Here is a 57,068-nt window from a genome sequence, read left to right as displayed (position 1 = left end):
TCAGCTGAGACGAAATTGTCCCAGTAATTGCTGTAAACGCTCGGCCGCCTGGCGCAACGCCTGGCTGGCTTTGGCCGTTTCGGTCGCATCCAGTGCGATGTCGTTGGCCAGTGCGTTGGTTTTTGACAGGTTGCCGGAGACGGTCTCGGAAACCGAGCTCTGCTCTTCGGCGGCGGAGGCGATCTGGTAGGTCATGTCGTTGATAGTGGAGATGGCCTGATAGATGCTGCCGAGCGCCTCTTCCGCCAGATCCGCCTCGCCCACCGCCTGGTGGGTCAGCTGCTGGCTCTGGTTGATGGCGTTGACCGCATTGGCCGAGCTGTGGCGGATCTTCTCGATCAGTTCCTGGGTATTCTGTACCGCCTGCTGGGTGTTGCCCGCCAGCTTGCGTACCTCGTCGGCCACCACCGCAAAGCCGCGGCCCTGCTCGCCGGCCCGGGCCGCCTCGATGGCGGCGTTGAGCGCCAGCAGGTTGGTCTGATCGGCGATCCCCTGAATGACGGTGAGGATGCTGGTGATCTGCTCGCTGTCGTGGGCCAGCCCCTCGACCACCTCGGCCCCCTTGCCGGCCTCGGCCGCCACCTTGTGCATTGACTGGATCACCTGCTGGAAGCGTACCTTGCCCTGATCCGCCGCCCCCTGGGCCTGCTTGGCCGAGTCGGCGGTGTTGTTGGCGTGGGTCGCCACCTCCTGGCTGACGTAGGACATCTCCTGTACCGCAGTTAGCATCTGCTCCATCTCCGCCTGGTGGTGCTGCAGGTTGGTATCGGTCTGGCCGGCGATGCGATCGGTGTCGCCGGCGTGACGGTTGACCTCGCTGGCGGTCTTGAGCACATCCCCCAGCAGCACCTGCAGCTTGTCGATGAAGCGGTTGATGCCCTTGGCCAAATTCCCCAATTCATCGCGGGACTGGGTATTGAGCCGCTTGGTGAGATCCCCCTCGCCATCGGCGATGTCATCCACCAGGCTGACCATCTGGCGGATGGGGCCGGTGATGCTGCGGGCAATGACCAGCATGGTGGCCAGCGCCAGCACCAGCACGACGACGGCGCCCACCAGTTGCTGGGTCATGGCGGCCCGGTTCATGTCGCTCAGCTGGGCTTCCAGCTGGTCGGCCCCGGCCAGCACCACCTTGTAGGGCAGGGTGACGATGATGGCCCAGTTGCGGCTCATGCCAGGCACCGCGATGGGCACCGAGATCCGGAACGCATCGTCGAGCTCCTGGCGCTGCACCTCGGGTTTGAGGTACTGCTGCCAGCCGTTGCCAAGCAGCTTGTCGGCGCGGCTGCCGAGCAGGCTGGCATCGCCGCTGGTGCCGGTGATGACGCCGGCGGCGCTGACGATCAGGGTCTCGCCCTTGCCGTCATAGATGTTGCTGTTGAGGGACTGGGCCTGACGGCTGATGGAGTCCACCGCCAGATCGAGCGCGGCGATCCCCTTGAACTGGCCGCCCACCATGATGGGGGTGGTGATGGTGCTCACCAGCACCTGCTGGCCGTTGATGTCCACCTTGAAGGGGTCGATCAGGCAGGAGCGTCCCTCCCGTTTCGGGCAGGCGTAGTAGTCGTTGGCCGGATTGCCGAACTCATCCGGATCGCTCTTCTCGATGGAGAGCAGCAGGTCGGTGCCTATGCTCTCCTTGTCGCGATAGAAATAGGGCACGAAGCGCCCCTTGCTGTCACTGCCCAGCGCCGTCTGGCCGGCGAAGCTGGCATCCTGGCCGTCGAAGCCGTTGGGTTCGAAGCCGGCGAAGGCGCCGTAGAGCTGGGGTTCGAGGGAGAGCTGGGCCTTGAGCAGGTCGGTGGCCTGCTGGCGATCCAGCGGCAGTTTGCCTTCCTGCTGCAGGGCGAGGGCACTGGCCATCTGCTGGGTATAGGAGAGCCCCTTTTGCAGCAGCTGGGTGATGGTGGCGGCCTCGGCACGGGCGTTGGCGCTAACCTTTTGCCATGCCTCCTGCTGCAGGGCGGCGCGGCTGGAGCTGATGGTCAGCTTCTGGGTCTGTTGACCCGAGTACTGGTTGAGCAGGATCAGGATGACCAGGGCGGCGGTCATGGCGATCCCGGCCATCACCAGAATGCGATTCTGGATAGAACGGAACTGCATCGTCTCTTCCTTGTTGGTGAGCGTTATTTGGATATCGGCCGGAGGAGGCAGCTCTCCAACACTTGTCATAGCAAAACGGAAACCGGGATTTTGTTTTGCGATCCCCTTCAAATATCAGGCGGCAAGCGGCTGGGACGCCTGTTCAACCCCCTACTTTTGCCCGCTGTGGCTGCATGGTTTTCCCATCCGTCATTGTCGGTGCTAAAATGCGACGGTTTTTTTAACGAATTGGCCCAAGGCCCTCTACACAAGGCTTAAAGATGAAAGTCAAAACCCGTTTTGCTCCCAGCCCGACCGGCTTTTTGCATGTCGGCGGTGCCCGTACCGCACTCTATTCCTGGTTGTTTGCAAAGAATCAGGGCGGTGAGTTCGTGCTGCGTATCGAGGATACCGACCTGGAACGTTCCACTCAGGAGGCGATCGACGCCATCATTGAGGGCATGGAATGGCTGGAGCTGAACTGGGATGAGGGCCCCTATTACCAGACCAAGCGCTTCGATCGCTACAACGGTCTGATCGACGAGATGCTGGCCGACGGCCGCGCCTACAAGTGCTACTGCTCCAAGGAGCGGCTGGAAGCGCTGCGTGAAGGCCAGATGGCCAACGGCGAGAAGCCCCGCTATGACGGCAAGTGCCGCGATCACGCCCACGATCATCCGGCCGATGCGCCGCACGTCATCCGCTTCCGCAACCCGACCGAAGGCTCCGTGGTGTTCGATGACCACGTCCGTGGCCGCATCGAGTTCGCCAACACCGAGCTCGACGATCTGATCATTCGCCGTACCGATGGCGCGCCGACCTACAACTTCTGCGTGGTAGTCGATGACTGGGATATGGAGATCACCCACGTGGTGCGTGGCGAAGACCACATCAACAACACCCCGCGCCAGATCAACATCTACAAGGCGCTGAACGCGCCGGTGCCGGAGTTTGCCCACGTCTCCATGATCCTGGGTGACGACGGCGCCAAGCTCTCCAAGCGCCACGGTGCTGTCTCCGTGATGCAGTACCGCGACGACGGCTACCTGCCGGAAGCGCTGTTGAACTATCTGGTGCGTCTGGGCTGGTCCCACGGCGATCAGGAGATCTTCAGCCTGGAGGAGATGATCAAGCTGTTCAGCCTGGATGCCATCTCCAAGTCCGCCTCCGCCTTCAACACCGACAAACTGCTGTGGTTGAACAACCACTACATGCGCAGCCTGGATCCGGCCTATGTGGCCAAGCATCTGGCCTGGCACATGGCCGATCAGAAGATCGACACCAGCAAGGGCCCGTCACTGCCTGAGGTGGTGACTCTGCTGGCCGAGCGCTGCAACACCCTGGTCGAGATGGCCGCCCAGAGCCGCTACCTGTTCGAAGATTTTGAGGCCATCGACGAAGCGGCTGCCAAGAAGCACCTGCGCGGCGTGGCTGCCGAGCCGCTGACCCTGGCCAAGGCCAAGCTGGCGGCATTGGATAGCTGGACCACCGAAGCGCTGCACGAGCTGATTGAAGCGACCGCCGCCGAGCTGGGTCAGGGCATGGGCAAGGTCGGCATGCCGCTGCGTGTGGCCGTCACCGGTCTGGGTCAGTCCCCTGGCATCGACGCCGTGATGGCGCTGGTGGGCAAGGAGCGCGTTCTGGCGCGTATCGACCGCGCTTTGGCGTACATCGAAGCGCGCATGGCCGCCGAGTAAGCTTGCAGTCGCACATTGCCGTCACCGGTCTGGGGTAATCTCTCCCCCGCCATCGACGCCGTGATGGCGCTGGTGGGCAAGGAGCGGGTACTGGCCCGCATCGACCGCGCCCTGGCGTATATCGAAGCGCGCATGGCTGCCGAATAAGCGCTAGCCAGTGCTTGCGAAAGGGCTCCCGTACGGGGGCCCTTTGTTTTTGGCCAAAGGCCGGTTTTGTGACATAAAACAGCGAGATAGCTGTGTCATTGCCGGTTAAATCGGCTAACTGCTTGAATTTTGACTAAACGCGCGAATAGGCGTTATTTTTGGGTTGACAGCAAAGCGGTCGGTGCCTATCATGCGCCTCCGTTGCCGGAGATAACTTTGGTAGCGCCGAGGTGAGTTGGGGTTATAGCTCAGCTGGGAGAGCGCTTGCATGGCATGCAAGAGGTCCGCGGTTCGATCCCGCGTAGCTCCACCAAATTCTCCTCGAACAATCTGGAATCCAAGGGGTTATAGCTCAGCTGGGAGAGCGCTTGCATGGCATGCAAGAGGTCCGCGGTTCGATCCCGCGTAGCTCCACCAGGTTCCTGATTGAAATGAAGTACCCAGGGCAGTGCGGTGTGTATCACCCAGGCCGACCTTTGTGGGGTTATAGCTCAGCTGGGAGAGCGCTTGCATGGCATGCAAGAGGTCCGCGGTTCGATCCCGCGTAGCTCCACCATCTTTCGTAACGAAAGTAGAAAAGGCCACCGCACTGCGGTGGCCTTTTTGTTTTGCGCTCGGTACACCGGTTGTGCCGGCCGGCCCATAAAAAAGCCCGCATCGCTGCGGGCTTTTGGTTTGATGGCGATGGGTCATCAGCCGTGGCGACGACGCCAAGCCAGCGGCAGCAGCGCCAGCAGCAGAGCGCCCATGGCACCACCACCGCCGTTGCTCTCCTCTTTCAGCTTGAGGTCGACGATGATGGGATCGTGGTCGGAGGCGCTGAACGGATTGTCCGACTTGATCATGTCGCCGGTGAATTCCCGGCCGTACTCGAACAGGTTGCTCTCGAACGAGTTGATGTGCCAGTCGGCCACGGCGATCACCTTGCCGGCCAGCGCCGGGTTGGCGAGGGCATAGTCCAGGGTGCCGAGCTCGGCCTCGTAGCTGTAGGAGATGGCCTTCTCCTTGTTGAACTTGACGTTCATGTCCACCAGGCCGTAGCTCTTGGCCACTTCGCTGCCGGTCTGCTCAAAGACCTGGTCGCCGAGGAAGGTCTGGGAGGCGGAGACTATCTTGCGCTGACCGTCGGTCGGCACATAGTCGGTCAGCACCCGGATCGCATCTTCCCGGGCGTAGGAGTTGAAGTCGCCCACCAGCAGCACCTGGCCGGGCAGCTTGCTTACCGCCTCGCCCAGCACCTTGGCGGCGCTGACCCGGAACTCGGTGCACTTGCCCTGCAGATCGGCCGGCTCCTTGCCGTCCAGGTTTTCCAGGCAGCCTGAACCCTTGGATTTCAGGTGGTTGACCACCAGGGTCAGCGGATCCTTGCTGCCCTCGACGGTGAAGGTCTGCACCAGGGAGTCACGCTGGGAGGCCTGTTTCTCGACCCCTTTGGCATCCAGGTATTTCTGCACTGGCAGGGTGATGACGTTGGCGTCCCCTTGCGGTGCTAGCTTGGCCGGCCGGTAGATCATGGCCACCATGATGGCGTCGCCACCGAAGTAGTGCTCGCCCTGCAGCAGCGCCTTGGGCAGGGTGACGAAGGCGTACTGCTTGCCCGCCTCTTTCTGCTGGGCGTTGAGAGCCTGTACCAGGTCGCTGATGGCGGAGTGGCTGTCAAAGCCGTTGTTCTCCATCTCCATCAGGCCGAGCAGGTCGGCATCCATCTCGGTGATGGCGTTGACGATCTTGGCGCGCTGCTTCTGGAAATCTTCCAGGTTCTTGGCGCCGCGGTTGCAGCCCTTGGCGCTGTCCGCATCCGCCTGATCCTTGCACAGCACGTTGAGGGCACCGCCCACGCTGGAGTGGCTGGTGAAGTAGTTGAGCACGTTGAAGCTGCCGACGCGCAGATCGGTGCCATCGGCACGGGCCGGGGCGCTCTGGCGGTCGTTGTCGCTGGTGCGCAGCAGATCGCCGGCGGTGATCACCTGATCCTGCGGCACGATCAGCCGGTACTCGTTGTAGCTGTAGCCCACCATGGCGTCCAGATTGACCGGGGCATCGCCGATGCGCAGGTAACCCTGCTCCGGCTCCCAGGCCGGCAGCCAGGGCAGTTTGCTGTCGGCGGCCTTGAAGTCCGATTCGAGGAACACCCGGTTGCCGGCGTTGGCCTTGGCCAGCGCCTTGGCGGCCTTGCTGTCGGCATCGTGCAGCTGGGTCGGTTTCATCAGCGGCGCTTGGTGGGAGAGCACCAGGTTGTTGCGCCGGGCGGCGTAGTCATAGCTGAAGTTGCGGCTGATTTTGAGCGCGCTGTCGGCGTCGAGCCGTACCCGCATCCCTTCGTGGCGCTCCAGCGCCCGGGCCAGGGTTTCGTTTTCCAGCACCCGCAGCGGGATGGCGGCCGGGACCGAGCCCTGGGCGACGACCTGCAGGCGCGGGGTGCCGCTGTCAAACACCGGTTTGAGCTGGGTGTGGTTGTAATACTCCTCGACCTTGGCCTCCAGGCAGACTTCGGCACCCGGCTTGATGTCCGGGTACTTGCTGGCGAAGTTCTTGTCGTTCAGGAAGACGAAGATGCCATCCGAGGTCTGGGGGTTGCCGTCGCCCTGCACATCCAGCAGGTAGAACCCCTTGTTGAGGCTCTCGCCGAGGCCAGAGACCACTGCCTTGACCATGACGCTCTGGGGGCTTTCGAACTTGTCGGCGGGAATGAGCGGGCTCTTGTCGCCGCTGCCCTGAATGACCGGGATCGGGGTGAGGGCACTGTCGGCCGGGCAGCTGAAGCCGGCGGCATAGACGGACGGGGAGGCGAGCGCAAGCCCCACGGCCAGCGACAGCAGGGTACGTGTTCCTTTCATAACTGTTCCTTTTTTATTTTTTGCCAGTGTTTCCATAGCCTTGGCGCATCGGCCAAGGGCGCGCATTGTCACATTTCTGGCATGTCATACCAGTGAGCCAACGCACATTACGGGGATACAAATGAGGGCAATGCCGGTTTTTTTGACTTGGCTAACAGTATGAAATTAATGACAAAACAGTTATTTCGTCACATCAGTGAAAATGTGATCTGGCTGGCATCCACATATTTTTCCTCGAGAATGAAGATTGAGACTCGGCTGGTTGATTCCTATACTCGGCTTGTTCCTCACGGAACCCAGGTAAAGGGCAAACCGGTCGAGATGCCGGGACGCAATGCCTCCGGTCTTCAGATCGCGCGATCCAGATAGCGGGGCTTCCCAGGGTGAGGGTGACGTTTGTGGCAGGTCCATTGCCAGTTGTCTGCGCCCATCACGCAGGTTGCGCTTGTTCTTTGCCTTGGTGACCAATGCCAAGACAAAACAAGGAAGATAACAATATGCAACAGACCCTAAGGCCCAGCAGGCTTGCCATGCTGGTGGCTTTGGCTGCCATGCCCGCCTGGGCACAGGCCGCCTATCCCGCCTATCAGGCCGGTACCGCCTACAAGGCCGGCGACATCGTCAGCAACGTCGGCAATCTCTATGAGTGCAAAGAATTTCCCTACTCCGGCTGGTGCGGGGCCTCGCCCTATCACTATGCCCCCGGGGTGGGTGTGGTCTGGGCCGATGCCTGGAAACTCTATGGCGGGGACGTGCCGCCACCGGCGCTCGGCGTGGCCGTCAGCTTGCCGGCTGCCGGCGCCAGTTTCAACGAGGGGGCCAGCGTCGCGCTGGCGGTGACTCTGAGCGGCCCGGTGACGGCGCTGGTTCGGGTGGAATACCTCATCGACGGCAAGCTGGTGGCCACGGCGAGCGCCTCGCCCTGGAACGGCAGCTGGAGTGCCGCCGGTGTCGGCGCCCACGCCCTCAAGGCTCGGGCATTGGATAAAGATGGCAAGGTGCTGAGCGAGGCGGATTCGAACTTCAACGTCGCCGCCGTGGTGGCGCCAGAGGCGCCCAGGGTGAGCATCAGCAGCCCGGCCAGCGGCGCCAAGGTGACCCTGGGTCGCAGCGTGGCGGTGAGCGGCAACGTTACCGATGCCAACAACGACGTCGCCAAGGTCGAGCTGTTCGTCGACGGCAAGAAAGTGGGGGAAGACACCAGTGCCCCCTGGCAGGTGAACTGGACGCCCCAGAGCAAGGGGCTGGCTGGCCTCAAGCTGGTGGCGACCGACAAGGAGAACCTGAGCGGCGAATCGAGCCAGGTCGACGTACAGGTGGAAGAGGCAGCCCTGCCGCCCACTGGCGGCAACCTCTCCTGCGATATTCGTCAGATCTACCGCCCGGATGGCTACGAGTGCATGGGGGATGACCACGCCCGTCGGGTCATCGGTTATTTCACCTCCTGGCGCACCGGCAAGAACGGCTTGCCCTCCTATCTGGTGAGTGACATTCCCTGGGACAAGATCACCCACATCAACTACGCCTTCGCGGCGGTGGACGAGCAGAGCCACACCATCAAGGTGGACGACTCGGCGACCAAGATGACCTGGGACGGCGTGCCGGGTGCCGAGATGGATCCGGAGTTTGCCTACAAGGGTCATTTCAACCTGCTGTCGAAGTACAAGAAGCAGTATCCGGACGTGAAGACCCTGATCTCGGTGGGAGGCTGGGCCGATACCCGCGGCTTCTATACCGCCACCACCAAGGGTGACTGCTCGGTCAACAGCGACGGCATCAACGCCTTTGCCAACTCGGCGGTGAGCTTCATCCGTCAGTACGGCTTTGACGGGGTCGACGTCGACTACGAGTACCCCACCTCCATGAAGGATGCGGGCAACCCCAATGACTTCCCGCTCTCCAACCAGTGCCGCGGCAAGCTGTTTGCCAACTACAAGGTGCTGATGCAGACCCTGCGCAGCAAGCTCGACAGCGCCGGCAGCGAGGATGGTCGCAAGTACATGCTGACCATCGCCTCGCCGGCCTCGGCCTACCTGCTGCGCGGCATGGAGAACTTCCAGGTCACCCAGTACCTCGACTACGTCAACCTGATGACTTACGACTTCCACGGCGCCTGGAACAACTTCGTCGGTCACAACGCCGCCCTGTTCGACAACAAGGCGGATGCCGAACTTGCCCACTGGGGTGTCTATACCCAGAGCCAGTTTGGCGGCATCGGCTACCTCAACGCGGCCTGGTCTGCCCACTACTTCCGTGGCGCCCTGGCGGCCGGCAAGATCAACGTGGGTGTGCCTTATTACACCCGCGGCTGGCAAGGGGTCAGCGGTGGCACCCACGGCCTGGCCGGCAAGGCAGCCCTGCCGAGCCAGAGCGATTGTCAGCCGGGTACCGGTGGCAGCACCATTCCGTGCGGCAACGGGGCGGTCGGCATCGACAACATCTGGCACGATCTCGACAAGAACGGCAAGGAGATCGGCGGTGGCGCCGTGCCCATGTGGCATGCCAAGAACCTGGAGAACGCCGCCAGCCTGGGTATCACCACCATGCCGAGCTACGGCCAGGCCTGGGGTCTGGATCCCAACAACCCGGCTCACGTGGTGCAGGGCAAGTACGTGCGTTACTACGATGACAAGGCGCAGGCGCCTTGGCTGTGGAACGAAGAGAAGAAGGTGTTCCTCTCCACCGAAGATGAAGAGTCCATGGGCCACAAGCTCGACTACATCATCAAGCGGGGCCTGGGTGGGGTCATGTTCTGGGAGATGGCGGGTGACTACGCCTTCGATCCGGCCAAGAACGAGTACGGCATGGGCAGCACGCTGACCACGCTCGCCTACGAGAAGTTCGCCAAGGCTGCCAAGTACAACACCCAGCAGAACGATCTGGCGGCGCCAACCGCCCAGCTCGACATCGCGGTGAGCCTCTCCGGCTTCAAGGAGGGGGATTCCAACTACCCGATCAACCCGACCCTGAAGCTCACCAACAACTCGGCCCAGACCATTCCGGGCGGTACTCGCATCGAGTTCCTGGTGCCCACCTCTACCTCCGACACCATCACCGACCAGAGCGGGATGGGGCTGAAAGTGGTGGAGAGCGGCGGCAACCAGAACTCCGACGGCATCGCGGGCGAGAAGGACTTCCACAAGGCGGCCTTTACGCTGCCGACCTGGAAGGCGTGGGCGCCGGGCAGCGACGTGGAAGTGGCGATGACCTACTATCTGCCGGCCGCCGGTGTGCCGAGCGGTATCCGCATCATCAGCGGCACCCAGACCGCGGGCCTCAAGGCCGAGTTCCCGACCCTGCCGGAGGCCGTATTGGGCAGCAGTGGTGGCGGTGAGAACCCGGGCGGCGCCACCTGCAGCAGCCAGAACGTCAACCCGGCCGCCTACAAGGCCTATCCGACCTGGCCGCAGGGGGATCACGCCAACGGCGGTGACCGGATGACCAACAACAAGGCGGTGTGGCAGGCCAACTGGTGGACCAGCAGTGAGCCCAAGGCGGGCGATGGCAGCTGGAAACTGGTGTGCAGTTACTGAGTTGTCCAGGCTGCTGTACCAGCAGCGAGCTCAGAGCGGGCGATGGCAGCTGGAAGCTGGTGTGCAGCTACTGAGTTGTCCAGGCTGCTGTACCAGCAGCGAGCTCAGAGCGGGCGATGGTAGCTGGAACTGATATGCAGCTACTGATGGCCGTTTGAGGGGCAGGCCGGCACTCTGCATGGCCTGTCCTCTCGCAAGGCAATGACCCAATCCGGAGCCCAGGCTCCGGATTTTTTTATGGCGGGACAATAAAAACAGAGGCATAAAAAAGACCGCTCCGGGGAGCGGCCAATTGCCACCAAGGCAATCTGCGGGGTGACCCCCTTGTTGCTGATCGGCAGGGCTGGGAGGGTGCCCGTCCTGCCGGGTGTCATTGCGTGCCATGCCGGGAACAAATGCCCCAGGCCGGCACGCCTGGGTTGCTTATTGGGTGACGGCGCCGCCCTGCTGCTCTTTCAAGAAGCTGATCCAGGGTGACGCGCGGCCACTGACGTTGCCGTTCTGGGCAGCCTGAGTGAAGGCGGAGAGCGCCTCCTTCGGTTTTTGCTGCTCAAAATAGGCGACCCCGGTCAGGAACTTCAGATCCGCCCGCTGCTCGCCGCTGGCATTGGCGGCGGGCTTGGCGGCGAAGGCCACCAGATCCTGGTAGCGCTTGCTCTGGATCATCATGCGCGCCATCTTGAGCTGCAGCTCGGCGTTGGGGGCCAGCTTGTAGGACTTGGCCAGGGTATCGATGGCCGGGTCCAGCTCCTTGGCCTGGTGCCAGTAGTTGGCCAGCGCCTTGTAGTTGGCCGCGTTGCTCTCGATGGTTCCTTCCTTCATCGCCTTCTCCATCACGCGGGCGGCGCGGTGGGGAATGCCGGCGAAGGCCAGGTAGTTGGCCAGACGCTGCAACTCGGCCGCCTCGGTCAGCATGCCGAGGTTGTAGGCCCCCTCCAGCGCGGCCAGCGCCTTGCCATCGTTGCCCGCCTGCATGTGCATGGCCGACAGCTGGGTCCAGTACTTCTTCTTCTCCGGATAACGGTCGACCAGCGCGGTCAGCACCTCGGTGGCCGGCTTGTACTGTTTCAGCTCGTAGTGGGCCGCCATCTTCAGCAGATACCAGGACTCCGGCGCCTTGCCCGCGGAGAGCTTGATCGCGTTGTCCACCGCCGGTATGGCTTCCCGATACTGCTTGAGCTGCACATGGGCGTTGGCCAGCGTGATGTAGGCGTGCGGGGTCGGCTTCTCGTCCTTGCCCAGGCTCGCGAACCACTGGTTCATGGTGCTGATGGAGGCCTTGAAATTGCCCTCCGCCATGTAGAGCTGGGCCAGGTTGTAGCGCACCTGCTGGGCCACCGGCTGGGGCAGCCCGCCGGTGGCGATGGCGTCGGCGAAGTACTTGGTCGCCTGACCGTACTTCTCCTGCTGCGCCGCCACGAAGCCCAGGGTCTGCAGAATGACCCCCTTGTCGTAGACCCGCTCGCCGGCGCCGGACAGCGCCTCCTGCAGCTTGGCATTGGCCTCGCCGTATTTTTTCTCGGTGATCAGTGCCTGCGCCTTGTTGACCGCGCGGTAGGCGCGATCAGAGAGAGCAGGCTGCTCGGCGGCCCAGCCGGCGGTGCTGAGCAGCACCGCCATGGCGACCGGGGCGAGGATCAGGGTATGTAACTTTTTCATCGCCACCTTCCTTAGTTGACCGCAAACTCGATTTCTTGCTGCATGCGGGTGGCCTGCGGCTTGCCATCGACCATGGCCGGCTTGAACGTCCATTTGGCGATGGTCTTGCGGGCCTCCTTGCCGAGGTCGTAGCTGCGGGGATCCTCTTTGACGATCCGCACGTTGCTGACGGTGCCTCGCTCGGTGACGGTGAACTCCACCAGCACCTTGCCGGAGGCGAGGCCGGCCAGCGCCGCCTTGCGGGGCATCATGGGCTCGAAGGTCGCCAGCGGAATGGCGCCGTTGTTGCCACCCATGCCGCCACCACCACCGCCGGTGCTGTAGGCACCGAGGGCGTTGCCGCCACCGATGTTGACCGGGATGTCGAGTTTGGGCATGTCCATCGGCGAGCTCTCCATCTGCGGCCGATCCGTGCTGGCCACTTCCATCTCGGGAGGGGGAGGGGGCCGGTTCGGGGGCGGCGGCTTGGGCAGCTCGCGTTGTCTCTCTTGCAGGGTCTCCTGAGGCTTGATGCGGATGAAGTCGGTCATGCTGACGTCCTCCTTCTCCACCAACTCCCGGTGATCCGGTGTGATGAGCTTGTTCATTCCCAGAAACAGGAAGAACACCACCACACAGGAGACCGCCAACGATATCAGGTATCTCATGGTGCTCGCTCCGGCATCAGCTGCTCTTGCTCGCCGCGATGGAGATGTTCTGGACACCGGCCATGCGGATCTGATCCATGACCTGGACCACCAGACCTGAACGGGATTCGGTATCGGCCTGGATCACCACGGCGCTCTCCGGGTTTTCGGCCCGCAGCCGCTCGATGTTGGCGCGCACGGCGCCTACTTCGACGATGCGCTTGTCGACCCAGACCTGGCCGTTTTCACGGACCGCGACCATGATGTTCCCCTTCTTCACCGTCTCGGCCGTGCTGGCGCTCGGGCGGTTGATCTCCACGCCGGACTCCTTGACGAACGAGGTGGTGACGATGAAGAAGATCAGCATGATGAACACTATGTCCAGCATGGGGGTCAAATCGATGGCCGCCTCATCAGCACTGCTGTCGCTGTGACGTTTTCTCATGGCAAAAACTCCTTGCTTGTTCTGTGCCCCCGCCAGAGCCGGGCCCGGCGGGGGAGTGCATCCTGCATCAACCGTGTTTCAGGTTGTCTTCCAGCTTCTCGACCGCCAGCTTGGCCTTGTGATCGAGCTGGTTGACAAAAAACAGGCCGGAAAGGGCGGCAATCATGCCCGCCATGGTCGGTACCGTCGCCTTGGAGATCCCCGAGGCCATCGCCCGCGGTGAGCCGGTGCCGGTGATGGCCAGGGTGTCGAACACCTGCACCATGCCGACCACGGTCCCGAGCAGCCCCATCAGCGGGCAGAGGGCGATCAGCACCTTGATGACCGGCATCCCCTTGTCCACCGCCATGGCCACCCGGGAGACCAGCTCGCGCCGGATCTGCTTGGCGGACCAGGAGAGGTGATCGCTGCGGGCCAGCCAGGCGGCCTTGGTCTGCTTCACCTGCTTGGGGTAGACCGCCATGAAGTAGATCCAGCGCTCCAGCAGCAGGGCCCACATCATCAGGGTCAGGAAGAACAGGGCGACCAGTACGTCGCCCCCCAATCCCAGAAACCGGCGGACCGACTCGACTTCTTCAATCAACCAGAACCACATGGGTGACTCCTTACGCTGCGGCTTTGGAGGCGTGCAGACGTTCCTGGTAGCGGGCGACGAAACCGGCGCTCTGCTCTTCCAGCACCTGGATCAGACGACGGCTCTGGGTCTGTACGATGGTGTAGAGGAACAGCATGGGCACGGCGACCACCAGACCCTGCATGGTGGTGACCAGGGCTTCGGAGATACCGCCAGCCATCAGCTTGGGATCGCCGGTACCGAACAGGGTGATGGCCTGGAAGGTGGCGATCATGCCGACCACGGTACCCAGCAGACCCAGCAGCGGCGCGACTGAGGCGATCAGCTTGATGATGCTGATGCCCTTCTCGAATTTGGGCACGTTGCGCAGGATGATCTCGTCGAGCTTGGACTCCAGATCCTCTATGTTGTCGCCACGATGGCTCTGGTAGGCCCCCAGCATCTCGCCGATGGGGTTGCCCTTGATGATCTGATCGGATTTGAGCTGCTTGCGCATGGATCCGCCGATGAGGGAGAGGCGAGCGCCGCAGAACAGCGCCAGCAGGGTGCCGAGCACGCCGAGCACCATGATGACGTAGCCCACTTCACCACCCTGGTCGATCCGCTCCTTCAGGGTCGGCGACTGCACCAGCAGGGAGAGGATCACGCCGCGGGACGGGTCTACGAAGATCGGCTTGACGCCGCCGCCACCCTGTTCAAAGTCGGCGATGGGCTCCAGCACTCCTTTGTCGGGCTGGCGGGGCAGCTGTTCGAACTTGCCGGTCTCTGGCACGAAGGTCAGGTACTTGCCTTCGGAGACGGTGTTGAACTCGCCGATCTGGGTGACGGTCTTCTCGGCCTGGTTGCCTTCGCCATAGACCACGGTGGCCGGGATCTGGCTGACCTTGCCACCGTCGACCATGCGGCTGAGGGTGGTGGTCCAGAAGGCGGTCAGGTCATCGCTGGAGGGCAGCTCCTTGCTCTCGGCCAGGCGGGTCAGCAGGGCGGTCTGCTCCGGATGCTCGACCCGGCGGGCAGAGGCGTTGAAGATCCCCTTGAACTCGCCGGCGAACTGGCGCAGCACCCCGAACATCTCGCCCATGTTGCCGGCACGCTGGCGCAGGGTTTCGGTCAGCTCGGTCAGCTGCTTGTCGTTGGCGTCGAAGGTGGCCTTGAGCCGCTCACCCTTGGCCGTTTCGGCAGCCAGTTCTGCCTTGGCCTTGGCCAGCAGAGCGGCCTGCTCGTTCTTGTCGGCCAGGAAGCGGGCTTCCCGCTCCTTGTTGAGCTGGGATTCGGTGGTGCTGGCGGCCTTGACCTGATTGAGCAGGGCGTTCAGGTCCACCGGTTTCTCGGCGGCGGTCACCGGCAGGGTGATCAGGGTGGCGCCCGCGATCAGCGAGGCGATGGCAAGTTTGATTCCTTTCATGATGCTTTCTCCGCAGTTTGAACCGGCAGCTTGATGAGGGCGGGGGGCGCCTGCTTCTTGGCGATGCGAAGGCCCTGTTCCACTGCACTGCGATACTCCTGGGGCAACTCTTCCCACTGACGGGTCTTCTTGTTCCACATGCCGGTCTCATTGCCGTCCGGGGACTGGTAGAGCAGGGCGATGCGGCCGACGCGCAGGAACTCGTAGGTCTTCTCGCCGCCATCCTTGGCCAGGCTGGCCTTGTAGGATTCGATGGTGCGGCTGAAGCCCTCCTCGATCTGGTAGGCCTCCAGGATCTTGCGGTACTTCTCGGAGATGGTGACATCGGCCCGGTTCATCAGGTCGGTCAGGGCCGCGACGCGATCCTCCCGCTCGACCTTCTGGAACGGCAGATCCAGCGCCACGAACTGCTCGAGGGAGTCGATCATCTTGAGCATCAGCGGCACCACTTCGGTGCTGGTCTGATCGATCTGGGCGATCTGGCGCTGCATCGAGGCCAGTTCGCTGCTCTGGGAGTCGACCATCTTGCCCACCTGCTCGTTGTAGGTACGCAGGCTGTCGACCTGACGCAGGGCGGCCTTGTACTGGGCGAGGGCGGATTCGGCAGAGTCGGCGTAGTTGTCGATCTTCTGCTGGGACACTTTGGATGCATTGTCGGTGGCGGCTTGAGCGTCCACTGCCTGGCTGGCAGAGGCGGCACTCAGATTGAAGCTGGTCAGCAAGGCAGCGGAAACCAGACTGCCGAGGAGCGCTTTCTTCATTGTAATTGTCCTTGTTTTCATAGGATTACCCTATCTCCGTAACTTCCTTGGACGTTGGGCAAAGCCGGCCCGACCGGGCCGGCTTGGGTTTATATCTCAACGGGAGTTGATTAGAACTTCTGGGTGTAGTCGAGGTAGACGATGCGCCCGTCGATGCTGTAGAGATCGTCGTCGTAGGTGAAGCCGTCGCTGGAGAGCGAGGGGCCTACGTTGAACATGTTCTTCACACCGGCTTGCAGCTTGCCGTTCCAGGGGGTGTCCACACCGACGTTCAGGTTCCAGGTGGTCTGGGAGGCGATATGGCCCTCTGTCTGACCGTCCACGTAGTCCTGGCTCTGGGAGTCGATGTAGTTGGCACTCAGGTAGGCATCCATGTTCCACCACTGCGGTACATTGACCCCGACGCCGGAGTTGAAGCGCAGTTCAGGCTTGGCGTTCCAGCCCTTCTTGTCGACCATGGGACCGCCGGCAAACAGACCCTCTTCGTATTTCAGAATGTAGGTGCTGCCGAAGTCGTAGCGCACGGTCACGACGTCGAAGTCGTACTTGTAGTCAGCCTTGAAGTCCAGACCGCTGGTCTTGAGCTGGCCCAGGTTGACCATGCCGGCGTAAACCTGTTCCACATCGCCGTTGGCATCGCGAATGACGTTCGGGTTGCTGCCGGTGTTCAGCTCCTGATAGAACTGGGTCTGGGTGGTGGCCAGCTGGATCACGTCATCAATCTTGATGTAGTAGTAGTCCAGCGAGAGATTGAGATCGTCGATCGGGCTGTAGGCCGCGCCGATGCCGAAGGTGTCAGCCGTCTCTTCCTTCAGGTTCTTGTTGGATTGACGCACCGTGGAGTACTGCTCTTCCGGGCAGTTGGCGACACCGTTGGCCTGGCAGGAGACATAGTCCTTGGCGAAGTCGGCGGAGTCGGCATCGGCTGCATACAGATCTTCCAGGCCCGGGGCGCGGAAGGATTGTGACCAGGAGGTGCGCAGCAACAGGTTGTCCAGCGGCTGGTAACGCAGGCTCGCCTTGGGCGAGAAGGCGCTGCCAAAGTCGCTGTACTTGTCGAAACGACCGGCCAGGTTCAGCTCGATCTGCTCGGTGATGGGGATCAGGCTCTCGATGTAGGCGGCGAAGACATCGCGCACGCCACCGCCCGAGTTGCCGGAAGAACCGATGACGTTGCCGGCCGCTGACTGGCTGTCATAGGTATCGGAGTAGACCCAGTCGTTGTACTCGGCCCCCAGGTACCAGCCGATGGGGCCGGCCGGCAGTTCACCCATGCTCCAGCCCAGACCGCCGTACCACTGGAAGAAGTCCATCTTGGAGGTGCGGCTGGTGTCGTAGGAGAGGCTGTTGGTGGCGTCACTGGAGAACTCGCCGTTCTTGAAGTTGCCGCTGTCGACCTCCTGCTGGACCGCCGGGTTCAGCACATAGCCGGTGCCGCGGCTCTTGTTGTCGGTCTTGGAATACATGTAACCCGCATTCCACTCCACATCGCCCACCGCTTCGGTCGGCAGCGTGCCTTCGAAGCCCAGGTTCATGCTGCCGGTCAGGTCGGTGACGTCGTTGTCACGGGGACCGACGTTGCTGAAGCGGTAGTAGACGGTGGCCTTCTCGCCGATGAAGCCGTTGTCGGCCAGCAGCTGGGCGCCGCCCGGAGTGGTGCCGTCGATGGAGAAGGGGCCGGCGGCCGGAGCGAAGCGGCCAAAGCTGGTGACCCGCGAGCCGATCAGCTGGGGAACGAAGTCGACGCTGTCATTGATGTGATAGCGGCCGTTGACGTAGACGGTGTCCCGGGTGCGGGAAGCGGTCTTGGCGGCGACCTGGGCAAAGTCGAAGCGACAGGCGCTACCGACCGGTACGAAGCCGGGGCCGGTATTGGCACAGTCGATGCCTTCCAGGGTACGGGTAACTGTCTTGCCGGTGGCGGCATCGATGCCCTTGATGTTGCGGCCATACAGGCTGGGGGCAGAGGCACCTTCACGAGCCATGTAGTCGCGATCCTTGTAGTAGATCTCGTCCTTGACATCGTGCTCGTAGACCATCATCAGGGCGCCCTTCTCCCCGGTGATGCCGCTGACGATGGAGCCGCTCTTCTCGTCGCCACCCTCTTCGGTGGGAGAGCCGATACGGCCCTGGAATTCCAGCCCTTCATAGTCCTGTTTCAGGATGACGTTGATGACGCCGCCGATGGCATCGGAACCATACAGGGCAGAGCCGCCGTCCAGGTTCACTTCCACCCGCTCCACAGCCGCCATGGGGATGGAGTTGAGGTTGATGGAGCTACCTCCCATGGAGGGAGAGCCGGCGACCCGCTTGCCGTTGAGCAGCACCAGGGTACGCTCGGAGCCAAGGCCGCGCAGGCTGACGGTGGCCTGGGATTGGGCTGAGCTGCCGGAAGAGGGGGAGATACTGCCGAAGGAGTTGTAGGAGGCCTGCTTCAGGTAGTCGGCCACGGTCTGCTGACCGGATTGCTCGATCTTGGCCTTGCTGATGGCGACGACCGGGGTGGCGCCTTCCACGTCGACGCGCGAGATACGGGAGCCGGTAACCTTGATCTTCTGGAGTTTTTCGACGTTTTGGCCCTCTTCGGCCAAGACAGGGGTGGCCACTACTGCCGCGCTCGCCAAGGCAAACGCTACGGCAGCAGAGAGTCTGCTTTTCCTAAGCATCGCTTATATCCTTCCTGGTTGTTTTTTTGTTTGCTTCCATACCGCCCTCGTTGGAGCGATGCGTAAGGCTTATCAAGCTTTGACGGTTGACGTCAATTGAGGCGGTGTGGATGGGGAAGGGGGGCGCAATAAGCTGACTATGTTTTAATACTTCCGGTTTCGTAGCGGTTTATTCTGACTTGATGATATTTTGCGATGTGAAATCGATGTTAAAATGAGTGGTTTCCATTTTATTGATTAATTTTGAACTTATCGATAAGGGGGATGTCCCGCTAGTTTTTATATTGTTAACCAAGACTTTTTTAGCATTATTTTCTGTTTTGGTAGCGTGTTCGGCTGAGGTTCAGATTGCATTGTCGAGCCGGATTTCAGCTTGCCCATATAGAGAAGGGTGATTTAATTCTGGTTTATCATATCCTGTTGTTTTATATGCAAAAAATGTTTTAGTGAGGCTGTTTTTGTAGGTTTGATTGAAAATTTAAACGTTATTTAAATTGTTCGTCTCGCAGTTTTTTATCTTGAAGTTGGCTTTTTCATAAAAAACTCACAGTAAATTCCACGGTTTGCCAAAGGGGCATGTCATGCCCTTCGTTCTACTTGATTTTTGTTGCAGAGCTTTTACAGTGACCGAGCGGATAGTCTGTCAATAACCGGCTATCCAGTGAGTAATGCCAGGAAGGACAGGCCCGTCACCGGATGTGACTGGCCATAAAAGAACAACAAGGACGAGGTTCCACCATGCTGTCGTATTTCTTACGTCGGATGCTTTTGATCATCCCGACGTTTCTCGGTATCACCCTGCTCGTCTTCACCATCACCCGCTTCGTGCCGGGCGGCCCGGTCGAACGCATGCTGCTGCAAGCTCAGGTTTCTCAGAACGAATCGGGCCGCTCCAGCGGCAGCAAGGGGGCGCAGGCGCTCTCCGACGAGCAGATCGAGGAGCTCAAGGCCTTTTACGGGCTCGACAAGCCGATGCTGGTCGCCTATTGGGAGTGGCTGCAGAAGCTGGCGGTGCTGGATCTTGGCGAATCGACCCGCTATTACGAGCCGGTGTGGGGCCTCATCAAGGACAGGTTGCCGGTGACCGCCTTCTTCGGGCTGGCGACCTTTCTGCTCAGTTATGCCGTTTCCATTCCGCTCGGGGTGGCCAAGGCGCTCAGGCACAACAGCCGCTTCGATTCGCTCAGCTCCATGCTGATCTACATGGCCTATGCGCTGCCCGCCTACGTGGTGGGCATCTTCCTCATCACAGTGTTCGCGTTCCATCTGGAGTGGCTGCCGATGGGGGGCTTCCCGGGGGACGAGTTTGACGGCATGGAGAGCAGCTGGGATCAGATCCGCACCGTGTTCGCCCATGCCCTGCTGCCGCTCATCGCCTACGCCATCGGTGATTTCGCCATCCTCACCATGACCATGAAGAACAGCCTGATGGAGAACCTGTCGGCGGATTACGTGCGCACCGCCGTGGCCAAGGGGCTGCCGTTTCGCAAGGCGGTGACCGATCATGCGATGCGCAACAGCCTGATCCCCATCGCCAGTCACTTGGGGTCGGTGCTCACCGTCTTCTTCGGCGGCTCCTTTCTCATCGAGACCATCTTCAACATCGACGGCATCGGTCTGCTCGGTTACGAGGCCATCGTCGAGCGGGATTACCCCACCGTGATGGGCATTCTGGCCATCACTTCCATGCTGATGCTGGTGGGCAATATCGTCTCCGACATCTGCGTTGCCCTGGTCGATCCCCGCGTGCGGTTTGGAGAGTGAGCATGAATCCAATCTCTCTTGTCATGCCGATACTGATATCACGCCATATCGTCTCCGATATCTGCGTTGCACCTTTTGTTGCCCCCCGTGTGCGGTTCGGAGAGTGAACATGAACCCTGTCACCTTAAAAAAACTCAAGCGTTTCAAGTCGATCAAGCGTGGTTACTACTCCTTCATCATCTTCACCACCCTGGTGCTGCTCTCCCTGTTGGCGGAGCTCTTGGTCAACAGCCGGGCACTGATGGTGAGCTATCAGGGGGAGCTCTATTTTCCCACCTATGGCGACGTGATCCCGGGCCAGCAGTTCGGGCTCGATTACGAGTACGAGACCAACTATCGCCAGCTCAAAGACAAATTCGCCGCCGATGGCAAGGGGGATTGGGTGGTGTTGCCGCCGGTGCCCTGGAACCCCTATGAGCAGGATTTCAAGCAGGATGCCTACCCACCCTATGCGCCGAGCCTGGCCGAGCGTCACCTGCTTGGCACCGACACCAGCGGCCGCGACGTGCTGGCGCGGCTGGTCTACGGCTTTCGCATCGCCATCGGCTTTGCCTTCATCGCGCTGGTGGCCAGCTATGCCATCGGGGTCACCATCGGCTGCATGATGGGCTTCCTCGGCGGGCGGTTTGACCTGGTGCTGCAGCGCTTTATCGAGATCTGGTCCCAGGTGCCGTTTCTCTACGTCATCATGATCCTGGTGTCGCTGGCCAAGCCCAATTTCGGCCTGTTCGTGGCCATCAACGTGCTGTTCGGCTGGATGGGCATCACCTGGTACATGCGCACCCTCACCTACAAGGAGCGGGCGCGGGACTATGTGATGGCGGCGCGGGCCCAGGGGGCCGGCACCGGGCGGATCATCTTCCACCACATTCTGCCCAACACCCTGATGATGATCGTCACCCTGGCGCCGTTTGCCGTGGTGGGCAACATCTCCACCCTGACGGCGCTGGACTATCTGGGCTTTGGCCTGGCCCCGCCTACCCCAAGCTGGGGGGAGCTGCTCTCCCAGGGCATCAACAACCTGGATGCCATCTGGATCGTGAGTTCGGTGGTGGCGGCGGTGAGCCTGGTGCTGATCATGGTCTCCTTCATCGGCGAGGCGATCCGCGAGGCGTTCGATCCACGCAAATTTACCCGTTATCAGTGACCTGGGGCGGGCTTATGGCCCCGGGTTGCTCACCCTTGAATCGACAAGCCCCCAGTGCAGGGGTATGACCTGGAAGTCAAACATGAAAAATAAAATCAAATGGATAGGTGCTCTCTTTGTGCTGGTGAACGGATCCTGGGTATGGGCGGCCAGCCTGCCTGCGGATCTCAAATGGGAGACCAACGACACCGACCCCGTGTTCGCCTCACCCAAGGCGCTGCCTGGTGGCAGCATCACCATGTTCGTGGACAGTTTCCCACTGACGTTTCGCACCGTGGGGCCCGACTCCAACGGCGCGTTCCGCTCCTTCATCATGGATAACCAGCTGAGGCTCATCAGCTTCCACCCCAATACCGGCAACCCCATTCCGTCGCTCGCGACCCACTGGGCCATCGCGCCGGACAACCAGACCGTCTACTTCAAGCTGGATCTGCGCGCCAAGTGGTCGGACGGCAAGCCGGTGGTCGCCGATGACTACACCTTCGGCTACGAGATGATGCGCTCCAAGGACATCAAGGGGCCCTGGTTCAACAACTACTACACCACCGAAGTGGTGGCGGTGGAGAAGGTTGACGACCACACCATTCTGGTCAAGGCCGGTACCCGCAAGGCCAAGCTGGACCTGCTCAACACCACCGAGCTGTGGCCGCAGCCCAAGCACTACTACAAGCTCACCCCCAACTGGGTGAAGCAGTACAACTGGGCCGTGGTGCCCAACACCGGCCCCTACGTGATGAGCGACGTGAAGAAGGGCAAGTCCATCACCTTCAGCAAGCAGAAGGAGTGGTGGGCAAAGGACGATCGCTACAACCAGCACAGGTTCAACCTCGACACCATCAAGGTGCAGGTGATCCGCGATCACAACATCGCCTTTCGTCACTTCCTGAAAGGGGAGCTCGATACCTTCGAGATGATCCTGCCCAACTGGTGGCATGAAAAAGCAGTTACCCCCGAGTACAAGCAGGGATACGTGCAGAAGGTGATGGCCATGACCGACACCAAGCAGGGCGGGCAGGGGGTTCACCTCAATGTCGCCAATCCCAAGCTGGCTGACCTCAACGTGCGGCTCGGCATCCAGCACGCCCTCAACATCGACAAGATGATCAAGACCGTGCTACGCGGCGACTACGACAGAGCCACCACCTTCGGCTCTGGCTTTGGCGAGTTCACCGACATGCAACTGCCGGAGCGGGCCTATGACATCGCCAAGGCGCGCGACTACTTTGCCAAGGGCGGCTATACCAAGCCGGGGCCGGACGGCATCCTGCAAAATGACAAGGGGGAGCGGCTGACCCTGACGCTCACCTACACCAGCCAGGAGCACTCCAAGCGGTTGACCGTGCTCAAAGAAGAGGCCAAGAAGGCTGGGCTGGATCTGGAGCTCAACCTGGTGGACGGCGCCACCGGCTTCAAGGCGATGCTGGAGAAAAAACACGAGGCGGCCTGGCTCGGCTGGGGTGGCGGTGGTCTCTATCCGCAGTATTGGGAGTCGTTCCACTCGGCCAACGCCAACAAGCCGCAGACCAACAATTTGTTCAACGTGGCTGACAAAGAGCTCGATGCGCTGATCGACGCCTACAATGTCGAGTTCGACATGACCAAGCGGGCCGAGCTCTCCCGCCAGATCCAGCAGCGCATCTATGATCTCGCCATCTTCGTGCCCGGGGTACAGCTCAACTACGTGCGGGCCAGCAGCTGGCGCTACGTGATGCTGCCCGAGGTGCCCGCCACCAAGAACACGCCGGATCTGCTCTACTGGCCCATGGATGGCTACCCTCACAGCAGCGGCGGCCTGCTCTGGCTCGATCCCAAGGTGAAGGAAGAGACCCTGAAGGCCAAGGAGGCAGGGGAGGCGCTGACGCCCATCAACCTGCTCGACAAGACTTATGCACGTCATTGATATGGCGCAGAAGGGAGCAGCAGTCATGTCCAACACACAGGCTCCTCACCCGGGCACCCGGGATCATGGGAGGGATGGCCAGAGCAAGGCCCCCATTCTGGAGGTGCGCGATCTGGCGGTGGAGTTTGCCGTCGACGACGGCAAGATCAAGGTGCTCGACGGGGTCAGTTTCAAGGTGGCCCCCGGCCAGACGCTGGGGGTGGTCGGTGAGTCCGGCTGTGGCAAGAGCGTCACCTCGCTCGCCATCATGGGGCTGTTGCCCAAACCCCATGGTCAGGTGGTGGCGGGCTCCATCCGCTTTCAGGGGGAGGAGCTGCTGTCGCTTGCGCCGGATCAGATGTACAAGGTGCGCGGCAACCGCATCTCGATGATCTTTCAGGAGCCGATGACGGCGCTCAACCCGGTGCAGACGGTCGGCGATCAGCTGATGGAGGTGTTTCGCCTCCACCGCCCCGACTACAGCAAGGCCCAGCGCAGGGAGGCGGCCATCGCCATGCTGCAGAAGGTGGGGATCCCCGAGCCCGCCCAGCGCTTTGCCGTCTATCCCCACAACCTCTCCGGCGGCATGCGCCAGCGGGTGATGATCGCCATGGCGCTCGCCTGCGAGCCGGCGCTGCTCATCTGCGACGAGCCGACCACGGCGCTCGATGTGACCATTCAGGCCCAGATCCTGGAGCTGATGAAGGAGCTGCAGGCCCAGACCGGTATGGCCATCATCTTCATCACCCATGATCTCGGGGTGGTGGCGGAGCTGTGCGACGAGGTAGTGGTGATGTATGCCGGCCGGGCGGTGGAGCAGGCCGATGTGTTCGAGCTGTTTGACCACCCGCGCCATCCCTATACTCATGGTCTGATGAGCTCGATCCCGCGGCTCGAAGATGAGCCAAAGAGCCTGCTCAAGACCATCAAGGGGCAGGTGCCCGCCCTGCACGAGATGCCGGCCGGATGCCGTTTCTCCAACCGTTGTCCCCATGCCACCGAGATCTGCGTGAGCGCCATTCCGGCCACCGAGCAGCTCGCCGAGCGGCATGGGGTGGCCTGCCACCACTGGAGGGAGCTAGCCGTATGAAGACGCTTTTATCGGTGCGCGACGTGAAGCAGCACTTCCAGCTGGGCGGCGGCTTGTTGCGCAAGAAGTATCACGTCTACGCGGTGGACGGCATCAGCTTCGATCTCAAGCAGGGGGAGACGCTGGGGCTGGTGGGCGAGTCCGGCTGCGGCAAGTCGACCCTGGGGCGCACCCTGCTCAAGTTGTTCGAGCCGACCGCCGGCACCATCACCTTCGAGGGACGCGACATCACCCACCTCCCGCCCAAGGAGATGCGATCTTTGCGCCAGGAGATGCAGATCGTGTTTCAGGATCCTGCGGAATCACTCAACAGCCGCCACACGGTGGGGCAGATCCTGGAAGAGCCCTTTGTCATCCACGGCAAGGGCAACGCCGAACAGCGGCGTGTTTGGGTGCAGGAGCTGCTGGAGAAGGTGGGGCTGCCCGGCAGTGCGGTGGATCGCTATCCCCATGAGTTTTCGGGCGGCCAGCGCCAGCGCATCGGCATCGCCCGGGCCATCGCCCTCAAACCCAAGCTGCTGGTCTGTGACGAGGCAGTGTCGGCGCTGGATGTGTCGGTGCAGTCCCAAATAGTCAACCTGCTGCTCACCCTGCAGCGGGAGATGAACCTCGCCATCATCTTCATCGCCCACGACCTGTCGGTGGTCAAGCATATCTCGGATCGGATTGCGGTGATGTATCTGGGCAGGATCGTCGAACTGGCCGAGGCCCAGTCGCTCTATCTGGCGCCTCGCCACCCCTATACCCAGGCGCTCATTTCGGCCATTCCGGTGCCGGACCCGCGTCGGCGCAGCCAGCGCATCCTGCTGACGGGAGATGTGCCATCTCCCATCTCGCCGCCGAGCGGCTGCCACTTTCATCAACGCTGCCCTTATGCCGGCGAGCTGTGCCGCACCAAGTCGCCGAGCCTGCAGCCGTGTGACGGGGCCGATCATCAGGTGGCCTGCCACACGCCGTTACCGCTGGCCGAGGTCATCCCCCTGGGAAAGGCGGTATGATGCCGGTGCCCGCATCGCAGCAAGATGGCACGGGAAACAGCGAATAAAAAATGGGGCCTGCGGGCCCCATCTTCATGGTTGGAGTTCAGGTTTGGCCGTGGAACATCTGGCCAGGGCAGGACAGCTCCCCCGCAAGGGGACGGCTGCTGTGTGGATTGCTGTTTTTTGTAATTTTACTACTTAAATGTTCGATCACGCTTTCACGAAATTGCCCGCTGGCGGCATCAGGCGCCATAGCGGAAGTAGTAGTTGCGGGTTGCCGGCGCATAGGTATCTTTCTCTACGACGCCTTTCTTGCTGGTTACACCCTTCAGGTGGAACAGGACAGCCAGATTCTCAAACATATATTCACCTCATTGCTCTGTCGTTGACTTGTTATCTGTGACCTGAGTCACGCTTTGATCCTATGGCCTTCTGTGAGCTGGATCAACTTTTTGTGTTGTAAATTTACATAAATCATAGAAAGGGTTTTCAAATCCAAGGTTGCTTATGGAGACGGTTTCAGCAGACTCTCAGATTAACACCTGATGGTCTGGCTGACGGGTCTGGCTGAGCCACGGATGGGGGACGGCAGAGCAGTCCGGCGGTTTCGAGGGTAAACATGCCAAGGGTGGGAGCAGGCAAAAAAATACCCCGCACCTGGCGGGGTATATGGTGTGGCCGGTCGGCCTTGACCTGCGGGCTTATTTGGCCGGGATCTGTTCCAGCACGTGAACCAGCAACTGCCAGAACCGCTCGACTGCCGGGATGTGCACCTTCTCACCCGGGGCGTGGGCGCCGCGGATGGTCGGGCCGAAGGAGACCATGTCCCACTCCGGGTAGGCGCTCTTGAACAGACCGCACTCGAGGCCGGCGTGGATCACCATGACGTTCGGCATCTCGCCGAACAGGGTCTGGTAGCTGTTGCGCACCAGCGCCATCACCGGGGAGTCCACGTTCGGTGCCCAGCCCGGGTAGGCGCCGGTAAACTCGCAGCTGGCGCCAGCCAGATTGAACAGGGAGCGGGTCATCTGTTCGACACTCTCGCGACCGGAGTCGATGAGGGAGCGGATCAGGCACTGTACGTACACTTCGCCATCCTGGGTCTTGATGACCCCCAGGTTGGTGGAGGTCTCGGTCACGCCCGGGATGGCATCGCTCATGCGGATGACGCCGTTCGGGCAGGCCATCAGGGAGTCCAGCAGGCGGGCCTGCAGGGACTCGCTCATCAGCTGGGCCGGTTTTTCCTGGGATGTGAGCAGCACAGTCAGGTTGGCTTCGGTAGCGGCGAGCTCGCTCTGGTAGATGCCGGTATAACGGTCAACCAGGGCCTTGAATTCGTTGACGCTGGCGGCGGGCACCAGCAGCTTGGCCCGGGCTTCGCGCGGAATGGCGTTGCGCAGGGTGCCGCCATGGATCTCGGCCAGACGCACGCCCAGCGGCTCGGCGGCTTTGAGCAGACGCACCAGCAGCTTGTTGGCGTTGCCGCGGCCGCGATGGATGTCGACCCCGGAGTGACCGCCGCGCAGGCCCTTGACCTGCAGCTCGAAACCTTCACCCTCGGTAGCGGCAACCAGCTCCAGCGGGAAGCGAATATTGGCATCCACCCCGCCGGCGCAGCCCATGTAGACCTCGCCATCCTCTTCGGAGTCGGTGTTGAGGAGGATCTCGCCTTCCAGCCAGCCCGCTTCCAGGCCGAAGGCGCCGGTCATGCCGGTCTCTTCGTCGGTGGTCAGCAGCACTTCCAGCGGACCGTGCTTGATGGTCTTGTCGGCCAGCACGGCCAGGCAGCCGGCCATGCCCATGCCGTTGTCGGCGCCCAGGGTGGTACCGCGGGCAGTGACCCATTCACCGTCGATGTAGGCATCGATGGGATCCTTGGTGAAGTCGTGCTGGGTGTCGGCGTTGGCCTGCGGCACCATGTCGATGTGCGCTTGCAGCACCACGGCCTTGCGGTTTTCCATCCCCGGCGTGGCCGGTTTCTTGATGATGATGTTGCCGACGGCATCTTGCTTGACCGCCAGACCTTCCCCTTGGGCCCATTGGACGATCCAGGAGCTCAGCTGGGCTTCGTGCTTGGAAGGGTGGGGGATGGAGCAGATCTGTTCGAAGAAATGCCAAATCAGTTTGGGAGAGAGAGAACTAAGCTGTGCCACGTCGGGACTCCTTACCAGCACGGAATATGACAGGGCCCCGGTAGCGGGGCGAGCAAGAGGATAACGATAATACAGTCAATCACACAAAAATGTGAGCGATCAGCGCAAATTGCGGGCGGCTTGTGCTGGCAAGCGGGGGAATGGCAGCGTACAGCTCCGGTATGGACGAAACGAACCAGCACAAAAGAAAATTTGTGACTCACATCACAAAAATATTGAGTTTATGGCGCCGGCTGGTAAATTAACGACCGTGGTTCGCCACCCGTCAGGATGACGATGAATGCCTCCAGGGAACCGAAGCAAAGCAAGTGCGCCTCCATGGAACCGAGTGTCCGTTCAAGGATCTGAACCCGCATTAAGGTACGTAACTTGTTAAGCAATCAGGAGTTTATGATGTCAGGCAGCAATTCAACCTATTGGTTCGCCCAGTCTCTTTATACCCAGGGTTTCAACTATCCGAACCCCTACGCCAGCCGCCGTTAAGGCAGGTTGCCGGCCGGGCTGACAGGCAGATCGAAAACAGCAGGCGAGTGAGGAACCCATCCTCCCCCTGCTATTTTTTTATCTGCTGCTCGGCGAACTCCGCCCGGGAGAGGGAAAAGAGGGAGTCAGCCGGGCTTGCTTCGATTTTTTTCCTGCATTTCGCATACGTTTGCCAGTCAATTTATCCGCAAACGATGGTATCATGCCCGCCCAACAGCCTGTCTGCGGTCCTGCCCCCTCTGTGACATGACCGCCAGCTCTGCCCATCCTGCTTCCATTGCATCTGTTTTCGCTGCCGAGGGTCTTCTCCCGAGGCGGCCGCGGTGCAAGCCGAATTTGGGAAAAAGGGCCGTCAGCATTAACGAAATCACGTGCGTCTGCACGGGTTTTCAAGTCTTAAGTGATTGTTTTTATAACTCGTTGAGATCGATAGTATGCCGAAAAAGTTTTATGTGTCGTGGGACAACCTGCAACGTGAAGCGCGCCGTCTGGCCCGTCGTCAACTGCCTGTCAGCCAGTGGAAAGGGATCATCGCGGTCAGCCGCGGCGGCCTGGTACCGGCTGCACTGATGGCGCGTGAACTTGGCATTCGCAACGTCGAAACCCTCTGCATCTCCAGCTATGACCACAACAACCAGCGTGATCTGGTGGTGGTGAAGGCCGCCACCACCGCGGGTGACGGCGAAGGCTGGCTGGTGGTGGAAGATCTGGTGGACACTGGCACCACCGCCAAGGCGATCCGCGAACTCTACCCCAAGGCCAAGTTCATCGCGATCTTCGCCAAGCCGATGGGTGAGCAACTGCTGGATGACTTCGAAGTCGCCATCCCGCAGGACACCTGGATCGAACAGCCGTGGGATATGGCGCTGGAGTTTGCCACGCCGATCTGCGACGAAGAGTAAGCAGCGAATCAGCTTCACAGGGCTCCTATATGGAGCCCTGTTTTTTTGTGGTGCAACTGGCTGCCGGGCGGGAAAAGTGGTTAAGATGGAGCCATTGCATGACAGTATGAGTAATAGCTTTGGACTTGAACGACGACCTTAACCTGACCGAGAAGCTCTTTACCCGGGTAAAAAAGGTGCTGGAGACCTCGGAAGTCTCCAACTCCAGCCCGGTCGCGGAGCAGGATGACAATGTCGACGAGACCTTCATCGACGGTTCCATGTCATCGCGCTGGTATCGTCTGCTGCGCCGGCCGACCTGGGCCTGGCAGGGGGCGGACCCGGTCGAGGTGGAGCAGACCCTGGCCTGCATCGCCATGGGAGAGGGCGAGCGTACCCACGAGCGCTTCCTGGATACCATCAAGGGTTATGTGCCCGGCAACTGGGTCTATGAGTGGAGCCAGCTGGCCGGCCGCTACTTCAACCGGGGGCGCGAGCTGGTGGCACAGGGCGAGCGGGCCGCGGCCCTGAAAAGTTTGCTCAAGGCGGTGCGCTACTACTCCATCGCCAGCTATCCCCATCTGAAGAATGACGAGCTGGCGGATCAGGCCCAGCTGCTCGGCAACATGGCCTACCGCGAGGCGGGACGCCTGTTCAAGGTGCCGCTCAAGGAGCTGCAGGTGCCGTTTCGCGGCAAGCACATTCAGGGCTACCTCCATCTGCCGACCACCGACAAGCCGGTGCCCCTGGTCATCGTCAGCGGTGGCATCGATTCGCTGCAGGTCGACTTCCTCAATTTCTATCTCAAGTGCCTGGAGCCCAACGGCATCGGCATGTTGTCGCTCGATATGCCGGGCATCGGCTATGCCGAGCACTGGCCGCTGGTGCAGGACACCAGCCGGTTGCATCAGGCGGTATTGAATCATCTGTCCGAAGTGGCCTGGGTCGATCACCAGCGCATCGCTATGGTGGGTTTTCGCCTGGCGGGCAATGTGGCGGCGCGCCTCGCCTTCATCGAGCCGTTCAAGCTCAGGACCGTGGTCTGCATCGGCGCCGGCGTCAATCAGGTGTTTACCAATCAGGAGATGTTTGCCCGCTGCCCGCGCATGATGCGGGACGGGCTGGCCAACCGGCTGGGGGCCGATGCGGCCCAGTGGGAGTCGCTGCGTACCAAGTGCCAGGTATTTTCACTCAAGACGCAAGGATTGCTGGGGACTCGCACTTCCGTGCCGATATTGAGTATTGGACACAAGAAAGATTTTATTTGTCCCGAGCAGGATGTCCGGGCATTGGCGTCCGCCAGCCGTAACGGCAAGGCGGTGGTGTTCGACAAGCAACCCTTGCTGGAGGTATACGACGAGGCGTTGAAAGAGATGGTCGACTGGCTCAAGAAGCACCTATGTACATGATATAGCGCTAAAATATAACGTCATCCCAGGGTGATGTGGCTTGTTCAACAGGGAGGTTAACATGTCAGAAAGAGTGACCTACAAGCGACTGCTGAGGCAGTTTGCCGCGATTGGCCCCTATTTACGTGAGGACCTGTGTGAAGAGGGGCGTTACCGTTTCGACTGCCTTTCCGTCTGTGTCAGCGCCAAGCCGGCGCCGGACAAACGGGAATTCTGGGGCTGGTGGCTGGTGCTGGAGCAGCAGGATCACAGCTTCAGCTATCACTATCAGGTCGGCTTCTACAACGCCGAAGGGGAGTGGCTCAACAAGCCGCTGCCCAAGAAGCATCAGGCTGAAGTCGAACGTACCCTCAATCACTTCTACAAGCTCATCAGTGACAAGCTGCATCAGCTTGGTTGCCAGCTCGCTCCCGCCGAGCAGGTCACCAACGAGCTGACCGTCACCGCCGCCTGATGACCCGCCGCCCCGCCAGCCACCCATCGGTTGGCGGGGCGTTTCTTTGCTGCTTGCTCCGCTTAGTCTGCACCCGCCGCTGCCTTGGTGTTAATTGCCTTGCAGGGCAACAGGGCCGTGGGTATAAAGGGATTCCTTATATTTCAGCCTTTTTGCTCCCATGGAAAACAGAACCATAGTCGTCAAACTGGGCACCAGCGTGCTCACCGGGGGATCTTCCCAGCTCAATCGTGCCCACATGGTCGAGCTGGTCAGACAGTGTGCAGCCTTGCACCGTCACGGCCACAGGGTCGTGGTGGTCACCTCGGGGGCCATTGCGGCAGGCCGTGAGCATCTGGGCCACCCTCCATTGGCGCCAACCCTGCCCAACAAGCAGATGCTGGCGGCCGTCGGCCAGACCCAGCTGATCCGGGTATGGCAGGATCTGTTCAACCTCTATGGGCTGCACATCGGTCAGATGCTGCTGACCCGCGCCGATCTTGAAGATCGCGAGCGTTACCTCAATGCCCGCGATACCCTGCGCACCCTGCTCGATCACCGCATCATCCCGGTCATCAACGAGAACGACGCGGTGGCGACTGCCGAGATCAAGGTGGGGGACAACGACAACCTCTCCGCTCGCGCCGCCATCCTGGCCGATGCGGATCTGCTGATCCTGCTCACCGATCAGAAGGGGCTGTTTACCGCCGATCCCCGTACCAACCCGGATGCCCAGCTCATCGAAGAGGTACAGACCATCGACGACACCCTGCGCAAGCTGGCGGGTGACAGCGTCAGCGGGCTCGGTACCGGCGGCATGGCCACCAAGCTGCAGGCAGCCGACGTGGCGCGCCGCGCCGGCGTCAACGTGGTGATCGCCACCGGCCAGATGCCGGAAGTGGTCGGCCGTCTCGCCAAGGGCGAGCGCATCGGCACCCTGTTCCCGGCGCTGGCGTCGCCGCTGGAAGGGCGCAAGAGCTGGATCCTGGCAGGGCCTCCCCCTCACGGTGAAGTGCAGGTGGATCAGGGCGCCGTGGCTGCCATGCAGGAGAAGGGCTCCAGCCTGCTGCCCAAGGGCATAGTGGCGGTGAAGGGCGATTTCGTGCGTGGCGACGTGGTGCGCATTCTCGACCCCAAGGGGACCGAGTTAGCGCGTGGCATCTGCCGTTACAATCATCTGGAGCTGGACAAGCTGCGCGGCGTCCATTCGGACAACATCGAACAGGTGCTGGGTTACGGCTATGGCGCCGTGGCCATCCACCGCGACGACATGGTGCTGCTGTGAGTCGCCAGCCGCTGCCACGCAAGGGCAGCGGCACATCAAGATAAGGGGGGACGCCGCCATCGGGCGGCCCCGCAAGAACCAAAGGGAAGAGAGATGAGTCTGGAGAAAATGGGGCAGGCGGCCCGTGAAGCCGCCTATCAGCTGGCCACCGTCAGCACGGCGCAGAAGAACCGGGCGCTGGCCGCCATCGCCGAGGAGCTGGAGGCACGCAGCCACCAGATCCTGGCCGCCAACGAGAAAGACATCGCCGCCGGCCGTGCGGCGGGCTTGTCAGACGCCATGCTGGATCGGCTGCTGCTCAACCCGGCCCGGCTGGCCGGTATCGTGGCGGACGTGCGCAAGGTGATCTCTCTGGACGATCCGGTCGGGGCCGAAATCGACAGCCGGGTGTTGGAGAACGGCTTGCGCCTCTCCCGCCGCCGGGTGCCCATCGGCGTTATCGGGGTCATCTACGAGGCGCGTCCCAACGTCACCATCGACATCGCCAGCCTCTGCCTCAAGACCGGCAACGCCAGCATACTGCGTGGCGGGCGCGAGACCTTCAACTCCAACCTGGAGCTGGTGCGGGTGATCCAGAGCGCGCTGGCGGCCTCCGGCCTGCCGCGCGATGCGGTGCAATACATCGACAACCCGGATCGGGCGCTGGTGGGCGAGCTGCTGCGCCTCGACCGCTATGTGGACATGATCATCCCCCGCGGCGGCGCCGGGCTGCACAAGATGTGCAAGGAGAACAGCTCCATTCCGGTGATCATCGGCGGTTTCGGCATCAGCCACATCTTCGTGGACGAGAGCGCCGATCTGGCGCGCTCCCTGGCGGTCATCGACAACGCCAAGGTGCAGCGTCCCTCCGCCTGCAATGCTCTCGACAGCCTGCTGGTGCACGAGAAGGTCGCCGCGACCCTGCTGCCGCAGCTGGTGGGCTTAATGAACGAGCGCAAGGTGGCCCTGGTCGCCACCCCCGAGGCCATGCCGCTGCTGGCGGGCGCCGACAGCCTGCGTGCCGCCGGCCCGGAAGACTTCGATACCGAGTGGCTCTCGCTGACCCTGGGAGTCAAGCTGGTGGCGGATGTGAACGAAGCGCTGGCCCATATGCGCGAGCACAACGCCGGCCACTCCGATGCCATCCTCACCAACGATCTGGCCAATGCCGAGCGTTTCGTCAACGGGGCCGGTTCGGCGGCGGTCTACGTCAACGCCTCCACCCGCTTCACCGACGGCGGCCAGTTCGGGCTGGGTGCCGAGGTGGCGGTCTCGACCCAGATGCTGCATGCCCGCGGCCCTATGGGGCTTACCGAGCTCACCAGCTACAAGTGGGTGGGATTGGCGGACTATCTGAGTCGCGTCTGACGCCTTTGTGGTCCTGTGTAAAGATGCCGACTCAGGTCGGCATTTTTTTGCTTTTTTCTTGCCTGCTATCAGGGGCTTGCATATAACTATCCAGCGAGGTGTGGCGATATTTTGAGCGCTGCGCTAGCCACAAAAACGGGAGCAGATTCAAGGATGAAGCAAACAGATTGGATGAAGCGCTGGGGTACGCTCTGGCTGGGGTTGCCGCTGCTGCTGGGGGCGCTCTGCTTCAGCAGCAGCAGCCACGCCAGCTGGGATCAGGATCTCTACCGCCAGTTGGGGCTGGCCGGCAAGCTCGACAAACAGGTATTTCACAAGGCCATCAACAGTTACCAGAGCGTGCGCCACAAGCGCAAACCCATTCTCACCATCATCGACTACAGCAAACCCTCGACCATGCGCCGGCTGTTCGTCATCGACGTGAAGCGCCACAAGCTGCTCTACCACACCTGGGTCAGCCATGGCCGCAATTCGGGCGAGCTGGCCGCCAACCAGTTTTCCAACCAGTTCAACTCCATGAAGAGCTCGCTCGGGGTCTATCGCACCGCCGAGACCTATCAGGGCAAGCACGGCTATTCGTTGCGCCTCGACGGCCTCAGCCCTGGCCAGAACAGCAATGCCCGCAAGCGAGCCATCGTGGTGCACGGCGCCGATTATGCCAGCCCGCGCCATTTGCGCAAATATGACAAGCTGGGCCGCAGCTGGGGCTGCCCCGCCCTGCCCAAGGAGCAGTCCAGGGCCATCATCGACATCATCAAGGGGGGCAGCGTCATCTACGCCCACGGCTGAGGCCGGCCCGCGAGCCCCAATAGAAAAGGCCAGCAGATGCTGGCCTTTTGCAGTGAGTCTGGCGTTGCGGCTACTTGCGCACCACCAGCACGGGGCAGGGGGCATGGCGCACCACGGACTCGGCCACGCTGCCTACCAGCAGATGGCTGATGCCGGAGCGGCCGTGGCTGCCCATCACCACCAGGTCGGCTTTCTCTTCCTTGGCCTGCACGACGATCTCGTCGGCGGCGCGACCGAAGCGTACCTCGAAGGTGGCCGGAATCGGCAGGCTGGCGATCAGCTCCTTCATCTGGCTCTTGGCCTGACGCTCCATCTCGTGGGTGATCTCGATGGCAGTCATGTGCAGGATCTTGTAGCTGTCGAAGCCGTGCAGTTGATCCACCACGTGGACCAGTTTGAGTTCGGCCTTGTGGCTCTGGGCCATGAATACGGCATAGTCGAGCACGGCCTGTGACATCTGGGAAAAATCGACCGGACAGAGCAGGGTTTTAATGGATGGCATATGAAGGCTCCCCTATGTTGGGTTACTAATGAATCTTATTGTCAATAATACCGATTCAGCGGGCAATAACCCTCGACTCGCTCGCAAAACCGGGAAAAAGAGGTGCGTTGCCGGCAGATCTTCATATCATGGGGAATGGCTTGGGCGCGGCTGCAAATGGCATCGCCTGCGGAGAAACGGTAAGACATGATTCGTTTGTTGCTTTCATTGACGTTGCTGATTTGCTGGCCGGGTCGGGCCGATCCCCTAGATGTCTATTGCGATGACTGGCCGGGTTTCTGCCAGCCGGATGGCAGGGGCGTCTATCTGGACATAGTGCGGGCCATCTATCAGCCCAATGGTTACCAGGTCATGCCGCGCATCGTGCCCTACAAGCGGGCCCTGGCGGTGATCGCCCAGAAAGGGGGCGACATGGCGATGGGGGTCTATCGGGATGAGGTGAGCGGCGTGCTGCAACCCCGCCATCCCGCCTCGGCCGACGATCTGACGGTGCTGATGCTCAAGAAGTGGCGGCCCCAGTGGCAAGGGGAGCACAGTCTGAGCGGGCAGGGGGTGGTGTGGCTGCGGGGCTGGGCCTTTGACAAGTACATACCGGTCTCCATGCGCTGGCACGAGATCGACAGCCACGACATGGCGCTGCAGCTGCTGGCCAAGGAGCGCTATCGCTACTACCTGACCGCCGGGGTGCTCTACTCGGCGGATTCCATTCCCGCCAACATGCAGCGCATCTTCCTGCGCTGGGTCCCGACCTATCCCATCTTTGCCGATACCGAGAAGGGGCGCAGCCTGCAACAGCTCTGGGATCAAGGCATGGTCAATCTGGTGCGACACGGCACCCTGGCCGAGATCTACCGGCGCTACCAGCTCTACGACTATTACCGCGATTTCATCAAGCAGCAGGAGCAGAGGCTAAGCCCTGGCAACTAAAGCGCCCTGCGCCGGAGGACTGGTTAGCTGTTCAGGATCTTTTTTGTCAGCGTCTCAGCCGCTTGGCCAGCCGGTCGTAGAGGATCACATTGACCGAGGCCGCCAGGTTCATGCAGCCGTGCGTCGGGACATAGATCACCTCCTGCACCGCCTTGAAGCGGGCGGGATCCAGGGTACCGTCCTCCGGGCCGAAGATGTAGAAGGCGCGCGCCGGGTGCACATAATCCGGCAGCGAGGTGGCCCCCTCGATCAGATCCACCAGCACCGGCGTGCAGCCGGCCGGCACCATCTCCATCAGATCGTCGACCCCGAGCAGGGGGATCTTCTCCACCATCTGCTTGGTATCGGTGGCGAAGCGGCGCGCCAGCTCGAAGCGGTTGCCGGTGTAGTAGACCTCGTCCGCCCCGTAGCAGCCGGCGGCCCGCATCACGGCCCCCACGTTCTCCGGTGACTTGGGGTTGACCAGCCCGATGCAGCAATAGCCTGCGTCGCCGTGCGGTGCTGACTCATCCCCCTGTGGTGGCAGGCATTCGTGATCTGACTCTCTCATCTCGCTCTCCTCTGTGGCGGCCGCATTATACTCCCGCGCCGCCCCTTGCCCAGCCTGGGCATGAACTCCCGCCTGACGGGCCCAACAAGGGGGCACTTGCACCGTCCCGGCGCAGCCGCTCGCTGCCGATCGCCCTCCAGGCGCACCTTGCATCCTGGCGCGGGGTTTGCAGTCATCCCAGGAGAGAGTAAATGCGGCTTATCCGGACAAAGGCGTCCGTCCCCTGCGGGGGCGGGCGCTTTTTTTATGGGCCATGGCAGCGGCGACCCAGGGATGGGGAGTCGGACGAGGAGGAGCAAGGGAATGAACACCACCTGTGCCTATTGTGGAGTGGGCTGCGGCATCCGGCTTAGCCGGGAGGGGAATGGCTGGCAGTTGCAGGGGGATGAGGGGCACCCGGCCAACGCGGGAGCTCTGTGCGTCAAGGGGGCCAGCCTGCTGGAGAGCCTGGATTTCCCCGATCGCCTGCTCTATCCGCGCTGGCTGGGGCAGCGCATCGGCTGGGAGCAGGCCCTGGATACCCTGGCGGAGCGTTTCACCGCCATTCTGGCCGAATCCGGGCCACAGGCCATCGGCATCTACCTGTCGGGCCAGCTCACCACCGAGGATTACTACGTCGCCAACAAGCTGATGAAGGGCTATCTCGGCAGCGCCAACGTGGACACCAACTCCCGGCTCTGCATGTCGTCGGCGGTGGCGGCCCATCAGCGCGCCTTCGGCGAGGATCTGGTGCCCGCCTGCTACGAGGATCTGGAGCTGGCGGATCTGGTGGTGATCACCGGTGCCAACACCGCCTGGACTCACCCCGTGCTGTTTCGTCGCCTGCAGCAGGCGCGGGCACGGCGCCCCGGGCTCAGGCTGGTGGTGCTGGACCCCCGTCGCACCATGACGGCGGAGCAGGGGGACCTGCACTTGGCCCTCAGGCCCGGCAGCGACGTGGCGCTGTGGAACGGGCTGTGCCGCTACCTGCTCGATCACGACGGCTGGGACAAGGATTACGTGGCGCGCCATGTGAGCGGCTTCGAGGCTCTGGCGGCAGCGCTGGACGACCCGGCCTGGCAGTTGGAGGCGGTGGCCCAGCGCTGCGACCTGGCGCCTGGGGATCTGCTCGGCTTCTACCGGCTGTTTGCCAGCACCCCCAAAACGGTCAGCCTGTTCTGCCAGGGGATCAACCAGTCCAACCAGGGGGTGGACAAGGCCAACGCCATCATCAACGCCCACCTGCTGGGCGGGCGCATCGGCAAGCCGGGGGCGGCCCCCTTCTCCATGACGGGGCAACCCAACGCCATGGGCGGGCGCGAGGTGGGCGGGCTGGCGACCCAGCTGGCGGCCCACATGGGCTTTGGCGAGGCCGAGCGCGATCGGGTGCAGCGTTTCTGGCAGAGCCCGACCATGGTGGGCGGCCCCGGCCACAAGGCGGTCGAGCTGTTCGAGGCGGTGCACCGGGGGGAGATCCGCGCGCTCTGGGTGCTCGGCACCAACCCGGCGGTCTCCCTGCCCGACGGCAACCGGGTGCGCGAGGCGCTGGCTCGCTGCGAGCTGCTGGTGGTCTCCGAGGTGACCGCCAACACCGACACGGCGCGCCTCGCCCACCTGCTGCTGCCCGCCGCCGCCTGGGGCGAGAAGAGCGGCACGGTCACCAACTCGGAGCGCACCATCAGCCGCCAGCGCGCCTTCCTGCCCCTGCCGGGGGAGGTCAGGCCCGACTGGTGGGCGCTGACCCGGCTGGCCCGCCGGCTCGGCTTCGGCGAAGGGTTTGCCTATGAGCACGAGCACGAGATCTTCTGTGAGCACGCGGCCCTGTCGGGTTTCGAGAATCAGGGGCAACGCCAGTTCGATATCTCGGGGCTGGCCCGCCTCACCCGCGCCGAGTTCGAGGCGCTGGCGCCGCTGAGCTGGCCGGTCAATGCCCGCTGGCCCCAGGGCCGGGCCCGGCTGTTCGAGGATGGGCGCTTTGCCACCCCGGATGGCCGGGCCCGCCTGCTGCCCCTGGCCCAGTGCTTTCCCCCCGAGCCTGTCGCCGCGCCAGAAGCGGTGCGGTCGCCGGCGGGCCTCTCCTTGCTGCTCAATACCGGTCGGCTGCGGGATCAGTGGCACACCATGACCCGCACCGGCCACGTGCCGCGCCTGCAGGAGGCCGAGCCCTGGCCCAGGGTGCGGCTCGGCGCCGCCAGCCTGCTGGCGCTGGGGCTCAAGGAGGGGGATCTGGTGCGCCTTCACAACGAGCTCGGGGAAGCGCGGCTGCTGGTCGGGCTGGACGAGGGGCTCAGGGAGGGGGAGGCCTTCCTGCCCATGCACTGGACCGACAGCCAGTGCAGTCAGGGGGCGGTCAATCGCCTCATCGCCGCCGTGGTGGATCCCCTTTCCGGCCAGCCCATGTTCAAGCAGGGCCGGGTGCGGGCCGAGCCGCAGCCGACCCGTTGGCAGGGGCTCTGGCTCGGTCGGCGAGACTGGGACGAGCCGCTGGACTGGTGGGCCAGGCGCCCGTTGCCGGAGGGCAACTGCACCCTGCTGGCCTCCTGGTCAGAGGCGCCCGAAGCCCTGTGGCAGCGGCTGGCAACCCAGGGGCGCTGGCTGCGACTGCCGCTGGCGTCGGGTTGGCTCGCCGTGGCGCTGGCCGGGGATCGCATCGACAGTCTGCTGCTGGTGGGGGAGCGGCGCCCGGACATCAAGGTCGAGCTGCTGGCCAGCCTGCTCGGCACCCCGCTGCAGGCGGGAGCCCTGAGCCAGACCCTGAGTGCAGCCCTGCTGGGGGAGAGCCGGCTGATCTGCTCCTGCCTGCGGGTGTCGGAGCAGCGCATCGTCGACGCCATCGTGCGGCAGGGAGTGAGCGAGCTGGCGGGGCTGCAGGCCCTGCTCGGCTGCGGCAGCAACTGCGGCACCTGTTTGCCAGAGATCGACAAGCTATTGATCAAGCATGTTTTTATCGCCACCGCTTAAGACGGGATACAAGGAGTCTGTGATGAGCCAAATCAGTCTGGTAGGGGCCGGTCCCGGTCCGCTCGAATTGTTGACCCTGCGTGCGCTGCAGCGGATCGAGGCGGCGGAGGTGGTGGTCTATGACCGCCTGGTGGGAGAGGAGATCCTGGCCCGCATTCCCCAGGGGGCGGCCCGCTTCGACGTGGGCAAGCGCTGTGGCGAGCCGAGCCCGAGTCAGGCGCAGATCAACGCCCTGCTGCTGGCGCTGGCTCGCACCGGCAAGCGGGTGGTGCGGCTCAAGGGGGGGGATCCCCTGGTGTTCGGCCGTGGCGGTGAGGAGGCGCTGCACCTGGCCCGCCACGGCATCGCCGCCGAACTGGTGCCCGGCATCACGGCGGCGCTTGGCTGCGCCGCCAGCAGCCTGATCCCGCTGACCCACAGGGGGCTGGCCCGCTCCCTGACTCTGGTCACCGGCCACCTGATGGACGAGGGCGACTATCAGGGCTGGCAGGGGCTGACCCGGGCCGGCCACACCCTGGTGTTCTACATGGGGTTGGAGCGGGCGGCCGAGATCCGGCAGGGGTTGCTGGCGGCCGGTGCCTCACCTGAGTTGCCGGTGGCGCTGGTGGTGGCCGGTTGCAGCGCCCGCCAGCAGGTCCATGAGACCCGGCTGGACGGGCTGGCGCAGGCCGCCTTGGCCCTGCTCGGCCAGAGCCCGGTGCTGATGATCATGGGGGAGGTGGTGCGCCTTCGCGCCGAGCTGCAGGGCCTGCTGGGACAGGCGCTGGATCGGGTGGCCTGAGCCGCCGTTCCCCCTCTACCTCTACTACCTCCAGAGGAATAAAAAGGGGGTAGATTCAAACAGTTGGCGCTCATGTTGCCTCTATGGTGACAGACCACAGTGGTGGCAGACCAATCGAATGCCGTTGGCAAGGAGCGCCATGACCATTCTCACTTCAGGAGGCCCCGTTTCCCGCCTGCTGATCCACGCCGACGAACCGGGTCAGGCCAACCGGCTGGCCCTCTTGGTCAGCCAGTATGGCCATCAGCCCAGGATCCTCGACGCTCGCCAGCTGCTGAGCCCGGATGGGCAGGGAGACGCCCTGCTCGTCAGCAGTCGCCGTTTCGACGCCGAGACGCGGCTCGGTCTCTCCCTCTGGCCTGACATGCCGCGCCTGCTGTTCTGCGAGCGGCTGGGGGGCGAGGCGCAGCAGGCCTTGCTGCAGCAGGGAGTCTTGCTGGTGCCCCACCCGTGCGGGGAGAAGGAGCCGGTGGAGCAGTGGCTGCGCCTCGCCCGCAGCCAGCTGGCCATGGTGCAGGCGCTGGCCCGAACCGAGAGCGAGCTGCGCCGGCAGCTGGTGGAGCGGCGGCTGATCGAGCAGGCCAAGGGGCGGCTGATGCGCCATCAGGGGCTGGACGAGGAGCAGGCCTACCGCCTGATGCGCAGCACCGCCATGAGCCGCCACCTGAGCCTGGGGGAGCTGGCACGGCAACTGCTGTTGGCACTGCCCGCTTGAGAACCGGGTCCACGCTCCTACTGCGAGGCCGTGATCAAGGCTCATGTGCTGCTCGGAATCCTCATTTATGTCTATAAACTCCGGTTCCTGCGCTGCTCTTTACCTTGCTGACGACCTCTCGTGACAGATCGCGAACCGGTTCTGAAGGGACTGGCAAACCGTTTTGGTGCAACGGCGCCTCATTGAGGCGCATAAACGGGCAGAGGATGCGCCCCGAGCAGCTCAGGGCCCGCCAGCGGTGGTTCGGCCAAGTTGGCACGGAAAGTGAATTAACGAACAGACAGAACAAGACGCAATGGTGAGGCCGCAAGGCTCCACCGACAACAGGGCAAAGAAGCCTCACCGATCCCGGATCGGTGGGGCTTTTTTTTTGGTCGTCATCCTGCAACGAGGCAGGCGGACGGCAGCCCGGAACAGGAACCGAGCGAGGGAATGGCATGAACAGACGACAAGGATGTGCGGGGATGCTGCTGGCGGTGCTGTCACTGCCGGCGCTGGCCGCGGTGGGGGCGCCCGAGCAGGAGGAGATCAAGCTCGGCTTCATCAAGCTGACCGACATGGCGCCGCTGGCGGTGGCCTATGAGCGTGGCTATTTCGAGGACGAAGGGCTCTATGTCACCCTCGAGGCCCAGGCGAACTGGAAGATCCTGCTGGATCGGGTGATCGACGGCGAGCTGGACGGTGCCCAGATGCTGGCGGGTCAGCCCCTGGCCGCCCACATCGGCATCGGCACCCAGGCCGAGCTGGTGACGGCGTTTGCCATGGATCTCAACGGCAACGCCATCACGGTGGCGAAGCCGGTGTGGGCCGCCATGGCGCCCCAACTGCCCAAGCCGGTGGCGGGCAAGGTACCGGCGCCGGTGAGCGCCGCCGCCCTCAAGCCGGTGGTGGATCAATACCGGCAGGCGGGCAAGCCGTTCAACATGGGAATGGTGTTCCCCGTCTCCCCCCACAACTACGAGCTCAGGTACTGGCTGGCGGCCGGCGGTCTGAATCCCGGTTTCTACGCGCCCAAACTGGGTGACAACTCGGGCCAGCGCCAGGCGGACGTGCTGCTGTCAGTCACCCCGCCACCGCAGATGCCCGCCACCCTGGAGGCGGGCACCATCGCCGGCTACAGCGTGGGGGAGCCCTGGAACCAGCAGGCGCTCGCCAAGGGGATCGGGGTGCCGGTCATCACCGATCAGGAGATCTGGCGCAACAACCCGGAGAAGGTATTCGGCGTCACCCGGCAGTGGGCGGAGCGCCACCCCAACGCCCACGTCCGGCTGGTGAAGGCGCTGCTGCGGGCGGCCTGGTGGCTGGATGCCGAGCAGAACGGCAACCGGCGCGAGGCGGCCAAGTTGCTGGCAAAACCCGAGTACGTGGGGGCCGACGAGGCGGTGATCGCCAGCTCCATGACCGGCACCTTCGAGTACGGCAAGGGTGACGTGCGCCAGTTGCCGGACTTCAACGTCTTCTTTCGCCATCACGCGACCTACCCCTACTACTCGGACGCCATCTGGTATCTGACCCAGATGCGGCGCTGGGGCCAGATACCCGAGGCCAAGCCGGATGCCTGGTTCGAGCAGGTGGCCAAGGCGGTGTATCAACCCGAGGTCTATCGCCAGGCTGCCGAGGCGCTGATCGCCGAGGGCAAGCTCAAGGCGCAGGACTTCCCCGACTTTGCCAGCGAACAGGGCTATCGCGGCCCTCAGGATGGCTTCATCGACGGCCTCATCTACGACGGCCGCCACCCCAACGCCTATCTGCAGCAGTTCGCCATCGGCCTCAAGGGTGATGAGCGGGTGCAATGAGCGAGGAGCGCGCAATGAAACGACATCAGTGGAAAATCATGGATTGGAAAAACCTGGTGCAGCCCCTGCTGGGTGTGCTGCTGTTTCTCGGCCTCTGGCAGTGGGGGGCGAGCCAGGTGCAGACCAGCCTGGGCACGTTGCCGGGGCCGCTCGCTACCGCCAGCCAGCTCTGGTCGCTGGGTCAGGATCACCTGGCCGAGCGGGAGAAGGCGAGCGCCTTCCTCGAGCGCCAGCGGGTGCGCAACGCCGAGCGGCTGGCTGCGGATCCGGCGGCCGAGGTGAAGCTGCGTCCCTACACAGGGCGCCCCACCTTCTTCGATCAGATAGCGACCAGCCTGCTCACCGTGCTGTGCGGCTTTGGCCTCGCGACCCTGATCGCCATCCCGTGCGGGGTGCTGCTCGGCATGAATCAGGGGCTCTATCGCGCCGCCAACCCGGTGATCCAGCTGCTCAAGCCGGTGTCGCCGCTGGCCTGGCTGCCGCTCATCACCCTGGTGGTGAGCGCCCTCTACGCCAACCCGACTCCCTGGCTTGCCAAGTCCTTCCTCACCTCGGCGCTGACGGTGACCCTCTGCTCCCTCTGGCCGACCCTGATCAACACCGCGGTGGGGGTGGCGGGGCTGGACCGGGATCTGCACAACGTCAGCCGGGTGTTGCGGCTCTCTTTCCTGACCCACGTGCGGCGCATCGTGCTGCCCGGCGCCCTGCCCATGATCTTCACCGGCCTTCGCCTGTCCCTGGGGGTGGCCTGGATGGTGCTGATCGCGGCTGAGATGCTGGCCCAGAACCCGGGGCTCGGCAAGTTCGTGTGGGACGAGTTCCAGAGCGGCGGCTCGGCCTCGCTGGCCCGCATCATGGTGGCGGTGATCACCATAGGCCTCATCGGCTGCGCCCTGGACAGGGGCATGCTGGCCTTGCAGCAGTGGCTCTCCTGGGACAAACGCCAGGTATTGCGCTAGGGCTGCCATCAGGCAACCAGGCCCTGCAGCAGTGGCTTTGCTTCAGGACAAGCGCCAGGTGCTGCGTTAACAACCAATTCCATATTCAGGCGGGAGAAGAGCCAATGAAGAGTTATCTGCAGTTAAGCGACGTCGGCATCTCGTTCGAGACGGAGCAGGGGCGCTTCGAGGCCCTCAGTCGGGTCAACCTGCGCATCGAGCGGGGGGAGTTCGTCTCCCTCATCGGTCACTCAGGTTGCGGCAAGAGCACCGTGCTCAACCTGGTGGCCGGGCTGCTGGAGCCCACCACGGGGGGCATCATCCTCGACGGGCGCGAGGTGGCGGGGCCCGGTCCGGAGCGGGCCATGGTGTTCCAGAACCATGCCCTGCTGCCCTGGCTCAGCGTCCGGCAGAACGTGGCGCTGGCGGTGGGGCAGGTGGAGCCGAACCGGCGGGCGGTGGCGGAGCGGGTGGACTACTACCTCTCCCTGGTGCAGATGGAGCACGCCAGCCAGAAGATGCCCCACGAGCTGTCGGGGGGGATGAAGCAGCGGGTCGGCATTGCCCGTGCCCTGTCGCTCTCCCCCAAGGTGCTGCTGATGGACGAGCCGTTCGGTGCCCTCGATGCCCTGACCCGTGCCCATCTGCAGGATGCCCTGATGGCCATCCAGGCCGAGCTTGGCAACACCGTCATCATGATCACCCACGACGTGGATGAGGCGGTGCTGCTCTCCGATCGCATCGTCATGATGACCAATGGCCCCGCCGCCACCGTCGGCGAGATCCTGACCGTGGACCTGCCGAGGCCCAGGGACAGGGTGGCCCTGGCGGACGATGGTCACTATCACAAGCTGCGCCAGCAGGTGCTGCGCTTCCTCTACGAGAAGCAGCGCAAGGTGACCCCCCTCAAGGTGGCCGAGCCAGTTCGCAGTCAGCGCCGGGCCTGAGCCCATCTATTCAAGGAAGAGAAATATGGACAACAAGCAGAGAGTGCAGGTGGTGGGTAACGGCATGGATTTGCTCGATCATCACTTCGTCGAATCGCCAGAAAGGATTGAGAAACAGCGGCTGCTGGTGGTAGGCAACGGCATGGTGGGTCATCACTTTGTCGAGCAGCTGGTGGCGGCCGGTGGCCTCGAGCGCTTCGAGGTGACAGTGTTCGGTGCCGAGCCGGACTCCGCCTACGACAGGGTGCACCTCTCCGAGGTATTCGGCGGCAAGGCGCCCGAGGCGCTGCGGATGGCGGATCCCGCCTGGTATGAAGAGAACGGCATTGCGCTGCGGCTGGGGGCCGAGGTGGAGGTGCTGGACAGAGACACCCGCACCCTGACCTTGGCCTGTGGTGAGCAGTTCGGTTACGACCGACTGGTGCTGGCAACCGGCTCGGTCCCCTTCGTGCCCTCCATCCCCGGCCATCAGCGGGCCGGTTGCTTCGTCTATCGCACCCTGGCGGATCTCGCCGCCATCCGCGATGCCTGCGCCGGCGCGCGCAGCGGCGTGGTGATCGGCGGTGGCCTGCTCGGGTTGGAGGCGGCCAATGCGCTGCGGCTGCTCGGGCTCAGTACCCGGGTGGTGGAGTTCGCCCCCAGGCTGATGCCGGTGCAGCTCGACGAGAGCGGCGGCGCCGTGCTGCGGGACAAGATCCGGGCGCTCGGGGTCGAGGTGCTGGTGGAGAAGGCCACCGAGTGCATAGAGGATGGGGAGCAGGCCCGTCAGCGGCTGAGGTTCAAGGATGGCTCTCATCTTGAGACCGACGTGATCCTGTTCTCGGCCGGTATCAGACCCGCCGACGGCCTGGCCCGTCAATCCGGGCTGAGCGTCGGCGAGCGCGGCGGCATCTGCATCGACGAGGGCTGCCACAGCTCGGACCCCGCCATCCTCGCCATCGGTGAGTGCGCGCTCTGGCAGGGACGCATCTTCGGGCTGGTGGCCCCCGGCTACCAGATGGCCCGGGCCGCCGTGGCCAGCCTGTGCGGCGGCGAGAGCCGCTTCGCGGGGGCCGACATGTCCACCAAGCTCAAGCTGATGGGGGTGGATGTGGGTTCCATCGGCGACGCCCACGCCAGCACCGCCGGCGCCCAGGAGCTGCTGTTGCTGGACAGGGTCAATGGCATCTACAAGAAGCTGGTGACCGACGGCGAGGGGGGCCGGCTGCTCGGCGCCATCCTGGTGGGGGACGGCACCGATTATGAGCGGCTGCTGCAGTACTGCCAGAACGGGGTGGCACTGCCCCAGCCGCCGCTCTCCCTGCTGGTGGGGGAGGCGGGCGGCGCGGCGGCGCCTCTGGTGCTGCCGGACAGCGCCATCCTCTGCTCCTGCCACAACGTCAGCAAGGGGGCCGTGGTGGCCGCCGTCAGAGCGGGCAATCACGAGCTGTCGGCGGTGAAGAGTTGCACCAAGGCGGGCACCGGCTGCGGCGGCTGCAGCAACCTGCTCAAGCAGGTGGTGGATCAGACCCTGGCGGATCTCGGGGTCGAGGCGGACAAGGGGCTGTGCGAGCACTTCGCCCACAGCCGCCAGGAGGTCTATCACCTGGCCCGGGTCGGCGAACTGAAGAGCTTCGAGGCGCTGCGAGACAAGCACGGTCACGGCCTGGGCTGCGACATCTGCAAGCCGACGGTCGCCTCCATCCTGGCGTCGCTGTGGAACGAGCACGTGCTGGAGCAGCCCCACCGCGCCCTGCAAGACAGCAACGATGCCTTCCTCGCCAACCTGCAAAAGGACGGCACCTACTCGGTGGTGCCGCGCATTCCGGGCGGGGAGATCACCCCGGACGGCCTCATCACCATCGGCGAGGTGGCGCGCAAGTACGGCCTCTACACCAAGATCACCGGCGGCCAGCGCATCGACCTGTTCGGTGCCCGGGTCGATCAGCTGCCCGCCATCTGGGGCGAGCTGGTGGCTGCGGGGTTCGAGACCGGCCAGGCCTACGGCAAGTCGGTACGCACCGTGAAGTCCTGCGTGGGCTCGACCTGGTGCCGCTACGGGGTGCAAGACTCTATGACCCTGACCCAGACTCTGGAACACCGCTACAAGGGGTTGCGGGCCCCTCACAAGCTGAAGTTTGCGGTCTCCGGCTGCACCCGGGAGTGCGCCGAGGCCCAGAGCAAGGACATCGGCGTCATCGCCACCGAGCGGGGCTGGAACCTCTATGTGTGCGGTAACGGCGGCATGCGGCCGCGCCACGCCGACCTGTTCGCCACCGATCTCGACGAGGTGACCCTGATCCGCTACATCGACCGGTTGCTGATGTTCTACGTGCGCACCGGCGATCGGCTGCAGCGCACCTCGGTCTGGATGGAGGGCATGGAGGGGGGGCTCGACTACCTCAAGTCGGTGATCATCGAGGACCGGCTCGGCATCGGCGCCGAGCTGGAGGCCATGATGGAGGGGATAGTCGGCAGCTGGCAGTGCGAGTGGAAGAGCACATTGGCGGATCCGGACAAGCTCAAACTGTTCGAGGCTTTCGTCAACCGGCCCGAGGACCAGACGCCGCCGCGCCGTGAGGAGCGGGGCCAGTGGGTGCCGGATATCGCTGTCAAGGCGGTGGTATGAACGAGGTCAGCGGGTTGCAAGCCAGCCATCGGCATCAAGGAGAGGGTATGAGCGGGAGCAGTGAGTTGGGCTGCAGTCATAAGGAACGGGAGGTTGAGATGAACAGACTCAAGGACGATATGTTGCCATCGGAGCATGGCGAATGGCTGCGGGCATGCGAGCTGGTCGCCCTGCCGGAGCAGGCGGGGCGCAGCGCCTGGCTGGGGGGCAGGGCGCTGGCGCTGTTCCGGCTCGGCGAGCGGGTCTATGCGCTGGATGCGGTGGATCCCCTGACCGGGGTGGCGGTGCTGGGCCGCGGCCTGGTGGGGGATTGCGACGGCGAGCCGGTAGTGGCCTCGCCGCTCTACAAGCAACGTTACGCCCTGGCGGATGGCCGCTGCCTGGACGACCCGGCATTGCGGGTCGCCTGCTGGCCGGTGATGCACAGTGCCGGCGAGGTCTGGGTGTTGCTGGGGTGAGTGGCACCATCTGAAAACCGTTTTCCTGTCACCGGGTTTTGCCCGGTGATTTTTTGTGCGCAAGCCGACAATTTTTGCACGAGGCGATGGCGGGTAAACGTTTTTCGGAAATAATGGACAAACGTTTGTAACTGGATGTTTGTCTATGACGGAACGTGAGCAAGAGATCCTCGCCCTGCTGCGCCAGGACCCCATGATTGCCCAGCAGGAGCTGGCGGACAGGCTCGGTATCAGCCGCTCGGCGCTGGCGAGCCACATCTCCAGCCTGATGCGCCAGGGCTATGTGCAGGGGCGCGGTTATGTGCTGCGCGAAGGACCCTACGCCGTGGTGATCGGCGGCGCCAACATGGATATCTGCGGCTGCAGCCACGACAACCTGCGCATCGGGGATTCCAATCCCGGCAAGGTGCGTACTTCGGCCGGCGGGGTGGGGCGCAACATCGCCGAGAACCTGGCGCGCCTCGGTACCGACACCCGGCTGCTGAGCGCGGTGGGCAATGATCAATACGGCCATCATCTGCTGGACGTGACCCAGCGCGCCGGCGTCGACGTGCGCCAGGTGCTGATGCTGGATGGCCAGGCGACCTCCTGTTACCTCAGCCTGCACGATGGCAGCGGCGAGATGAGCTGCGCCGTCAACGACATGGCGATCATCGAGCAGCTCACCCCGGCCCGACTCACCCCCTTGAGCGGTTTTCTTGGCGCGGCCCGGCTCTGGGTGCTCGACACCAACCTCGCCACTCACACCCTCGACTGGCTGTTCGAGCGCCAGGGTGAGCACATCATCTTCGTCGACACCGTCTCGGTGGCCAAGGTGGAGAAGATCCGCCCCTGGCTGCACCGCATCCACACCCTCAAGCCCAACCGCAGCGAGGCGGAGCAGCTGTGCGGCTTCACCATCGCCGGGCCCGACACCTGGCCCATGGCGGCGGCCTGGTTCCACCGCGCCGGGGTGCAGCGGTTGTTCCTGAGCCTCGGCGATCAGGGAATTTTCTATAGCGACGGGGAGTGCCAGGGCCATCTGCCCGTGCTCGGCAGCCCGGTCGTCAACGTGACCGGCGGCGGCGATGCCTTCATGGCAGGGCTGGCCCACGCCTGGTTGCAGGAGCAGGGCATCATGGAGACAACCCGGTTCGCCCTCGGTTGCGCCGCCCTCACCGTCAATTGTTCCGATACCGTCTTTTCCGGCCTATCCAAGGCCGCCGTTGAACGCATGCTGGAGGAGTACCCATGTTGAACGCTTACCTCGATATCCAACCTGAAGTCGCCGCCGCGCTGGCCGCCGGCAAGCCGGTGGTGGCCCTGGAGTCCACCATCATCTCCCACGGCATGCCCTATCCGCAGAACGTGGAGACGGCGCGCCAGGTCGAGCAAGTCGTGCGCGACAACGGCGCCGTGCCGGCCACCATCGCCATCATCGATGGCCGCCTCAAGGTGGGTCTGGATGAGGGGGCTCTGGAGGCGTTGGGCCGGGCCGGTCATGCCGCCACCAAGTGCAGCCGCCGCGACATTCCCTTCGTGCTGGCCAACAAGGGGCTGGGGGCGACCACGGTGGCCTCCACCATGATCATTGCCGCCATGGCCGGGATCCGGGTGTTCGCCACCGGCGGCATCGGCGGCGTGCACCGCGGTGCCCAGGAGACCTTCGACATCTCGGCGGATCTGCAGGAATTTGCCCAGACCCCGGTGGCCGTGGTCTGCGCCGGTGCCAAGTCGATCCTCGACATCGGTCTGACCCTGGAGTACCTGGAGACCCAGGGCGTGCCGGTGATCGGCTACCAGACCGAGGAGCTGCCCGCCTTCTACACCCGCGAGAGCGGCTTCAAGGTGGATTACCGCCTCGAGAGCCCGGCGGAGATCGCCGAGGCGCTGCGCCTCAAGTGGGAGCTGGGGCTGGCGGGCGGCGCCGTGGTGGCCAACCCGATCCCGACCCAGTTTGCCATGCCCAAGGCCGACATCGACGCCGCCATTGCCCAGGCACTGCGAGAGGCGGACGAGCAGGGGGTGAAGGGCAAGGAGTCCACCCCCTTCCTGCTGGCCCGGGTGTGCGAACTGACCGGCGGCAACTCGCTGGCAGCCAATATCCAGCTGGTACTGAACAACGCCGCGCTGGGGGCGCGCATCGCCGCCAGCCTCTGATCCGCTGTCGCAACAAAAAAGAGGGCCCGCGGGCCCTCTTTTTTTATGTTGGCTCTGTGAGTTGCCGGGGGCGTTATTGCAGTACCAGCCGACCGTGCAGCGGCTGCACGGGGCGGTTGTTGGGGTGGTGCATCACCGCCTTGAAGGCGTCGATCTGGCCCTGACTCACCTGCACCGGCTGCTTCATCACCAGCCAGCGCACCCCTTCCGAGCAGGGGGGCGTGGTCAGCGAGCCGCTGAAGCGGTAGTAGTCGCGTTTAGCGGGCAGCAGTTGTTCGGCCGAGATCGGTTTCTTGAAGGCGTGACTCTCTCCCGCCTTGGCTGGCAGCACCTGCCAGGCCTGGCTCAGGGCAGCATTGGCCTGGCCCGGCTCGAACATCACCGCCACCACCGCCAGCTCCCCCTGGGCGTTGGCATGCACCAGGTGCCCCTCCAGCGGATAGGAGTGGCCCTTGATGAGGTTTTCGCTGGGGGCGTGGAAGTGGAACTGCTTGAGCTCAAAGCGCATGCCGTCGAGCTCAAGGCTGCTGCCCGGGGCATAGTCGACCTGCACCGTGTGGCCGTTGTTGGTGACGCTGCGGCCCCCCGCCAGGTAGTGAAACTGCAGCGGGGCCAGCTCGGCCTCGACCAGACCGTCGAGGTTGACCGGCGACTGGTTGCTGCCCGCACACTGGCCAAATTCCGGGGTCAGTCTGGCCCACTGCGCCGGGCCGGCCTCACCGCTGTATTCCCAATGTGGGGTGGCGGCGAAGGCGGCGGGGCAGAGCAACAGGGCAACGGCCAACAGGGACTTTCTCATCATGCATCCTTATCTTGATTGAAAAGCACGGCGATCCGTATCCTGCATTGACGAGGAAATAACGGAAGGCATCATCTGAATTGCGGGATACAGAAGGTCAGACGGTATTTTTATTATTGGTTGGGTGATCGCCGACGATATTTATGATGCATTTTATATGAATCTAAATAATGGGCGGTCACGCCTGCATATTGAATAATCGCTTTATTCAATGACAGCAATCTAATTAATTGGCTGTCATCGCAGATGAATTTGCTCATAATTCATTCATCGGAATTCAGCTCTTTTTTGCCGCGCAAGTCCCCGCCATAAGTCCGTCTATAATATATTAATTCATTGTTTTTAATGTGGTTTTTGTTGGTCTCATTTGATCTTGAACAAATAATGCACAGGCTTTCCCGGGCAGGCTGAGGCTGCTGTTATGCACAGCCACAAGGGAGAGAGAAAAAATGAATAAATATTGTCTGTTGCTGGCGCTGGGCCTGCCAGGGATGGGGTGGGCGAACGAGCCGATCCAGCCGGTGGAAGCGGCCAAGGTGAGCGCACCGGAAAAAGTCGAGCTGGGCAAGATGCTGTTCTTCGAGCCGCGGCTCTCCAAATCCAACGCCATCTCCTGCAACTCCTGCCACAACCTGGCGACCGGCGGGGTAGACAACCAGGTCAGTTCCCTCGGTCACAAGTGGAAGGAGGGGCCGATCAACTCGCCCACCGTGCTCAACTCCAGCCTCAACTTCGTGCAGTTCTGGGATGGGCGCGCCAAGGATCTGCAGGCGCAGGCGGCGGGCCCCATCGAGAATCCGCTGGAGATGGCCTTCACCCACAAGCTGGCGGTGGAGACCCTGCACACCCTGCCCGAGTACCGGGCCCGGTTCAGCGCCGTGTACGGCAAGGCGGACTTCGGCATCGACGAGGTGACCGATGCCATCGCCGCCTTCGAGGAGACTCTGGTCACCCCCAATGCGCCGTTCGATCGCTGGCTGAAGGGGGATGCCAAGGCGCTGACTGCGCAGCAGCTGAAGGGCTATCAGCTGTTCAAGGAGAAGGGCTGCACCGCCTGCCACAACGGGGTGGCCATCGGCGGCAACTCCTATCAGAAGATGGGGCTGGTCAAGCCGTTCAAGACCGACAACCCGGCCCAGGGACGCGGTGGGGTGACCGGCGAGAAGCAGTTCATCGGCTGGTTCAAGGTGCCGACCCTGCGCAACATCGAGCTGACCTACCCCTACTTCCACGACGGATCTGTGTGGGATCTGAAGGAGGCGGTGCAGATCATGGCGGACATCCAGCTCGGCCAGACCCTGAGCGAGCAGGAGGCGGACGACATGACCGCCTACCTCAAGAGCCTGACCGGCGAGCAGCCGCAGATCGTGTTGCCTATTCTGCCGCCCTCCCAACCCGATACCCCCAGGCCTCAGGTCAAGAGCTGAGCGGGATTGATGATTGCAGCGGAGCCACCGGCTCCGCTTTTTCATGCCTATCTATCTGATAAGCCAGTCAAAGTTGCTGCACTGACACAATAACAAAAGGATGACAATCCCCCAGCTGGCGGCGTCGATTTTACCGATTTGCAGCCCTCTTCACATTTCCGACACGCTCACAATTTGTTCGATTGCCTTACTCATCCGACCTGGTGTCAAATCACTCCGCCTAATACAAGGAGTGGCATAATAATGAATAATATCAATAAATTAGTTCTGGCTATCGGATTCACTCTCACCACCTTCCCGAGCCTAGCGGCGGGTTTCCAATGCAAGGATCACGTCAAGCTCGGGGTGCCCAGCCAATCCAGTCAATTGCTGTGCCGAGATGGCTATGCCGCCGGTTACAACTACGACACCAAGGTCTCTGACTGGGTCTCTTATCGAATGACGGCCGCCAGCGCCCAGGGCCAGGTGCCGCGCAAGGATGCCTTTGCCGAGGACAAGGAGGTGCCGGTGCAGTTCCGCGCCACCCTGGCCGACTACAAGGGCTCCGGTTATGACCGCGGCCATCAGGCGCCGGCGGCGGACATGCGCTCCACCGCCACCACCATGAAGCAAAGCTTCCTGCTGACCAACATGACCCCGCAGCTGCCGGCGCTCAACCAGGGGGTCTGGCGCATCCTGGAGGAGAAGACCCGGCAGTGGGCCATTGCCTATCAGGATGTCTATGTGATCACCGGCCCCATCTTCACCAACTCCGACGCCTCCATCGGCAACGGCGTGACCGTGCCCCACGCCTATTACCGGGTGGTGATGGATGTGGCCAACAAGGAGGCGATCGCCTTCATCCTGCCGCAGCAGAACGTGTCGGCCAGCAAGCTGGCAGACTACATAGTGACGGTGGATGCGGTGGAGGAGCAGACCGGACTGGACTTCTTCGCCGAGCTGCCGGATGAGCAGGAAGAGGCCATGGAGTCTCAGCTGATGGCCATGTGGGGCAACTGAGCCTGGTCATGAGCACCATGAAAACAGGGGCCGCGGCCCCTGTTTTCATTTGCTCAGTTCATCCCCGACCTTCTTGACGGTATCCCGGGTGCCGTGGCCGATCTCCCGGGTCACGTCGCGGGTGGTGTGGCCAATCTCGCGGGTCACGTTGCGGGTGGTGTGCCCCACGGTTCTGCCCGCCTCCTTGATGTCGGCGCAGCCGCCGAGCAGGCTGCCCAGAACCAGGCCGATCGCCATCAGGGTCATGCAGTCACGCCTCATGCCGTGCTCCTTCTCGTTTCATCATCATCTCCATGCCGATGGCGGCATTATGGCCTCGTGTGCAATGGGCGGGCAACCAGCAGGGTGTGGCCGGGCCCCGGGATCTCGTGCTCGGCCTCCACGTGAAAGTGGGCCTCGCGCAGGCACTGGTACAGCTGTTTGGAGTGGTAGAAGCGGCTGTTGCCGTTGGCCAGACAGGTGAAGTAGAGGGAGGTGGCGTTGAGACTGAAACTGGCGGCTTCAAAGGATTGCCTGTCCCAGAACAGCTCCAGGATGCAGACCCGGGCGTCCGGTTTCATGGCCAGTCTGACCCGGTTCAGGATGGCGACGATCTGCGCGTGGCTGAAGCAGTCGAGAAACTGGCTCATCCACCAGATATCCGCGTCGCCGGGCAGGGGGCCCGCCTGCAGCAGATCCACCGGGTGGCCATGTACCCGCGCCGCCAGCCCCGCCTCCTCGATGTTGCTGCGGGCCAGCGCCAGCTGCTCGGGCAAGTCCAGGATGGTGACCTGCAGCGCCGGATCCCGCTTGGCGCAGGCGATCGCCCACTTGCCGGTGTTGCCGCCCAGATCGTAGAGGTGGCGCGGCTCATAGCCGAACACCTTGTCCTGGGCCTGCTGGAAGGCCCAGTCGGAGTAGAAGTGATCGAAGGCGAACCAGCTGCGGCGGGCCGGTTCGGGCAGCTCGCTCAGGTGCGGATAGAGGGTCTGCCAGGGGCCGAACTCCTGCAGACCGGCCGGGGTGCCGTCACGGATGGCGTCGAGCAGGTGGGCGAGGGGCTGATAACAGACGTGCTGGGTGAAGTCGAGATTGACCCGGCTCATGGCGTCGTGCAGCAGGTATTTGCCGACCCGGCCCAGCACATAGTGCTCCTCGCTCAGATAGCAGAGCCCGCCGCCGAGCCCCATGTCCAGCAGCACGCCGGCGCCGTATTCGCTGAGCTGACACGCCTGGGCGATGTCGGCCAGCGCGGCTCCCTGCGAGCCGCGGGTCTCGAGATAGGCCAGCACCCCGGTTTCACGCAGGCACCAGCTGGCCTGAAACAGCATGGGCCCAAAGGCGATTTTCTGGGCCTCGCTGATGGCTTCCAGCGCGTTGTAGGGATCCGCCTGATAGTGATTCACGGGGTGGCTCCTGCCGGATCAGCGGCTCTGGGTGCGGGCGAGTTCTGCCTGAATGGCCTGGTTCAGACCCAGTACCCAGCGGTTATAACTGCGGTGGATGCTGCCCTTGCCTTTGTCGTCCAGATTGACGCTGCTCACATAATTAATGGAATAATCGCGAGCGCTATAAGGAATATTGATCACCGCCTGATGCTGGCGCACATTGACCTGGCCTCGAATTAGTCCTGGCTGCTCCTGGCGCATTACCCAGCTCTTGCTGATGCCGGCCGTAATAATGGCATTGGCCACCTGTTCTTCGGTCAGATTGAAGGGCACCGGATTGGCTGCCATATTGCGAATTGGCTGGCTGGTGGAGCAGGCGGCAAGCAGGGCACAGGCCAGCAGCAGGGATATTTTATTAATGAGTTTCATAATATTTTCCTTGGGAAGGATATTCATCAATTTGGGCGTGGCAATGAGACAACACAAATAGTTTATTTTCAATCACCAAGGCGGTTGATAATCTGCGCTGGCTATTATTTTTGATGAATAATGGTATTATCCGCCGGTATTAAGCCGATGACGCCATTCAATGTCGTGGAGCAGGCACTGCCCGCCGGGTGAGTGCCTTTTATCGTCTTCGCGTCCACCCATCGATGTAAGGACAGGTTGCCCGAAACATGCTCTCTTTCTCGCTGCTGGATAGTCAGGCCCTGTCACCCGGTCTGGCCGATGAGGCTGCCTGGCAGGCGTGGGCGCAGCAGGGCCGCTGGCCGGTCGACCCGCCGTTTCCCGCCACCCCCTTGCTGCCGATGATGATGGCGCGCCGCCTGAGTCAGGGCGCCCGGCTGGCGGTGCAGGTGGGGCTGAGCCTGCTGGCCCGCCACCAGATAGACAGTGCCGTCTTCGTCAGCCGCCACGGCGAGCTGGCCCGCTCCATGACCCTGCTGCAGGCGCTGGCGGACGGGCAGGCGTTGTCGCCCACCGATTTCTCCATGTCGGTGCACAACACCGCCGCCGGACTCTGCTCCATTCAGGGCAAGGCCGCCATCCCCATGACCTCGCTGGCCGCGGGGGAGAACAGCCTGATGGCGGGCCTGACCGACGCGGTCTGCGCCCTGCAGGCCGGTGCCCGTCGGGTGTTGCTGGTGGCCTTCGAGGGGCCGGTGCCCGCGTTTCACCGCCCCTGGTTGGCGCAAGAGGCGCCACCTCACGCGCTGGGGCTGGTGCTGACGGCGGGCGAAGAGTGGCGCTGCGCGGGGGCGCGTGGCACCGCCGAGTCGGCTGCCCGCCCGCTGCCGCAGAGTCTGGCCTGCTGGCGTGCCCTGCTGCGAGGCGAGCCGACCCTGCTCCTCGCTGACGACCGTCAGGAGTGGACATGGCAGCGTTGCTGAACCGGGGCTGGCGGCTGATCGGCACGGCTCTGGGCTTCACCCTGTTCGGGGTGGGCGGCCTGCTGCTCTCCCTGTTCTGGTTTCCGCTGCTGGCGCTCTGTCTGCGCGGCGAGCGGCGCCGTACCCTGGCCCAGCTCACCATTCGCCACAGCTTTCGGCTGTTTCTCGGCGTGCTGCGCGGCTGGGGAGTACTCGATTACCGCGTGAGCGGCATGCCCGCTCACCTGCGCGGTGCCCTGGTGGTGGCCAATCACCCCAGCCTGCTCGATTACGTCATGCTGGCGGCCGAGATGCCGGTGTGCGACTGCATCGTCAAGCAGTCCCTCTGGCGCAACCCCTTCATTGGCGGCGTGGTGCGAGCGGCCGACTACCTGCCCAACGTGGCAGGCGAGGATCTGCTGGCCCTGTGCCAGGCGCGGATCCGGGCCGGCGGCCTGCTCTTGGTGTTCCCGGAGGGAACCCGCACCACCCCGGGCGAACCCATCAAGCTGCAGCGCGGCGCCGCCCAGCTGGCGGTGCGCAGCCAGGTGCCGTTGCAACTGGTGCGGATCCACTGCAGCACCCGATTTCTCACCAAGCAGGACAAATGGTTCAAGATCCCGGAAAATAAGCCGATTTTCACCATAGAATTCCTGCAGAAAGTGGCGGCGGACGAGGTGGTCGCCACCGGCCAGAGCAGTGCGCTGGCCGCCCGCCAGTTGACCCGGTTTCTCACCCAGGCCCTGCAACCGGGGCCCCAATGACAGCATGTGGAACAGTTATGCAAGACCTGCATCTAGAGATAAAACAACTCATCATCGACAGCCTCAACCTCGAGGGGCTCACCCCTGACGACATCGACAGTCAGGCGCCGCTGTTCGGTGACGGCCTGGGGCTGGACTCCATCGATGCGCTGGAGCTGGGCCTTGCCATCAAGGGCCGCTACGGCATCGTGCTCTCCGCCGAGGATGAAAACACCCGTCGTCATTTCGCCTCCGTCACGGCGCTGGTCGCCCTGGTGCAGGCCCAGTCGAAAGGGGAGGCCTGAGCCATGACCCGTGACGACATCTTTGCCCAGATCAAGGCTGCCCTCGTCGAGCTGTTCGAGGTCGACGAAGAGGCCATCACCCCCGAGGCCCGTCTTTATCAGGATCTCGAGCTCGACAGCATCGACGCCATCGATCTGGTGGTGCACCTGCAGAAGTTGACCGGCAAGAAGATCAAGCCGGAAGAGTTCAAGTCGGTGCGCAGCGTCAATGACGTGGTGGATGCGGTCGAGCGTCTGCTGGCCGACGCCTGATGCCGGTGCACGCCCTGCCATGATGCGCTGGCTCTCCTGGCTGGCCGGTGGTGCCCTGCTGCTCTACCCGCTGGCGGTCTACTGGGGGCTGACCCACGCCGGTCAGACCCCGCTGCTGCTCGGCCTGCTGCTCATCTTTTTGCTGCGACTCTTGCCCGGCCTGCTCAAGGGGCAGGTCCGGCTCGGCCCCTTGCCGGAGTGGCTCTGGCTGGGCCGCCTGCTGGCCTGCATTGGCTTGGGGCTGACCCTGTTGTCAGCCCTGTTCAGCGCCCAGCACTGGCTGCTCTACTATCCGCTGGCGGTGAGCCTGGCGCTGCTCTGTCTGTTCGGCTGGAGCCTGACCCGTCCCATGAGCCTGGTGGAGCGGCTGGCCCGCCTGCAGGATCCCACTTTGCCGCCGGCAGCCATCGGCTACACCCGGCGGGTGACCCAG

At 63.0% G+C, this 57,068-nt stretch carries 47 protein-coding genes, 3 tRNA genes, 1 pseudogene and 1 riboswitch (1 of these 52 cut by a window edge); of the genes and pseudogenes, 35 read left to right on the top strand and 16 right to left on the bottom strand.

Going from position 1 to position 57,068, the window contains the following annotated elements; translation table 11 throughout:
- Positions 1-2,103 (bottom strand): methyl-accepting chemotaxis protein, encoded by a 2,103-nt coding sequence (locus OKC44_RS14630; RefSeq protein ID WP_270813644.1) that lies wholly within the window; start codon positions 2,101-2,103, stop codon positions 1-3.
- Positions 2,104-2,363: 260 nt separating this feature from the next.
- Between OKC44_RS14630 and gltX the strand changes: the two genes are divergently transcribed.
- The 5 genes from gltX to OKC44_RS14605 all read left to right on the top strand — a co-directional run bounded on the left by gltX (position 2,364) and on the right by OKC44_RS14605 (position 4,482).
- Positions 2,364-3,779 carry a glutamate--tRNA ligase gene (gene gltX / locus OKC44_RS14625; RefSeq protein WP_201355413.1) on the top strand — a complete coding sequence of 472 codons (1,416 nt, stop codon included), beginning with the start codon at positions 2,364-2,366 and terminating at the stop codon, positions 3,777-3,779.
- Positions 3,780-3,794: 15 nt separating this feature from the next.
- Positions 3,795-3,926, top strand: coding sequence for a glutamyl-tRNA synthetase (locus OKC44_RS14620; RefSeq protein WP_223302521.1), 132 nt, complete (start codon positions 3,795-3,797; stop codon positions 3,924-3,926).
- 237 nt (positions 3,927-4,163) lie between these two features.
- Positions 4,164-4,239, top strand: a tRNA-Ala gene (locus OKC44_RS14615).
- A gap of 28 nt (positions 4,240-4,267) precedes the next feature.
- Positions 4,268-4,343, top strand: a tRNA-Ala gene (locus OKC44_RS14610).
- Positions 4,344-4,406: 63 nt separating this feature from the next.
- Positions 4,407-4,482, top strand: a tRNA-Ala gene (locus OKC44_RS14605).
- 136 nt (positions 4,483-4,618) lie between these two features.
- On the opposite strand, the gene OKC44_RS14600 is transcribed toward OKC44_RS14605, so the two are convergent.
- On the bottom strand, positions 4,619-6,763 hold the full coding sequence (locus tag OKC44_RS14600; RefSeq protein WP_270813640.1) for an ExeM/NucH family extracellular endonuclease: 2,145 nt from the start codon (positions 6,761-6,763) through the stop codon (positions 4,619-4,621).
- Positions 6,764-7,059: 296 nt separating this feature from the next.
- Positions 7,060-7,145, top strand: a riboswitch (cyclic di-GMP riboswitch).
- 115 nt (positions 7,146-7,260) lie between these two features.
- On the opposite strand from OKC44_RS14600, the gene OKC44_RS14595 reads away from it, so the two are divergent.
- Positions 7,261-10,296, top strand: a complete 3,036-nt coding sequence (locus OKC44_RS14595; RefSeq protein WP_442865722.1) for a glycosyl hydrolase family 18 protein — start codon at positions 7,261-7,263, stop codon at positions 10,294-10,296.
- 423 nt (positions 10,297-10,719) lie between these two features.
- On the opposite strand, the gene OKC44_RS14590 is transcribed toward OKC44_RS14595, so the two are convergent.
- From OKC44_RS14590 to OKC44_RS14560, 7 genes are all read right to left on the bottom strand, one after another.
- Complete coding sequence (locus tag OKC44_RS14590; RefSeq protein WP_024943513.1) at positions 10,720-11,955, bottom strand: tetratricopeptide repeat protein; 1,236 nt, start codon at positions 11,953-11,955, stop codon at positions 10,720-10,722.
- A gap of 11 nt (positions 11,956-11,966) precedes the next feature.
- Positions 11,967-12,602 (bottom strand): energy transducer TonB, encoded by a 636-nt coding sequence (locus OKC44_RS14585; RefSeq protein ID WP_024943514.1) that lies wholly within the window; start codon positions 12,600-12,602, stop codon positions 11,967-11,969.
- Between the two features lie 16 nt (positions 12,603-12,618).
- A complete protein-coding gene (locus OKC44_RS14580; RefSeq protein WP_010633018.1) occupies positions 12,619-13,026 on the bottom strand; it encodes an ExbD/TolR family protein in 408 nt (135 codons plus the stop codon).
- Positions 13,027-13,093: 67 nt separating this feature from the next.
- Positions 13,094-13,621 carry a MotA/TolQ/ExbB proton channel family protein gene (locus OKC44_RS14575; protein ID WP_011707201.1) on the bottom strand — a complete coding sequence of 176 codons (528 nt, stop codon included), beginning with the start codon at positions 13,619-13,621 and terminating at the stop codon, positions 13,094-13,096.
- A 10-nt stretch (positions 13,622-13,631) separates the two neighbouring features.
- Complete coding sequence (locus tag OKC44_RS14570; protein WP_017410944.1) at positions 13,632-15,005, bottom strand: MotA/TolQ/ExbB proton channel family protein; 1,374 nt, start codon at positions 15,003-15,005, stop codon at positions 13,632-13,634.
- A complete protein-coding gene (locus tag OKC44_RS14565; RefSeq protein ID WP_016351821.1) occupies positions 15,002-15,766 on the bottom strand; it encodes a DUF3450 domain-containing protein in 765 nt (254 codons plus the stop codon). The genes OKC44_RS14570 and OKC44_RS14565 overlap by 4 nt, the downstream gene beginning before the upstream one ends.
- Before the next feature lie 110 nt (positions 15,767-15,876).
- Positions 15,877-18,432, bottom strand: a complete 2,556-nt coding sequence (locus tag OKC44_RS14560; protein ID WP_106553265.1) for a TonB-dependent receptor — start codon at positions 18,430-18,432, stop codon at positions 15,877-15,879.
- 738 nt (positions 18,433-19,170) lie between these two features.
- Between OKC44_RS14560 and OKC44_RS14555 the strand changes: the two genes are divergently transcribed.
- The 5 genes from OKC44_RS14555 to OKC44_RS14535 all read left to right on the top strand — a co-directional run bounded on the left by OKC44_RS14555 (position 19,171) and on the right by OKC44_RS14535 (position 25,310).
- The gene (locus OKC44_RS14555; RefSeq protein WP_011707197.1) at positions 19,171-20,196 is read left to right on the top strand and encodes an ABC transporter permease subunit; all 1,026 of its coding nucleotides are present in this window, start codon (positions 19,171-19,173) and stop codon (positions 20,194-20,196) included.
- A 103-nt stretch (positions 20,197-20,299) separates the two neighbouring features.
- Positions 20,300-21,343 (top strand): ABC transporter permease, encoded by a 1,044-nt coding sequence (locus OKC44_RS14550; protein ID WP_026080473.1) that lies wholly within the window; start codon positions 20,300-20,302, stop codon positions 21,341-21,343.
- A gap of 82 nt (positions 21,344-21,425) precedes the next feature.
- Complete coding sequence (locus OKC44_RS14545) at positions 21,426-23,243, top strand: extracellular solute-binding protein (protein WP_270813637.1); 1,818 nt, start codon at positions 21,426-21,428, stop codon at positions 23,241-23,243.
- A 25-nt stretch (positions 23,244-23,268) separates the two neighbouring features.
- Complete coding sequence (locus OKC44_RS14540; RefSeq protein WP_101616330.1) at positions 23,269-24,312, top strand: ABC transporter ATP-binding protein; 1,044 nt, start codon at positions 23,269-23,271, stop codon at positions 24,310-24,312.
- A complete protein-coding gene (locus OKC44_RS14535) occupies positions 24,309-25,310 on the top strand; it encodes an ABC transporter ATP-binding protein (RefSeq protein ID WP_270813635.1) in 1,002 nt (333 codons plus the stop codon). The genes OKC44_RS14540 and OKC44_RS14535 overlap by 4 nt, the downstream gene beginning before the upstream one ends.
- A 683-nt stretch (positions 25,311-25,993) precedes the next feature.
- On the opposite strand, the gene OKC44_RS14530 is transcribed toward OKC44_RS14535, so the two are convergent.
- Positions 25,994-27,445 (bottom strand): aminoacyl-histidine dipeptidase, encoded by a 1,452-nt coding sequence (locus tag OKC44_RS14530; RefSeq protein ID WP_270813633.1) that lies wholly within the window; start codon positions 27,443-27,445, stop codon positions 25,994-25,996.
- A gap of 917 nt (positions 27,446-28,362) precedes the next feature.
- Here OKC44_RS14530 and gpt point away from each other — a divergent pair.
- From gpt to OKC44_RS14500, 6 genes and pseudogenes are all read left to right on the top strand, one after another.
- Positions 28,363-28,830, top strand: coding sequence for a xanthine phosphoribosyltransferase (gene gpt / locus OKC44_RS14525; RefSeq protein ID WP_011707189.1), 468 nt, complete (start codon positions 28,363-28,365; stop codon positions 28,828-28,830).
- A gap of 119 nt (positions 28,831-28,949) precedes the next feature.
- Entirely contained in the window at positions 28,950-30,218 is a 1,269-nt protein-coding gene (gene frsA, locus OKC44_RS14520) for an esterase FrsA (RefSeq protein ID WP_011707188.1), read from the top strand.
- Positions 30,219-30,279: 61 nt separating this feature from the next.
- Positions 30,280-30,672 carry a sigma factor-binding protein Crl gene (gene crl, locus OKC44_RS14515; protein WP_011707187.1) on the top strand — a complete coding sequence of 131 codons (393 nt, stop codon included), beginning with the start codon at positions 30,280-30,282 and terminating at the stop codon, positions 30,670-30,672.
- A 160-nt stretch (positions 30,673-30,832) separates the two neighbouring features.
- Positions 30,833-31,936, top strand: coding sequence for a glutamate 5-kinase (proB, locus tag OKC44_RS14510; protein ID WP_043161959.1), 1,104 nt, complete (start codon positions 30,833-30,835; stop codon positions 31,934-31,936).
- Positions 31,937-32,017: 81 nt separating this feature from the next.
- Positions 32,018-33,283 (top strand): annotated as a pseudogene (locus tag OKC44_RS14505) (glutamate-5-semialdehyde dehydrogenase); the annotation flags it as partial.
- Positions 33,284-33,436: 153 nt separating this feature from the next.
- Complete coding sequence (locus tag OKC44_RS14500; RefSeq protein WP_270813630.1) at positions 33,437-34,072, top strand: murein L,D-transpeptidase catalytic domain family protein; 636 nt, start codon at positions 33,437-33,439, stop codon at positions 34,070-34,072.
- A gap of 70 nt (positions 34,073-34,142) precedes the next feature.
- On the opposite strand, the gene OKC44_RS14495 is transcribed toward OKC44_RS14500, so the two are convergent.
- The gene (locus tag OKC44_RS14495; RefSeq protein WP_011707183.1) at positions 34,143-34,574 is read right to left on the bottom strand and encodes a universal stress protein; all 432 of its coding nucleotides are present in this window, start codon (positions 34,572-34,574) and stop codon (positions 34,143-34,145) included.
- A gap of 186 nt (positions 34,575-34,760) precedes the next feature.
- Between OKC44_RS14495 and OKC44_RS14490 the strand changes: the two genes are divergently transcribed.
- Positions 34,761-35,501, top strand: a complete 741-nt coding sequence (locus tag OKC44_RS14490; protein WP_270813628.1) for a hypothetical protein — start codon at positions 34,761-34,763, stop codon at positions 35,499-35,501.
- Positions 35,502-35,547: 46 nt separating this feature from the next.
- Here the strand turns inward: OKC44_RS14490 and OKC44_RS14485 are convergent, their stop codons facing one another.
- Entirely contained in the window at positions 35,548-36,051 is a 504-nt protein-coding gene (locus OKC44_RS14485; protein WP_270813626.1) for an RNA methyltransferase, read from the bottom strand.
- A 303-nt stretch (positions 36,052-36,354) separates the two neighbouring features.
- On the opposite strand from OKC44_RS14485, the gene OKC44_RS14480 reads away from it, so the two are divergent.
- From OKC44_RS14480 to OKC44_RS14435, 10 genes are all read left to right on the top strand, one after another.
- On the top strand, positions 36,355-38,991 hold the full coding sequence (locus tag OKC44_RS14480; protein ID WP_270813625.1) for a nitrate reductase: 2,637 nt from the start codon (positions 36,355-36,357) through the stop codon (positions 38,989-38,991).
- Between the two features lie 22 nt (positions 38,992-39,013).
- Positions 39,014-39,772: a uroporphyrinogen-III C-methyltransferase gene (gene cobA / locus OKC44_RS14475; RefSeq protein ID WP_270813624.1), complete on the top strand. Its 759-nt coding sequence runs from the start codon at positions 39,014-39,016 to the stop codon at positions 39,770-39,772.
- Between the two features lie 139 nt (positions 39,773-39,911).
- Positions 39,912-40,487 (top strand): ANTAR domain-containing response regulator, encoded by a 576-nt coding sequence (locus tag OKC44_RS14470; RefSeq protein ID WP_270813622.1) that lies wholly within the window; start codon positions 39,912-39,914, stop codon positions 40,485-40,487.
- Positions 40,488-40,924: 437 nt separating this feature from the next.
- Positions 40,925-42,283 carry a CmpA/NrtA family ABC transporter substrate-binding protein gene (locus tag OKC44_RS14465; protein WP_270813620.1) on the top strand — a complete coding sequence of 453 codons (1,359 nt, stop codon included), beginning with the start codon at positions 40,925-40,927 and terminating at the stop codon, positions 42,281-42,283.
- 38 nt (positions 42,284-42,321) lie between these two features.
- On the top strand, positions 42,322-43,242 hold the full coding sequence (locus OKC44_RS14460) for an ABC transporter permease (RefSeq protein WP_270813618.1): 921 nt from the start codon (positions 42,322-42,324) through the stop codon (positions 43,240-43,242).
- A gap of 104 nt (positions 43,243-43,346) precedes the next feature.
- Positions 43,347-44,168, top strand: coding sequence for an ABC transporter ATP-binding protein (locus OKC44_RS14455; RefSeq protein WP_139388840.1), 822 nt, complete (start codon positions 43,347-43,349; stop codon positions 44,166-44,168).
- A gap of 25 nt (positions 44,169-44,193) precedes the next feature.
- Positions 44,194-46,776, top strand: a complete 2,583-nt coding sequence (gene nirB / locus OKC44_RS14450) for a nitrite reductase large subunit NirB (RefSeq protein WP_270813614.1) — start codon at positions 44,194-44,196, stop codon at positions 46,774-46,776.
- A 98-nt stretch (positions 46,777-46,874) separates the two neighbouring features.
- Positions 46,875-47,234, top strand: coding sequence for a nitrite reductase small subunit NirD (gene nirD, locus OKC44_RS14445; RefSeq protein WP_270813612.1), 360 nt, complete (start codon positions 46,875-46,877; stop codon positions 47,232-47,234).
- 145 nt (positions 47,235-47,379) lie between these two features.
- Positions 47,380-48,471, top strand: a complete 1,092-nt coding sequence (locus tag OKC44_RS14440) for a PfkB family carbohydrate kinase (RefSeq protein WP_024943589.1) — start codon at positions 47,380-47,382, stop codon at positions 48,469-48,471.
- Positions 48,465-49,373, top strand: a complete 909-nt coding sequence (locus tag OKC44_RS14435) for a pseudouridine-5'-phosphate glycosidase (RefSeq protein WP_270813610.1) — start codon at positions 48,465-48,467, stop codon at positions 49,371-49,373. Before OKC44_RS14440 ends, OKC44_RS14435 begins: the two co-directional genes overlap by 7 nt.
- Positions 49,374-49,446: 73 nt before the next feature.
- Here OKC44_RS14435 and OKC44_RS14430 read toward each other — a convergent pair whose 3' ends face one another.
- Positions 49,447-50,172, bottom strand: coding sequence for a carbonic anhydrase (locus OKC44_RS14430; protein ID WP_270813608.1), 726 nt, complete (start codon positions 50,170-50,172; stop codon positions 49,447-49,449).
- Positions 50,173-50,621: 449 nt separating this feature from the next.
- On the opposite strand from OKC44_RS14430, the gene OKC44_RS14425 reads away from it, so the two are divergent.
- Positions 50,622-51,599: a cytochrome-c peroxidase gene (locus OKC44_RS14425; RefSeq protein ID WP_029299222.1), complete on the top strand. Its 978-nt coding sequence runs from the start codon at positions 50,622-50,624 to the stop codon at positions 51,597-51,599.
- Between the two features lie 243 nt (positions 51,600-51,842).
- On the top strand, positions 51,843-52,598 hold the full coding sequence (locus tag OKC44_RS14420) for a DNA/RNA non-specific endonuclease (protein ID WP_270813606.1): 756 nt from the start codon (positions 51,843-51,845) through the stop codon (positions 52,596-52,598).
- A 45-nt stretch (positions 52,599-52,643) separates the two neighbouring features.
- Here the strand turns inward: OKC44_RS14420 and OKC44_RS14415 are convergent, their stop codons facing one another.
- From OKC44_RS14415 to OKC44_RS14405, 3 genes are read right to left on the bottom strand one after another with little or no spacing between them, the layout of a single operon-like run.
- Positions 52,644-52,859 (bottom strand): hypothetical protein, encoded by a 216-nt coding sequence (locus OKC44_RS14415; protein WP_042065899.1) that lies wholly within the window; start codon positions 52,857-52,859, stop codon positions 52,644-52,646.
- 47 nt (positions 52,860-52,906) lie between these two features.
- Positions 52,907-53,983 carry a methyltransferase gene (locus OKC44_RS14410; RefSeq protein ID WP_270813603.1) on the bottom strand — a complete coding sequence of 359 codons (1,077 nt, stop codon included), beginning with the start codon at positions 53,981-53,983 and terminating at the stop codon, positions 52,907-52,909.
- A gap of 18 nt (positions 53,984-54,001) precedes the next feature.
- Complete coding sequence (locus OKC44_RS14405) at positions 54,002-54,466, bottom strand: hypothetical protein (protein ID WP_011707164.1); 465 nt, start codon at positions 54,464-54,466, stop codon at positions 54,002-54,004.
- A gap of 176 nt (positions 54,467-54,642) precedes the next feature.
- On the opposite strand from OKC44_RS14405, the gene OKC44_RS14400 reads away from it, so the two are divergent.
- The 5 genes in view from OKC44_RS14400 to OKC44_RS14380 are tightly spaced (at most 17 nt apart) and all read left to right on the top strand, a layout consistent with a single transcriptional unit that may run on beyond the window.
- Positions 54,643-55,356, top strand: coding sequence for a beta-ketoacyl synthase chain length factor (locus tag OKC44_RS14400; RefSeq protein ID WP_270813600.1), 714 nt, complete (start codon positions 54,643-54,645; stop codon positions 55,354-55,356).
- Positions 55,341-56,099, top strand: a complete 759-nt coding sequence (locus OKC44_RS14395) for a lysophospholipid acyltransferase family protein (protein ID WP_270813598.1) — start codon at positions 55,341-55,343, stop codon at positions 56,097-56,099. The genes OKC44_RS14400 and OKC44_RS14395 overlap by 16 nt, the downstream gene beginning before the upstream one ends.
- A gap of 17 nt (positions 56,100-56,116) precedes the next feature.
- Positions 56,117-56,383: a phosphopantetheine-binding protein gene (locus OKC44_RS14390; protein ID WP_029299230.1), complete on the top strand. Its 267-nt coding sequence runs from the start codon at positions 56,117-56,119 to the stop codon at positions 56,381-56,383.
- A 3-nt stretch (positions 56,384-56,386) separates the two neighbouring features.
- Positions 56,387-56,635: an acyl carrier protein gene (locus tag OKC44_RS14385; RefSeq protein WP_011707160.1), complete on the top strand. Its 249-nt coding sequence runs from the start codon at positions 56,387-56,389 to the stop codon at positions 56,633-56,635.
- On the top strand, positions 56,604-57,068 hold the 5' portion of the coding sequence (locus OKC44_RS14380; protein WP_270813597.1) for a hypothetical protein. It continues 174 nt past the right edge of the window; the window shows 465 of its 639 coding nt (coding positions 1-465); its start codon is at positions 56,604-56,606; its stop codon lies beyond the right edge, outside the window. The genes OKC44_RS14385 and OKC44_RS14380 overlap by 32 nt, the downstream gene beginning before the upstream one ends.

Origin of the sequence: Aeromonas sp. S41-2 (assembly GCF_027705845.1) — a bacterium.
In the GTDB taxonomy this organism is placed as follows: domain Bacteria; phylum Pseudomonadota; class Gammaproteobacteria; order Enterobacterales; family Aeromonadaceae; genus Aeromonas; species Aeromonas hydrophila.
This window is presented reverse-complemented; position numbering and strand designations above follow the sequence as displayed.

What these genes read in the sequence shown, in the direction of transcription:
- OKC44_RS14490 (WP_270813628.1), top strand. Translation starts at nt 34,761, where the DNA reads ATGATTCGTTTGTTGCTTTCATTGACGTTGCTGATTTGCTGGCCGGGT.
- OKC44_RS14575 (WP_011707201.1), bottom strand. Translation starts at nt 13,621, where the DNA reads ATGTGGTTCTGGTTGATTGAAGAAGTCGAGTCGGTCCGCCGGTTTCTG.
- nirD (WP_270813612.1), top strand. Translation starts at nt 46,875, where the DNA reads ATGAACAGACTCAAGGACGATATGTTGCCATCGGAGCATGGCGAATGG.
- OKC44_RS14585 (WP_024943514.1), bottom strand. Translation starts at nt 12,602, where the DNA reads ATGAGATACCTGATATCGTTGGCGGTCTCCTGTGTGGTGGTGTTCTTC.
- cobA (WP_270813624.1), top strand. Translation starts at nt 39,014, where the DNA reads ATGAGCCAAATCAGTCTGGTAGGGGCCGGTCCCGGTCCGCTCGAATTG.
- OKC44_RS14485 (WP_270813626.1), bottom strand. Translation starts at nt 36,051, where the DNA reads ATGAGAGAGTCAGATCACGAATGCCTGCCACCACAGGGGGATGAGTCA.
- OKC44_RS14425 (WP_029299222.1), top strand. Translation starts at nt 50,622, where the DNA reads ATGAATAAATATTGTCTGTTGCTGGCGCTGGGCCTGCCAGGGATGGGG.
- OKC44_RS14545 (WP_270813637.1), top strand. Translation starts at nt 21,426, where the DNA reads ATGAAAAATAAAATCAAATGGATAGGTGCTCTCTTTGTGCTGGTGAAC.
- OKC44_RS14540 (WP_101616330.1), top strand. Translation starts at nt 23,269, where the DNA reads ATGTCCAACACACAGGCTCCTCACCCGGGCACCCGGGATCATGGGAGG.
- OKC44_RS14465 (WP_270813620.1), top strand. Translation starts at nt 40,925, where the DNA reads ATGAACAGACGACAAGGATGTGCGGGGATGCTGCTGGCGGTGCTGTCA.
- OKC44_RS14440 (WP_024943589.1), top strand. Translation starts at nt 47,380, where the DNA reads ATGACGGAACGTGAGCAAGAGATCCTCGCCCTGCTGCGCCAGGACCCC.
- OKC44_RS14420 (WP_270813606.1), top strand. Translation starts at nt 51,843, where the DNA reads ATGAATAATATCAATAAATTAGTTCTGGCTATCGGATTCACTCTCACC.
- OKC44_RS14385 (WP_011707160.1), top strand. Translation starts at nt 56,387, where the DNA reads ATGACCCGTGACGACATCTTTGCCCAGATCAAGGCTGCCCTCGTCGAG.
- OKC44_RS14435 (WP_270813610.1), top strand. Translation starts at nt 48,465, where the DNA reads ATGTTGAACGCTTACCTCGATATCCAACCTGAAGTCGCCGCCGCGCTG.
- nirB (WP_270813614.1), top strand. Translation starts at nt 44,194, where the DNA reads ATGGACAACAAGCAGAGAGTGCAGGTGGTGGGTAACGGCATGGATTTG.
- gpt (WP_011707189.1), top strand. Translation starts at nt 28,363, where the DNA reads ATGCCGAAAAAGTTTTATGTGTCGTGGGACAACCTGCAACGTGAAGCG.
- OKC44_RS14500 (WP_270813630.1), top strand. Translation starts at nt 33,437, where the DNA reads ATGAAGCAAACAGATTGGATGAAGCGCTGGGGTACGCTCTGGCTGGGG.
- OKC44_RS14460 (WP_270813618.1), top strand. Translation starts at nt 42,322, where the DNA reads ATGGATTGGAAAAACCTGGTGCAGCCCCTGCTGGGTGTGCTGCTGTTT.
- OKC44_RS14570 (WP_017410944.1), bottom strand. Translation starts at nt 15,005, where the DNA reads ATGAAAGGAATCAAACTTGCCATCGCCTCGCTGATCGCGGGCGCCACC.
- OKC44_RS14590 (WP_024943513.1), bottom strand. Translation starts at nt 11,955, where the DNA reads ATGAAAAAGTTACATACCCTGATCCTCGCCCCGGTCGCCATGGCGGTG.
- OKC44_RS14390 (WP_029299230.1), top strand. Translation starts at nt 56,117, where the DNA reads ATGCAAGACCTGCATCTAGAGATAAAACAACTCATCATCGACAGCCTC.
- OKC44_RS14555 (WP_011707197.1), top strand. Translation starts at nt 19,171, where the DNA reads ATGCTGTCGTATTTCTTACGTCGGATGCTTTTGATCATCCCGACGTTT.
- OKC44_RS14630 (WP_270813644.1), bottom strand. Translation starts at nt 2,103, where the DNA reads ATGCAGTTCCGTTCTATCCAGAATCGCATTCTGGTGATGGCCGGGATC.
- OKC44_RS14480 (WP_270813625.1), top strand. Translation starts at nt 36,355, where the DNA reads ATGAACACCACCTGTGCCTATTGTGGAGTGGGCTGCGGCATCCGGCTT.
- OKC44_RS14495 (WP_011707183.1), bottom strand. Translation starts at nt 34,574, where the DNA reads ATGCCATCCATTAAAACCCTGCTCTGTCCGGTCGATTTTTCCCAGATG.
- OKC44_RS14600 (WP_270813640.1), bottom strand. Translation starts at nt 6,763, where the DNA reads ATGAAAGGAACACGTACCCTGCTGTCGCTGGCCGTGGGGCTTGCGCTC.
- gltX (WP_201355413.1), top strand. Translation starts at nt 2,364, where the DNA reads ATGAAAGTCAAAACCCGTTTTGCTCCCAGCCCGACCGGCTTTTTGCAT.
- proB (WP_043161959.1), top strand. Translation starts at nt 30,833, where the DNA reads ATGGAAAACAGAACCATAGTCGTCAAACTGGGCACCAGCGTGCTCACC.
- OKC44_RS14565 (WP_016351821.1), bottom strand. Translation starts at nt 15,766, where the DNA reads ATGAAGAAAGCGCTCCTCGGCAGTCTGGTTTCCGCTGCCTTGCTGACC.
- OKC44_RS14395 (WP_270813598.1), top strand. Translation starts at nt 55,341, where the DNA reads ATGGCAGCGTTGCTGAACCGGGGCTGGCGGCTGATCGGCACGGCTCTG.
- OKC44_RS14535 (WP_270813635.1), top strand. Translation starts at nt 24,309, where the DNA reads ATGAAGACGCTTTTATCGGTGCGCGACGTGAAGCAGCACTTCCAGCTG.
- OKC44_RS14455 (WP_139388840.1), top strand. Translation starts at nt 43,347, where the DNA reads ATGAAGAGTTATCTGCAGTTAAGCGACGTCGGCATCTCGTTCGAGACG.
- OKC44_RS14415 (WP_042065899.1), bottom strand. Translation starts at nt 52,859, where the DNA reads ATGAGGCGTGACTGCATGACCCTGATGGCGATCGGCCTGGTTCTGGGC.
- OKC44_RS14430 (WP_270813608.1), bottom strand. Translation starts at nt 50,172, where the DNA reads ATGAGAAAGTCCCTGTTGGCCGTTGCCCTGTTGCTCTGCCCCGCCGCC.
- OKC44_RS14560 (WP_106553265.1), bottom strand. Translation starts at nt 18,432, where the DNA reads ATGCTTAGGAAAAGCAGACTCTCTGCTGCCGTAGCGTTTGCCTTGGCG.
- OKC44_RS14580 (WP_010633018.1), bottom strand. Translation starts at nt 13,026, where the DNA reads ATGAGAAAACGTCACAGCGACAGCAGTGCTGATGAGGCGGCCATCGAT.
- crl (WP_011707187.1), top strand. Translation starts at nt 30,280, where the DNA reads ATGTCAGAAAGAGTGACCTACAAGCGACTGCTGAGGCAGTTTGCCGCG.
- OKC44_RS14470 (WP_270813622.1), top strand. Translation starts at nt 39,912, where the DNA reads ATGACCATTCTCACTTCAGGAGGCCCCGTTTCCCGCCTGCTGATCCAC.
- OKC44_RS14400 (WP_270813600.1), top strand. Translation starts at nt 54,643, where the DNA reads ATGCTCTCTTTCTCGCTGCTGGATAGTCAGGCCCTGTCACCCGGTCTG.
- OKC44_RS14595 (WP_442865722.1), top strand. Translation starts at nt 7,261, where the DNA reads ATGCAACAGACCCTAAGGCCCAGCAGGCTTGCCATGCTGGTGGCTTTG.